Source organism: Neoalteromonas arenosi (genome assembly GCF_030362855.1).
GTDB lineage: Bacteria > Pseudomonadota > Gammaproteobacteria > Enterobacterales > Alteromonadaceae > Alteromonas_E > Alteromonas_E arenosi.
In genome coordinates, this window is sequence record NZ_JAUCBP010000007.1 from 634,388 (window position 1) to 692,058 (window position 57,671).

59 protein-coding genes and 4 tRNA genes (2 of these 63 running past the window's edge) are annotated in these 57,671 nt (G+C 45.4%); 41 read left to right on the forward strand and 22 right to left on the reverse strand.

The window, feature by feature from the left end:
* Both ggt and QTP81_RS09160 read left to right on the forward strand, forming a co-directional pair.
* On the forward strand, positions 1 to 300 hold the end of the coding sequence (gene ggt, locus QTP81_RS09155) for a gamma-glutamyltransferase (RefSeq protein WP_289365050.1). It extends 1,455 nt beyond the left edge of the window; the window shows 300 of its 1,755 coding nt (coding positions 1,456-1,755); its start codon lies beyond the left edge, outside the window; it ends in the stop codon at positions 298 to 300.
* Positions 301 to 410: 110 nt separating this feature from the next.
* Positions 411 to 1,331 (forward strand): alpha/beta hydrolase, encoded by a 921-nt coding sequence (locus tag QTP81_RS09160; RefSeq protein WP_289365051.1) that lies wholly within the window; start codon positions 411 to 413, stop codon positions 1,329 to 1,331.
* A 21-nt stretch (positions 1,332 to 1,352) separates the two neighbouring features.
* Here the strand turns inward: QTP81_RS09160 and QTP81_RS09165 are convergent, their stop codons facing one another.
* The 5 genes from QTP81_RS09165 to purM form a co-directional block, all read right to left on the reverse strand.
* Positions 1,353 to 2,108, reverse strand: a complete 756-nt coding sequence (locus QTP81_RS09165) for a substrate-binding periplasmic protein (protein ID WP_289365052.1) — start codon at positions 2,106 to 2,108, stop codon at positions 1,353 to 1,355.
* A gap of 121 nt (positions 2,109 to 2,229) precedes the next feature.
* Positions 2,230 to 4,707, reverse strand: a complete 2,478-nt coding sequence (gene fadE / locus QTP81_RS09170; protein WP_289365053.1) for an acyl-CoA dehydrogenase FadE — start codon at positions 4,705 to 4,707, stop codon at positions 2,230 to 2,232.
* A 180-nt stretch (positions 4,708 to 4,887) separates the two neighbouring features.
* On the reverse strand, positions 4,888 to 5,616 hold the full coding sequence (locus QTP81_RS09175) for a DUF3108 domain-containing protein (RefSeq protein WP_289365054.1): 729 nt from the start codon (positions 5,614 to 5,616) through the stop codon (positions 4,888 to 4,890).
* On the reverse strand, positions 5,576 to 6,214 hold the full coding sequence (gene purN, locus QTP81_RS09180; protein WP_289365055.1) for a phosphoribosylglycinamide formyltransferase: 639 nt from the start codon (positions 6,212 to 6,214) through the stop codon (positions 5,576 to 5,578). The genes QTP81_RS09175 and purN overlap by 41 nt, the downstream gene beginning before the upstream one ends.
* 4 nt (positions 6,215 to 6,218) lie before the next feature.
* The gene (gene purM / locus QTP81_RS09185) at positions 6,219 to 7,265 is read right to left on the reverse strand and encodes a phosphoribosylformylglycinamidine cyclo-ligase (RefSeq protein WP_289365056.1); all 1,047 of its coding nucleotides are present in this window, start codon (positions 7,263 to 7,265) and stop codon (positions 6,219 to 6,221) included.
* 149 nt (positions 7,266 to 7,414) lie between these two features.
* On the opposite strand from purM, the gene QTP81_RS09190 reads away from it, so the two are divergent.
* On the forward strand, positions 7,415 to 8,701 hold the full coding sequence (locus QTP81_RS09190) for a DUF2066 domain-containing protein (RefSeq protein WP_289365057.1): 1,287 nt from the start codon (positions 7,415 to 7,417) through the stop codon (positions 8,699 to 8,701).
* Positions 8,702 to 8,707: 6 nt separating this feature from the next.
* Positions 8,708 to 9,430 (forward strand): DnaA regulatory inactivator Hda, encoded by a 723-nt coding sequence (gene hda, locus QTP81_RS09195; protein WP_289365058.1) that lies wholly within the window; start codon positions 8,708 to 8,710, stop codon positions 9,428 to 9,430.
* Here hda and QTP81_RS09200 read toward each other — a convergent pair.
* Genes QTP81_RS09200 through arsC form a run of 4 tightly spaced genes read right to left on the reverse strand, consistent with a single transcriptional unit; the run spans position 9,427 to position 12,779 of the window.
* Positions 9,427 to 11,409: a PKD domain-containing protein gene (locus QTP81_RS09200; protein ID WP_289365059.1), complete on the reverse strand. Its 1,983-nt coding sequence runs from the start codon at positions 11,407 to 11,409 to the stop codon at positions 9,427 to 9,429. The genes hda and QTP81_RS09200 overlap by 4 nt on opposite strands.
* 1 nt (position 11,410) lies before the next feature.
* Positions 11,411 to 11,827, reverse strand: coding sequence for a DUF2069 domain-containing protein (locus tag QTP81_RS09205; RefSeq protein WP_289365060.1), 417 nt, complete (start codon positions 11,825 to 11,827; stop codon positions 11,411 to 11,413).
* A 17-nt stretch (positions 11,828 to 11,844) separates the two neighbouring features.
* Positions 11,845 to 12,435, reverse strand: coding sequence for an NAD(P)H:quinone oxidoreductase (gene wrbA / locus QTP81_RS09210; RefSeq protein ID WP_289365061.1), 591 nt, complete (start codon positions 12,433 to 12,435; stop codon positions 11,845 to 11,847).
* Positions 12,435 to 12,779, reverse strand: coding sequence for an arsenate reductase (glutaredoxin) (arsC, locus tag QTP81_RS09215; protein ID WP_289365626.1), 345 nt, complete (start codon positions 12,777 to 12,779; stop codon positions 12,435 to 12,437). The genes wrbA and arsC overlap by 1 nt, the downstream gene beginning before the upstream one ends.
* A gap of 57 nt (positions 12,780 to 12,836) precedes the next feature.
* On the opposite strand from arsC, the gene QTP81_RS09220 reads away from it, so the two are divergent.
* A complete protein-coding gene (locus tag QTP81_RS09220) occupies positions 12,837 to 13,316 on the forward strand; it encodes a TlpA family protein disulfide reductase (RefSeq protein ID WP_289365062.1) in 480 nt (159 codons plus the stop codon).
* Here the strand turns inward: QTP81_RS09220 and bepA are convergent.
* Entirely contained in the window at positions 13,299 to 14,765 is a 1,467-nt protein-coding gene (gene bepA / locus QTP81_RS09225; RefSeq protein WP_434532973.1) for a beta-barrel assembly-enhancing protease, read from the reverse strand. The genes QTP81_RS09220 and bepA overlap by 18 nt on opposite strands.
* A gap of 167 nt (positions 14,766 to 14,932) precedes the next feature.
* Here bepA and QTP81_RS09230 point away from each other — a divergent pair, with 167 nt between their 5' ends.
* The gene (locus tag QTP81_RS09230; RefSeq protein WP_289365063.1) at positions 14,933 to 16,027 is read left to right on the forward strand and encodes an AI-2E family transporter; all 1,095 of its coding nucleotides are present in this window, start codon (positions 14,933 to 14,935) and stop codon (positions 16,025 to 16,027) included.
* Between the two features lie 29 nt (positions 16,028 to 16,056).
* On the opposite strand, the gene bcp is transcribed toward QTP81_RS09230, so the two are convergent.
* Both bcp and QTP81_RS09240 read right to left on the reverse strand, forming a co-directional pair.
* A complete protein-coding gene (bcp, locus tag QTP81_RS09235; RefSeq protein ID WP_289365064.1) occupies positions 16,057 to 16,521 on the reverse strand; it encodes a thioredoxin-dependent thiol peroxidase in 465 nt (154 codons plus the stop codon).
* A 1-nt stretch (position 16,522) separates the two neighbouring features.
* The gene (locus QTP81_RS09240) at positions 16,523 to 17,062 is read right to left on the reverse strand and encodes a glycine cleavage system transcriptional repressor (RefSeq protein ID WP_289365066.1); all 540 of its coding nucleotides are present in this window, start codon (positions 17,060 to 17,062) and stop codon (positions 16,523 to 16,525) included.
* 153 nt (positions 17,063 to 17,215) lie between these two features.
* On the opposite strand from QTP81_RS09240, the gene dapA reads away from it, so the two are divergent.
* From dapA to purC, 3 genes are read left to right on the forward strand one after another with little or no spacing between them, the layout of a single operon-like run.
* Positions 17,216 to 18,097, forward strand: coding sequence for a 4-hydroxy-tetrahydrodipicolinate synthase (dapA, locus tag QTP81_RS09245; RefSeq protein ID WP_289365067.1), 882 nt, complete (start codon positions 17,216 to 17,218; stop codon positions 18,095 to 18,097).
* Between the two features lie 22 nt (positions 18,098 to 18,119).
* On the forward strand, positions 18,120 to 19,226 hold the full coding sequence (gene bamC, locus QTP81_RS09250; protein ID WP_289365628.1) for an NlpB/DapX family lipoprotein: 1,107 nt from the start codon (positions 18,120 to 18,122) through the stop codon (positions 19,224 to 19,226).
* A gap of 14 nt (positions 19,227 to 19,240) precedes the next feature.
* A complete protein-coding gene (gene purC / locus QTP81_RS09255) occupies positions 19,241 to 19,951 on the forward strand; it encodes a phosphoribosylaminoimidazolesuccinocarboxamide synthase (RefSeq protein ID WP_289365068.1) in 711 nt (236 codons plus the stop codon).
* A 42-nt stretch (positions 19,952 to 19,993) separates the two neighbouring features.
* On the opposite strand, the gene yfaE is transcribed toward purC, so the two are convergent.
* The 4 genes from yfaE to ubiG all read right to left on the reverse strand — a co-directional run bounded on the left by yfaE (position 19,994) and on the right by ubiG (position 24,878).
* Complete coding sequence (gene yfaE / locus QTP81_RS09260; protein ID WP_289365630.1) at positions 19,994 to 20,254, reverse strand: class I ribonucleotide reductase maintenance protein YfaE; 261 nt, start codon at positions 20,252 to 20,254, stop codon at positions 19,994 to 19,996.
* A gap of 36 nt (positions 20,255 to 20,290) precedes the next feature.
* Positions 20,291 to 21,421: a class Ia ribonucleoside-diphosphate reductase subunit beta gene (gene nrdB / locus QTP81_RS09265; RefSeq protein ID WP_289365069.1), complete on the reverse strand. Its 1,131-nt coding sequence runs from the start codon at positions 21,419 to 21,421 to the stop codon at positions 20,291 to 20,293.
* Between the two features lie 58 nt (positions 21,422 to 21,479).
* Positions 21,480 to 23,804, reverse strand: a complete 2,325-nt coding sequence (gene nrdA / locus QTP81_RS09270) for a class 1a ribonucleoside-diphosphate reductase subunit alpha (protein WP_289365070.1) — start codon at positions 23,802 to 23,804, stop codon at positions 21,480 to 21,482.
* Positions 23,805 to 24,170: 366 nt separating this feature from the next.
* A complete protein-coding gene (gene ubiG / locus QTP81_RS09275) occupies positions 24,171 to 24,878 on the reverse strand; it encodes a bifunctional 2-polyprenyl-6-hydroxyphenol methylase/3-demethylubiquinol 3-O-methyltransferase UbiG (protein WP_289365071.1) in 708 nt (235 codons plus the stop codon).
* Positions 24,879 to 25,149: 271 nt separating this feature from the next.
* On the opposite strand from ubiG, the gene gyrA reads away from it, so the two are divergent.
* From gyrA to pyrF, 9 genes are all read left to right on the forward strand, one after another.
* Positions 25,150 to 27,828, forward strand: a complete 2,679-nt coding sequence (gyrA, locus tag QTP81_RS09280) for a DNA topoisomerase (ATP-hydrolyzing) subunit A (RefSeq protein ID WP_289365072.1) — start codon at positions 25,150 to 25,152, stop codon at positions 27,826 to 27,828.
* A gap of 7 nt (positions 27,829 to 27,835) precedes the next feature.
* Entirely contained in the window at positions 27,836 to 28,918 is a 1,083-nt protein-coding gene (gene serC, locus QTP81_RS09285) for a 3-phosphoserine/phosphohydroxythreonine transaminase (protein ID WP_289365073.1), read from the forward strand.
* A gap of 2 nt (positions 28,919 to 28,920) precedes the next feature.
* Entirely contained in the window at positions 28,921 to 30,201 is a 1,281-nt protein-coding gene (aroA, locus tag QTP81_RS09290; RefSeq protein WP_289365074.1) for a 3-phosphoshikimate 1-carboxyvinyltransferase, read from the forward strand.
* 117 nt (positions 30,202 to 30,318) lie between these two features.
* Positions 30,319 to 30,993 carry a (d)CMP kinase gene (gene cmk, locus QTP81_RS09295; protein ID WP_289365075.1) on the forward strand — a complete coding sequence of 225 codons (675 nt, stop codon included), beginning with the start codon at positions 30,319 to 30,321 and terminating at the stop codon, positions 30,991 to 30,993.
* A gap of 119 nt (positions 30,994 to 31,112) precedes the next feature.
* The gene (gene rpsA / locus QTP81_RS09300) at positions 31,113 to 32,783 is read left to right on the forward strand and encodes a 30S ribosomal protein S1 (RefSeq protein WP_289365076.1); all 1,671 of its coding nucleotides are present in this window, start codon (positions 31,113 to 31,115) and stop codon (positions 32,781 to 32,783) included.
* A gap of 25 nt (positions 32,784 to 32,808) precedes the next feature.
* The gene (gene ihfB, locus QTP81_RS09305) at positions 32,809 to 33,150 is read left to right on the forward strand and encodes an integration host factor subunit beta (protein WP_491712952.1); all 342 of its coding nucleotides are present in this window, start codon (positions 32,809 to 32,811) and stop codon (positions 33,148 to 33,150) included.
* A 29-nt stretch (positions 33,151 to 33,179) separates the two neighbouring features.
* Positions 33,180 to 33,434: a lipopolysaccharide assembly protein LapA domain-containing protein gene (locus QTP81_RS09310; protein ID WP_289365078.1), complete on the forward strand. Its 255-nt coding sequence runs from the start codon at positions 33,180 to 33,182 to the stop codon at positions 33,432 to 33,434.
* A gap of 2 nt (positions 33,435 to 33,436) precedes the next feature.
* A complete protein-coding gene (gene lapB / locus QTP81_RS09315; RefSeq protein ID WP_289365079.1) occupies positions 33,437 to 34,606 on the forward strand; it encodes a lipopolysaccharide assembly protein LapB in 1,170 nt (389 codons plus the stop codon).
* Position 34,607: 1 nt separating this feature from the next.
* Positions 34,608 to 35,318, forward strand: coding sequence for an orotidine-5'-phosphate decarboxylase (gene pyrF / locus QTP81_RS09320; RefSeq protein WP_289365080.1), 711 nt, complete (start codon positions 34,608 to 34,610; stop codon positions 35,316 to 35,318).
* A gap of 16 nt (positions 35,319 to 35,334) precedes the next feature.
* Here pyrF and ald read toward each other — a convergent pair whose 3' ends face one another.
* Positions 35,335 to 36,465, reverse strand: a complete 1,131-nt coding sequence (gene ald / locus QTP81_RS09325) for an alanine dehydrogenase (RefSeq protein ID WP_289365081.1) — start codon at positions 36,463 to 36,465, stop codon at positions 35,335 to 35,337.
* 130 nt (positions 36,466 to 36,595) lie between these two features.
* Between ald and lrp the strand changes: the two genes are divergently transcribed.
* From lrp to serS, 6 genes are all read left to right on the forward strand, one after another.
* A complete protein-coding gene (gene lrp, locus QTP81_RS09330) occupies positions 36,596 to 37,084 on the forward strand; it encodes a leucine-responsive transcriptional regulator Lrp (RefSeq protein WP_289365082.1) in 489 nt (162 codons plus the stop codon).
* Positions 37,085 to 37,239: 155 nt separating this feature from the next.
* Positions 37,240 to 39,684 carry a DNA translocase FtsK gene (locus tag QTP81_RS09335; RefSeq protein ID WP_289365083.1) on the forward strand — a complete coding sequence of 815 codons (2,445 nt, stop codon included), beginning with the start codon at positions 37,240 to 37,242 and terminating at the stop codon, positions 39,682 to 39,684.
* A 1-nt stretch (position 39,685) separates the two neighbouring features.
* Positions 39,686 to 40,300, forward strand: coding sequence for an outer membrane lipoprotein periplasmic chaperone LolA (lolA, locus tag QTP81_RS09340; protein ID WP_289365084.1), 615 nt, complete (start codon positions 39,686 to 39,688; stop codon positions 40,298 to 40,300).
* The gene (locus tag QTP81_RS09345) at positions 40,287 to 41,624 is read left to right on the forward strand and encodes a replication-associated recombination protein A (protein WP_289365085.1); all 1,338 of its coding nucleotides are present in this window, start codon (positions 40,287 to 40,289) and stop codon (positions 41,622 to 41,624) included. The genes lolA and QTP81_RS09345 overlap by 14 nt, the downstream gene beginning before the upstream one ends.
* Positions 41,621 to 41,989 (forward strand): fluoride efflux transporter CrcB, encoded by a 369-nt coding sequence (crcB, locus tag QTP81_RS09350; RefSeq protein WP_289365086.1) that lies wholly within the window; start codon positions 41,621 to 41,623, stop codon positions 41,987 to 41,989. Before QTP81_RS09345 ends, crcB begins: the two co-directional genes overlap by 4 nt.
* A gap of 9 nt (positions 41,990 to 41,998) precedes the next feature.
* Positions 41,999 to 43,291, forward strand: coding sequence for a serine--tRNA ligase (serS, locus tag QTP81_RS09355; RefSeq protein ID WP_289365087.1), 1,293 nt, complete (start codon positions 41,999 to 42,001; stop codon positions 43,289 to 43,291).
* Here the strand turns inward: serS and QTP81_RS09360 are convergent.
* Genes QTP81_RS09360 through QTP81_RS09375 form a run of 4 tightly spaced genes read right to left on the reverse strand, consistent with a single transcriptional unit; the run spans position 43,288 to position 45,076 of the window.
* Complete coding sequence (locus QTP81_RS09360) at positions 43,288 to 43,629, reverse strand: TusE/DsrC/DsvC family sulfur relay protein (RefSeq protein ID WP_289365088.1); 342 nt, start codon at positions 43,627 to 43,629, stop codon at positions 43,288 to 43,290. The genes serS and QTP81_RS09360 overlap by 4 nt on opposite strands.
* Before the next feature lie 3 nt (positions 43,630 to 43,632).
* On the reverse strand, positions 43,633 to 43,989 hold the full coding sequence (locus QTP81_RS09365) for a DsrE family protein (protein WP_289365089.1): 357 nt from the start codon (positions 43,987 to 43,989) through the stop codon (positions 43,633 to 43,635).
* The gene (locus QTP81_RS09370; RefSeq protein WP_289365090.1) at positions 43,989 to 44,354 is read right to left on the reverse strand and encodes a DsrE/DsrF/TusD sulfur relay family protein; all 366 of its coding nucleotides are present in this window, start codon (positions 44,352 to 44,354) and stop codon (positions 43,989 to 43,991) included. Before QTP81_RS09370 ends, QTP81_RS09365 begins: the two co-directional genes overlap by 1 nt.
* Positions 44,355 to 44,407: 53 nt before the next feature.
* Positions 44,408 to 45,076 (reverse strand): Bax inhibitor-1/YccA family protein, encoded by a 669-nt coding sequence (locus QTP81_RS09375; RefSeq protein ID WP_289365091.1) that lies wholly within the window; start codon positions 45,074 to 45,076, stop codon positions 44,408 to 44,410.
* 248 nt (positions 45,077 to 45,324) lie between these two features.
* Here QTP81_RS09375 and QTP81_RS09380 point away from each other — a divergent pair.
* From QTP81_RS09380 to QTP81_RS09410, 7 genes are all read left to right on the forward strand, one after another.
* Positions 45,325 to 45,416: transfer RNA gene (locus QTP81_RS09380), tRNA-Ser, on the forward strand.
* 397 nt (positions 45,417 to 45,813) lie between these two features.
* Positions 45,814 to 46,458 (forward strand): UvrY/SirA/GacA family response regulator transcription factor, encoded by a 645-nt coding sequence (gene uvrY / locus QTP81_RS09385; RefSeq protein WP_289365092.1) that lies wholly within the window; start codon positions 45,814 to 45,816, stop codon positions 46,456 to 46,458.
* Positions 46,459 to 48,285, forward strand: coding sequence for an excinuclease ABC subunit UvrC (uvrC, locus tag QTP81_RS09390; RefSeq protein WP_289365093.1), 1,827 nt, complete (start codon positions 46,459 to 46,461; stop codon positions 48,283 to 48,285). It abuts the gene before it with no gap.
* Positions 48,286 to 48,344: 59 nt separating this feature from the next.
* Positions 48,345 to 48,911 (forward strand): CDP-diacylglycerol--glycerol-3-phosphate 3-phosphatidyltransferase, encoded by a 567-nt coding sequence (gene pgsA, locus QTP81_RS09395; protein ID WP_289365094.1) that lies wholly within the window; start codon positions 48,345 to 48,347, stop codon positions 48,909 to 48,911.
* Between the two features lie 110 nt (positions 48,912 to 49,021).
* Positions 49,022 to 49,097 (forward strand) — tRNA-Gly (locus QTP81_RS09400).
* Between the two features lie 44 nt (positions 49,098 to 49,141).
* Positions 49,142 to 49,215 (forward strand) — tRNA-Cys (locus QTP81_RS09405).
* Positions 49,216 to 49,250: 35 nt separating this feature from the next.
* Positions 49,251 to 49,337, forward strand: a tRNA-Leu gene (locus QTP81_RS09410).
* 13 nt (positions 49,338 to 49,350) lie between these two features.
* On the opposite strand, the gene QTP81_RS09415 is transcribed toward QTP81_RS09410, so the two are convergent.
* Positions 49,351 to 49,722 (reverse strand): type IV pilin protein, encoded by a 372-nt coding sequence (locus QTP81_RS09415; protein WP_289365095.1) that lies wholly within the window; start codon positions 49,720 to 49,722, stop codon positions 49,351 to 49,353.
* A gap of 129 nt (positions 49,723 to 49,851) precedes the next feature.
* On the opposite strand from QTP81_RS09415, the gene QTP81_RS09420 reads away from it, so the two are divergent.
* The 10 genes from QTP81_RS09420 to QTP81_RS09465 form a co-directional block, all read left to right on the forward strand.
* Positions 49,852 to 50,370 (forward strand): GspH/FimT family pseudopilin, encoded by a 519-nt coding sequence (locus QTP81_RS09420; protein WP_289365096.1) that lies wholly within the window; start codon positions 49,852 to 49,854, stop codon positions 50,368 to 50,370.
* Positions 50,364 to 50,999, forward strand: coding sequence for a prepilin cleavage protein (locus QTP81_RS09425; protein ID WP_289365097.1), 636 nt, complete (start codon positions 50,364 to 50,366; stop codon positions 50,997 to 50,999). The genes QTP81_RS09420 and QTP81_RS09425 overlap by 7 nt, the downstream gene beginning before the upstream one ends.
* A complete protein-coding gene (locus QTP81_RS09430; protein WP_289365098.1) occupies positions 50,992 to 52,122 on the forward strand; it encodes a PilX N-terminal domain-containing pilus assembly protein in 1,131 nt (376 codons plus the stop codon). The genes QTP81_RS09425 and QTP81_RS09430 overlap by 8 nt, the downstream gene beginning before the upstream one ends.
* 10 nt (positions 52,123 to 52,132) lie before the next feature.
* Positions 52,133 to 54,190 (forward strand): type IV pilus modification PilV family protein, encoded by a 2,058-nt coding sequence (locus tag QTP81_RS09435; protein WP_289365099.1) that lies wholly within the window; start codon positions 52,133 to 52,135, stop codon positions 54,188 to 54,190.
* A gap of 73 nt (positions 54,191 to 54,263) precedes the next feature.
* A complete protein-coding gene (locus QTP81_RS09440; RefSeq protein WP_289365101.1) occupies positions 54,264 to 54,467 on the forward strand; it encodes a hypothetical protein in 204 nt (67 codons plus the stop codon).
* 85 nt (positions 54,468 to 54,552) lie between these two features.
* Positions 54,553 to 55,395 carry a sulfurtransferase gene (locus QTP81_RS09445; RefSeq protein ID WP_289365102.1) on the forward strand — a complete coding sequence of 281 codons (843 nt, stop codon included), beginning with the start codon at positions 54,553 to 54,555 and terminating at the stop codon, positions 55,393 to 55,395.
* 8 nt (positions 55,396 to 55,403) lie between these two features.
* Positions 55,404 to 56,099: a Sir2 family NAD+-dependent deacetylase gene (gene cobB, locus QTP81_RS09450; RefSeq protein WP_289365103.1), complete on the forward strand. Its 696-nt coding sequence runs from the start codon at positions 55,404 to 55,406 to the stop codon at positions 56,097 to 56,099.
* 8 nt (positions 56,100 to 56,107) lie between these two features.
* Complete coding sequence (locus QTP81_RS09455; RefSeq protein ID WP_289365104.1) at positions 56,108 to 56,770, forward strand: LysE family translocator; 663 nt, start codon at positions 56,108 to 56,110, stop codon at positions 56,768 to 56,770.
* A 51-nt stretch (positions 56,771 to 56,821) separates the two neighbouring features.
* A complete protein-coding gene (locus QTP81_RS09460; protein ID WP_289365105.1) occupies positions 56,822 to 57,553 on the forward strand; it encodes a DUF2189 domain-containing protein in 732 nt (243 codons plus the stop codon).
* An 11-nt stretch (positions 57,554 to 57,564) separates the two neighbouring features.
* On the forward strand, positions 57,565 to 57,671 hold the start of the coding sequence (locus QTP81_RS09465) for a glucosaminidase domain-containing protein (RefSeq protein WP_289365106.1). The gene runs 682 nt beyond the window's last position; only the first 107 of its 789 coding nucleotides appear in the window; the start codon lies at positions 57,565 to 57,567; its stop codon lies off the right edge, out of view.

The following is a 57,671-nucleotide window of genomic DNA, read 5'->3' on the forward strand; positions in this document are numbered from 1 at the left end:
CTCGGCTCGCCCGGTGGAAGTCGGATCATTAGCTATGTTGCGCAAACTATTATCGGTGTTTTGGACTGGCAGCTGAATATGCAGGAAGCGATTAACCTGCCGAAGATCACAAATCGCAACGATTATACAGCGTTAGAAAAAGGCACGCCTATTACTGCACTAGAGGCGCAGCTGACAGATTTAGGACATAGCGTACGGGTCATTGATTTAAACAGTGGCTTACACGGTATACAGGTTGTCGATGGAGTATTAGTGGGTGGTGCTGATCCGCGCCGCGAGGGTATTGCTGTCGGTAAATAGTTGATTCGCGGGTAACCGTCGCAGTATTTGGGCGGTTACCCGAAAAAACAGTACACGCGAGCAAGGCCTTCTATACTCTGCTACAGCGAAAATTAAACGAGTCACCTATTATGACACCACGTATGTTGAAGGCGATAATAGCTTTTCATCTGCTCTCCCTCTATTTTTGCACACCGTATGTTTATGCAGTTGAGTATGAGATTGATGAAAAGATCAACTTAAGCTATTACCCCAAAGGCCATGAAAATCACTCTGAGCTTACTCAAGTCAACCTTCTGATCCCCAAAGGAGTAGAAAACCCACCGGTGTTAATTTGGATTGGAGGTGGCGCTTGGGCATACGTTAATCGGCACAACGAAATGGACTTGAGTCGACAAATTGCCAAACGCGGTATTTTAGTGGTTTCTGCGGGGCACCGGCTCAGCCCCGCACTATTAGGCGAAGAGAAACACCACGAAGGAATACAACACCCAGAGCACATAAAGGATATCGCAAGGGCGTTCAAATGGGTTTACGATCAAGCTGAAGTTTACGGCTACTCTACAGATAATATTTTTGTCGGCGGATTTTCAAGTGGCGCACACTTATCGACGTTACTCGTGGCTGATAAGCGTTATTTAGCCGAATACGGTTTAACGCCAGCTAATGTCAACGCCATTATTCCTGTGGCAGGCGGTTACGACATTCCAGAATACCGCGATTTGTTAGTGAGTGTTGATCCGTCGTATGAGCAAAATCATATTCACGCGGTGTTTGGGTCCACTAACGAGGATCACATTGACGCTTCTCCGATCACATATATTGAGGACTTCAATACCACTATGCTGTTATTCTCTGAAAGCGATACCTTTCAGTACAGTTTTGGTTTTGAACAGCAGTTGCGTGACAGAGGATTTCGTGATTTTCAGGTGGTCAACGCATACGACGAAACTCACGCCAGTCTTTGGACGAAAATGAGTCACCAAGAAAATTATGGTTACCGCAATTTGCTGGTTGATTTTATCCTGTCTCACGTGCGCAGGGATAACTAAGTTTACATCATTAAAATTGCATCACGGGTGCAGGTGTTTCGCGAGGGATTCTGCATACAGTCCCTCTGCGTGAAAACGCTCGATAAACCGATTAAAAATATCCCGCTCAGCAGCGCGATTTGGGTGCATGATCAACGCGGCGGGCACGCTGCTCGTCGGTAGACTGCTGCGATAAAACTCAGTTGATTTGTATTCCTCTGCGTAAATCAATGCGCTGGCGTTTTTGAGGTTCATTTCAACCATATCGCAACGGCCAAGAATGAGCATTTTTAGCATCGTATCATGGCTCGATGAATCAATACGTATCAAGTTTCCATCGGCAAATAACGGTTCTAGGGCAGGGTACTTGAAGCCGCGACGGGTACAAACTTTACCCGTGGTATTTAAATCCAGTGAAAAGTCGGCTGGAAACGGCACAATTGCATACAGGAAACTCTCGTGTGAAAAAATTGGAATCGTCGAGATAAAGTCTGCTGGCTGACTCACCCATGCAATGCTCGAATAAAACATGTCGAACTTTCCAGATGACACAAATTTTTCGTTGCGGTTGCGATGGGAATCAACGTATTCAATGGTTAAATGACTGTTGCGCTCAGCGTACCGAAGCAAGTCAGGTATAACACCATCATATTTATTTTCGGTTTGATTAAAATACAAGTGTGGCGGCGTACCTGGTGAATTAACAACCAAGGTGAGCGTTTTCGCTTCTTGACCGGTTGCCGAATTAAGGGATAACCAGCAACCCGCGAGGAACAATAGGATCAACAATCTCAACATATATTCTTGTGCTACGCCGTTACAACACTAACTACTTATACGAAATTATAGCTGTGTAGGTTAGCCTTACCAATAAAAAAGCCGGCAAATGCCGGCTTGAAGGAGTTTAAACGGACTAACGTTACGCCGCTTTTTTGGCTTTCGATTTAGTCGCTGTTTTCTTTGCCGGTTTTTTAGCAGCTGTTGCTGCTACCAGTTCCTCTGGTGCGAAGTCATCAACATTGATAGTGCGCAAGCGACCGGCCTCAGTGCGTTTCATCAACTCAGCTTCTTGACCATCAATTAATCCTTCAGCCAAGGCTTGGTCTGCAAGACGGTCAAGACCTGTCATAGGCAATTTTTGTTTCATTGCTTTGCAAATACGCTCGAAGATTGGCTCTACAGCCAAAATATCATCAAGCGTCTGCTCTAGATCACCGAGTAAGTTTCCTTCTTCTCGTTTCGTGTACTGACCGTATGCAATGCGATCTCGAGCAGCACAAGGCGTTTGCAAGATATGAGCAATTTTGTGCTCTAGTACATCAGAGGGTTTCTCGACGCGACGTCCAAATGGCAATACTAAAGCGCGCATCACATAACGCAAAGCCTTAACTGGGAAGTTACGGATGAACTCATCAATAGCCGTTTCAGTTGCATGTAGAGAGTCCTGCATTGCCCAATGTAAAAGCGGCAAGTCTTCTTGATTTCTGCCTTGTTCATCAAAGCGCTTTAACGCTGCTGATGCCAAATAAATTTGACTTAAAATGTCGCCTAACCTTGCGGACAGTCGTTCGCGGCGCTTCAAGTCACCGCCTAACACGCCCATGGAAATGTCGGTTAATAACGCTAAGTTTGCGGCATAACCTTGCATAAGCTGATAGTAGCGCGTGGTTTCATCTTTAAATGGAGCTGAGCTCAATCGACCGCCAGTTAAACTGAACCATAGGCTGCGGAATGTATTACCTATGGCGAAGCCAATATGGCCGAATACTGCCTTGTCAAACTTATCTAAGCTTTCCTTGCGGTCACTGATTTGTGACGCACGAATCTCGTCAAGTACATACGGATGGCAACGCATAGCGCCTTGGCCGAATATCATCATGTTACGAGTTAGGATGTTGGCACCTTCAACCGTGATTGAAATAGGCGCCCCTTGATAGCCTCGGCCTATATAGTTATTTGGGCCTAGACATATACCTTTACCACCATGAATATCCATTGAGTCGTTGATAACCGTACGCATTTTCTCCGTGAGGTGATATTTACAAATCGCAGAGATCACCGAAGGCTTTTCACCTAAATCTAATGCTGCAGTCGTCATGCTAGTGACTGCATCCATCAAATAAGCGTTGCCGCCAATGCGTCCCAACATTTCTTCGATACCTTCCATTTGACCAATCGGTAAACGGAACTGACGACGAATACGCGCATAAGCGCCGGTAGCAACGGCGATAGATTTGGCACCGCCAGCAGCTGATGATGGTAGTGTAATACAACGACCTACAGAAAGGCATTCCATTAACATCCGCCAACCTTTACCGGCCATTTGCTTGCCACCAATAATGTAATCAAGCGGTACGAAGATGTCATTGCCGCGAATTGGGCCGTTTTGGAAAGGAACATTTAATGGGAAATGACGATTACCAATATCTAATCCTTCGGTTTCACGCGGGATCAATGCGCAGGTAATGCCCAGCTCTTTTTGGTCACCTAAGAGACCATCTGGATCACGCAGTTTAAATGCCAATCCAATTACGGTGGCTACTGGAGCAAGGGTGATGTAGCGCTTGTTGAATGTTAAACGCATTCCCAAGATTTCTTCGCCTTGCCATTCGCCTTTGCATACCACACCAAAATCAGGAATAGCACCAGCATCGGAACCCGCCTCAGGGCTGGTAAGGGCAAAACACGGAATTTCTTCACCTACTGCCAAACGAGGTAAGTAATGGTCTTGCTGCTCTTTTGTGCCGTAATGTTGCAGTAATTCACCAGGCCCCAACGAATTAGGTACACCCACGGTGCTAGACAACACCGCGCTGACTCCGGCGAGTTTCTGCAAGACACGCGATTGTGCGTACGCAGAGAACTCAAGACCCCCAAATTCTTTTTTGATAATCATCGCGAAGAATTTGTTGTCTTTAAGGTATTGCCAAATCTCAGGAGATAGATCAGCGTCTTTGTGATTGATTTGCCATTCATCGACCATGTTACACACAACATCACATGGACCGTCTAAAAATGCTTGCTCTTCAGTGGTTAAACGGGGTTGAGCGAACCCGTGTAATTTATTCCAGTTAGGTTTACCGGTGAAAATGTCGCCGTCCCACCAAACAGTGCCAGCATCAATCGCTTCTTGTTCGGTATCAGACATTTCAGGCATGACTTTTTTATAAAATTTAAGCAGTTTGCTACTGATATACTGCTTGCGAATATCGCGATTAACTAATGGTACCGCTAGCACAGCGAATACAATCCAGCCAAACAAGCCAATATCGCCAGCCAAGGTGCCGACAATAACTACAGCGCCAACGCCGATCACTGCGTTTAACAGGGTAGTTTGCTTATACGCTGCGACGCCTATAACAATTAAGCTTGCAACAAACCAAAACAAATCAGACATAAAGCCTCCTAAAGAATTGCTCAACGCAAAAAAGTGGTCATAGGTCAGACCAGATTACGTAAACCTATTATTACTCAAACGAAAGATCAAGGTTTATGGATTTCTTGCGATATTTTTTCCAGTGATAGCACTGTATAAGTATAGTTAACAGCAGCCCATTTCGCCGCCGTTAATCCATTTTTAACCTTGGGTGTTAACGCTGTAGGCTTTGAGTTTTATGTCGCCTTGCTCTTCACCGTCTTTAAACTGTTGTAATCGAACCAGTGAATGGTCAAGTGATGGAGAAAACCACGCAAAGGTTTCTCGAGAGCTCGATCCGCGATCGATGGTTACTTTAATGCTATCGACGATCCCGTATGGCAGTTCTAGCTGTTCTTTACCGACGACTTTGATGATATATGTCCGCGGTTCACCGCGGTAGTTAATAAAGTCATAGCGCATTTCAGTCTTGCCTTGCGCCAACTGACGCGGGACATCGATGCGAAATAGCTGGTTATCAACTTCACCTTGCCAGTCTTGTAACCGATTATTATCGACGCTAATAGACTGATTGCTCTCGTCAAACATTACGGTCAATTCTTTATCGGGACCGGTACCGCCACGTGAGTAGTAATACTCTTTGGCGGTGATGCTATTGCCGTCAAACTTAAAGATTGAGTGCTCGTGACGTTTATCGGATAAGAAGAATTTAGATACGCGAGAGCGATAGGTTAGGGCATAACGATCGTAACCGAGATGTTGAAGTTCGAGCGTTGCTGAACCAATATCATCACCATAGCGATAGGCGATATATTCTGCGGTAAATGGCAGTAATTGTTGGTTAGCAGTTTGGGCGAAAGCTGAAGTACCGATACATGCACATAGCACGTTAGTCAGCAGCAAAGCCCATGGCAGGAAGTTCTTTTTCATCTAAAACAGCCTTATCGTTTAATTTTTTTAGTCGGCCTTCACAAAACCACTTTACTACAAGCGGGTATATCTGTCGCTCTTGCGTTTGGACACGCTCAGCGAGCGAACCTGCATCGTCCTCCGGAAACACGGGAACCTTGGCTTGCAGTATAATTGGCCCGCCGTCGAGTTCAGCAGTGACGAAATGAATACTACAACCATGCTCTTTGTCTCCGGCATCAATTGCACGCTGATGGGTATTGAGACCTCGGTACTTCGGCAACAAAGAGGGGTGAACGTTCAAAAGAATTTCGGCAAATTCATTAATAAAAGCTTCACTTAAGATCCGCATAAAACCAGCAAGAACAATACAATCTGGTGTTAACGCGCGAATCTCTCTTGCTAAGCGTTGATCATAATCTTCGCGCGCTTCACCTTTATTGGCCGTAACGACTACCGTGGGGATCCCGGCACTTTGGGCGCGCTCTAACCCAAATGCATCAGCTTTATTGCTTATGACACCAGAGATGGAGCCTGGAATTTTTTGTGCAGCTACAGCGTCAATAATTGCCTGTAGGTTAGATCCATTTCCAGAAATAAGAACAACAATTTGCGGCATGCGCTTACTTTGCATTGTTGATAACTACGCTCTGGTCATCTGACTTAGTCGCAATGTTACCGATATGCCAAGCATTCTCGCCAGCGGCTTGCAACACGTTAAGCGCTTGCTCTATGTCTGACTGCGGTAGTGCGATGACAAGGCCAACACCGCAGTTAAACGTGCGGTACATCTCATAAGTGTCAACGTTTCCAGCTTGCTGCAGCCAACTAAAGATAGCTGGCCATTCCCAGCTATTGCCATCTATATGCGCGGCCAAATTATCAGGCAATACACGCGGAATGTTTTCCCAGAAGCCACCGCCAGTTATATGTGAAATGGCGTGAATGTCGATGGATTCTAGCAATTTAAGCACTGATTTTACGTAAATTCGCGTAGGCTCTAACAACAAATCGCCAATACTGCGTTCGCCTAACTTCTGCGTGACATCAGTGTTGTCAACTTCAAGGATTTTTCTGATCAATGAATAACCGTTGGAGTGAGGACCGGAAGAGCCCAAAGCAATAAGCGCGTCTCCGGCGGCCACTTTACTGCCATCGATGACATCATCTGCTTCAACCACACCCACACAAAAGCCGGCAACGTCATAGTCTTCGCCCTCGTACATGCCCGGCATTTCAGCGGTTTCACCACCGATCAGTGCGCAACCAGACTGTAAACAACCTTCACCAATACCCGTAACTACAGCTGCCGCTGTATCGACATCAAGCTTACCTGTTGCGTAATAATCAAGAAAAAACAAAGGCTCGGCACCTTGCACGATCAAATCATTAACACACATTGCGACTAAATCGATACCAATAGTATCGTGTCGATTTAAATCCATAGCCAAGCGCAATTTAGTGCCAACACCATCAGTGCCTGAAACGAGTAACGGATTTTTATATTTTTGTGGTAATGCACACAGCGCGCCGAAACCGCCGAGTCCACCTTTTACTTCAGCACGGGCAGTTTTCTTGCTCACTGATTTAATCCGTTCAACCAGGCGATTACCCGCATCGATATCTACACCCGCATCTTTATAGCTCAAACCGGTTTTGTTATCGCTCACTCGTTTACCTTTCACAATGTGCCAAAAATCGACGCGAATTCTACCAGCAACCGTGTTCAGAACCAATCGACAAATAAAAATATTAACGGATGCAAAAAATTTGTAGATCGATAACAATAGCGGGTCTAAATAAGGAGACATTTACTACGATGGTTTTGTTGCGGTTTTTGTTTGTTATCAGTTTGACTATCTCAGGAACTTTTGCGATTCAGGCTCAGGTGCAAACGCGATTGGGATCAACAGTTCAAGCAACCAATGTTGTTAGCGTGGTAGTTGCCGATCAATCCGACCGAGCACGGCAGAGGGCATTGCGCCAGGCGTTTAGAATTGCCGTGGTAAAAATGTCTGGCGATAGCGAACAATTTACTCGTCAGATATGGCAGCAGCTCGACCCCCAGGCAGAAGGTTTACTGAGTGCCTATAAATATGAAATGGATGAATTCGGTGTGCGCTATGTCGCCACTTTTGATGCGGCCCGAATGCAACAGCTATTGCGACAAAACAATTTGTCACTGTGGGATGAGCGTCGCCCAGATAGCATATTATGGTTAGCCGTTAATTCACCTGAAAACCGACAACCGGTGGTATTGTCGGAACAAAGCGAGAGTAATTTACGTGCAATTGTGAACGCTATTGCCGAGCAGCGCGGAGTTAGAGTGCGCTTACCACTGTACGATCTCGAAGATACTCAGACCGTTAGCGCCTATGATGTGTGGGGGCGTTTCACACAGCCTGTGATAAACGCAAGTTTTCGTTATGGTATAGAACATCTCATTATCGCAAGGATTCAAGCGACACCAGACTACGACCCGGAAAAATTGCAGCAACGTATTGATGAATTAAACGCGGCGCACGTATTAGAGCAGTCGGTAGCCGAAGAGCTTAATACCGCTGAGCCGCAAGCTGAAGAGATGAGCGAGTTTGAAGACGCTTTTGAAAAACCCTTGGAAGACCTTTCTGGACCGCCAGCGTTGTTTACTTATGACGAATTTCAAGCGCTACTTGGCGATTTACAGCCGTATCAGTTGGACTATACGTTTATTATTGATGGTCGCTACTACAGCGCGCGATTGGGCGCAGATTCACCAGAGTCGTTAATAACAGAGTTGCTGAATCGATACGTGAATCAACTGGCGAGACGCTTTGCGATCAACCCGCAACAATTTTCAGCTGGGCTAGCCAGTTATACACTTAGCGTGAGCAATGTCGAAAGCTTAACCGTGTATGCGGGAGTTCAAACCCTGCTACGAGAATTGAGTATGGTTGATTCTGTGACCTTACAATCTTTACAGGGGCACGTTGCGACGTTTGAACTGCGCTTGTTGGCAAATGAGCGACGTCTTATTGATGCCCTAGTGCTAGATGGGCGATTACTGCCTGGTTTGGACAGTTTTGGTAATGTCACTGATACCACAACGTTTGAGTGGCAACGCTAAGCCTGTATGCAACTTCCACTCGCAGTTCAATTACCGGTAGAGCAGCAATTTGATACTTTTGTTGCAGGGCCCAATCAACAGTTGGTCGCCCATACTCGTTCGATTGTCGAAGCTCTCGCCAAAGGCGCGCAGCAGAGCTTTAAGCAGTTGTTTCTTCATGGCGCTAATGGACAAGGTAAAACGCATTTACTTATAGCGCTGTGTCACTACGCTAATCAGCTTAATCTTGAAAATTTCTATATATCACTTCGGAATTTCAATCATTACACCCCTGATATGCTCGATGGATTTGCACAAATTCCGTTACTGTGTATTGATGACCTAGACGCGATTACAGATTCTGAGCAATGGCAGGTAGCCGTTTTCGATTTAATCAATCAACGTCGGGAAAACGGCAATAATGCCTTGGTTCTGGCGGCGAATAAGAACCTCGCTCACCCTGAAAAGCAAGACTTCTCTTTGACCTTACCTGATCTGCACTCGCGTATGCAGTGGGGTGATGTATATGCCTATAAAGCGCTAGACGATATGGATAAAGTAGCGCTGTTAGAACTGCTTGCCGAAGCACGAGGGATGAAGTTTTCTGAGCGAGCTATTCAATACCTGTTGAACCACTGCGAACGCCGCAATGACTTTTTAGTTGACGCGATGGAACGACTAGACAAGCGCTCTTTGCAAGAGCAAAGAGCATTGACAGTTGACCTTATCAAGCGAGAGTTAGATACCTAATTTTCGTCGGGTAATGGTAGCCATTTATCAGGACCTAACTGAAATTGCGGCTCTAAGTGTGCGGCATCCTCAATATTTTCTCTTGCGTCTGAGTTGTTAAGAACGCCTTGGCCAATGACTACGCTATCTCGCCAGCTTTTCGTCGAATCGAGTAATTCCGGTTCTGGTAGTGTGGTTTGAATAGCGTCAAAATCCAATTCAGGTAAGATACTTTCGACAGTAAAGCGCAGTCGGTCGCGCAGCGCTGGCTCATTGATTCGATTTCGTTGTCCCCAAGTGATTATCAACTCAGGGTTATCTACGACTTCTACTATGCCAACATCAGCACCGGCTTCAAGTCGGTAAATCATCATAAAACGCTCAAATAATGTGGCGAAATCTTCACGCTCATTCAAATAACTGTAGTAACTCGGAGAGCGATCTGGTGTGAAAAATTGTTCAATATCATCACCCTGGTAGCCACGCTGAGTCGCAGTAGCTGTTTCACCCGCAAATCTAACTTGGGCCAGCGCCGCCATTTCAGCGGATAGTAATGGATATGACGTGGGTAATGTATCCGATAATGTACCGTTTTCTCTAAAGTAGGAGAGTGGATCATCGTTGGATTGTAAATCCGCCCACACCGACGAGGGAAAAAAGTCATTCGCATGGCCTAATTCGTGATACATCAACCAGGATATTGAGGCTTCGAGGTCTTCAAAACTGCGCGAGCGTCGCTCTGCTACAGGGTATGCAATGCTTGACAACTGTGGGTAATAAGCATTGTCTTTGACATATCGCCAAGGCATTTCAAAGGTCAAATCGCGCCCCAAATCACTGCGAAAATCCGGTCGGTCGTTTAACGTGTCACGTTGTTGTGGAGTGCGCCAAAAGTTGTTGCCATCAAGATATATGGCACCTGTTGCAGTCCAGTAAAACGACGGGCGTACATCGTAGGAAATAACAATGGCTGTTGTTGCCCTAAGAAGCTTAACCATATCGGAGCCGGCGGCCGACGTACGCAGGTAATTTTCAAATTGCTCGCCCATCCATGCGTGTGAGACTAATGTACGGTCCATAATATCATCGACAGTTGGCGTTTCAGTTTGTTGTCCGATAAGTGGTAATTCAGAGAAACGACAGGTTTGGGTTATTTGATTGTTGTAGATACACGACTCTAGGGCGTCTGCATATGGGCTATCTGAGCGATAGGCAAACATATCTGCGGTTACAATCAGATCGCTATTGGGGAAGTATGCTGAGTCGTTGATATTGTCGTTGCGAACCATAACGATGGCGGTATCAGTCGCACTGGTTTGGTCGCTGTAGTTAATTGTAGCCTCGTATACAATCGGGCTATCAATTGTTACTGCCGGTGCATCGAAGAATATATAATACTGGGGGCCGTCAGTATCACTTGCTGTCACATTCTGTGCATCAGGTCCCGCAATTTGGACCCAATCAATACTGTTGATTTCTTTACTCCCCACACCGTCAACGCGCAGGGAAACTCGGCCTCTTTCAGTGGCTGCATGGTCAAGGCGAATATTGGCTTCGGGGGCCGTATCTTGGCTCACTGTCAGATTAATTTCAGCGCTGCGATTAGCGCCAGTAATGGTCGTTACCGCGACATTGAAACTGTAATCGCCAGCATCGATAACATCGAAACCGATGGCTTGAGTGTGACTTGCTAACAACGGCACCGTAGCTGGACCGCTAAGTTGTGACCATTCCACACGGCGAATATCAGCACCGTCAGCGCTGCGCACGGCAAAACCTACAGATTCTCCGGTTACAGCATCCGCACTACCATAAATTTCCAGGTTGTTACTCGTTAACAAGGGGGACGCGGGCGTTTCATCAGGTACTGGTGCCGGCGGTGGAGGTGTAGGAGCCGGTGATGCTGGTCCGGTACCACCGTCCGAGCCACCCCCGCAAGCTACTAATAGCGCAGAAACACCTAAAACTGAGACGAACCGTTTTATACTTATAAATGCCATATCAACCTCGCTCGAACTTTTCACGTTCCTCTTGCATTACAGTTGATAGTTTCTTGAGCCCTTGCCCGAGCTCTCTGCCGCGTTTGCGGGCATACACTGCACAGCCTATGAACATGATTGTGGCAAAAAATAGTTCTATCAACGCATACAGCCATTCATGTGGCTCTGCGTATATAATAGTAAGACCGTGGATCAGGTAAAACATTACAATAAAATTTGCCCACGCGTGGGTGTAAGGTTTACCGGTCAAAATACCGTACATTGGAAATACCAGTGGTAGCACGTAAACCAGTACAGTAAACAGGACGCTAAACGCCATCTCTTCGCGAATGACGAAGTGCCAAAGAACTACCCAAGTTAAAAGGCCTAAATATCCGACAAGGGCTAAATATCGGTAGTGAATAGTTTTCGAAAGCATAATTTATTGATTTACCTTTAATGTTCTAACGCCAGTGCTATTTTAGCGAGACGTTGTCCTTGTGCGATACACAAGCGCTCTTCTTCGTCTGTTAACTGACTGGACGCCTGACCGAAAGTCACGTGTGTCACGCCGTACGGTGTACCACCGCTTCGAGTACTGGCCAAATCGGGCTCAGCGTAGGGAAGACCAACCATCACCATGCCATGATGGAGCAAGGGTAGCATCATGGCTAATAAGGTGGCTTCCTGACCACCATGCAGGCTAGACGAGGATGTAAATACACACGCAGGTTTGTCGATTAATGAACCTTTGAGCCACATTTGACTGGTTCCGTCGATAAAATACTTCATCGCAGCCGCCATATTACCAAAGCGCGTGGGGCTGCCAATTGCTAACCCCGAGCAATTGGCTAAGTCCGTGAGGGTTACAAAGGGAGCGCCTGTATCAGGTACCGCACTGTGCTTCTCATCTATATTAGTACTGACTGGTGGCACAGTCCGCAACATAGCGGCCGCACCGCCTTGCTCAACACCCAAAGCGATTTTTTCAGCTAATTTTTTGGTCGCGCCGGTATGACTGTAATACAGCACCAATACGTAGGACATTAAACAATTTCCAATAATTGCTCGGGTGGACGGCCGATGATGGCTTTATCACCATTGATCAAGACAGGGCGCTCGATAAGCTTCGGAAAGTTTGCCATGGCTTGTAACAATTCGGCTTGATTGGCATCTTTGAGCTGATTGTCTTTGTATTCAGCTTCTTTAACTCGCATCATTTGACGTACGTCGTCAACCCCCAAACGTGAAGCTAGGGTTTCAAGCTCTGCTAATGACAGAGGTGTTTTTAGGTATTCTACGACTTGTGGACTTACACCGTTTTCTTGTAACAGTGCGAGGCCTTGACGACTTTTCGAACAGCGCGGATTGTGTAAGTATTGCATTGATATCCCATCGGATTAGTCTTGTATTTAATAGTATACCGCGGAAAGCTAAGTGAGGTTCAAGTGCAAAAGTTGTTTATTGGTATTGTTGCCATTTTAGCGTTGTTATGCGGCGTTTTTTTTCATGCTTCACAGCAATTTGATTTCGTAACACTCGATGGCAAGAAATATCAATGGCAAGATTTTGGGGGGGAGTTAACGGTTGTAAATTATTTTGCTGAATGGTGCGCTCCCTGCCTAAAAGAGGTACCTGAGTTAAATGCGTTTAATCAATGGGCAGCTCAACAAGAAAACGTGCGACTGTTTGCTGTGAGCTACGATGATTTAGCTGATGAAAAACTGCGTGAAATACAACAAAAATACAATATGGAATTCGCTTTGTTACTGCCTTCGCAAACTAAATTAATCCCCATAGACAAACCCGCCTACCTCCCAGCAACCTACGTCATCATGCCAGATGGAACAACTTCGCCACCGCTTCTAGGTGAACAAACCGCGGACAAACTAATCGCTACAATTGAACAATTACAGCAGGCGCTCTAGTTTCGCTTGTTCGTCCCTTAACTGTTGTATGCGGGCTCTAATCCTTTGTTTATCAAGATGACTATCACCGGCGAAATTATAAGCGTGTTGTAGCTCATCTATGGCCTGCGGGAAAGCAGCCACTAAAGCAAAAACCTCGGCATTCATTTGGTGCATTTCTAAGTATCGACTGGATTTTGCGTATGCGTCAGAAAGCAGTTGATGCGACAGCATATGTTTAGGGTTAATCAATAAGAAGTCACGCAGTACGTCTATTGCATAATCATATTTTTCTCCCTCAATAGATGCATTCGCCAAATTAAGAGTGACTACGGCATTACGCGGGGAATTTTTGAGTTCCTCTTCAAGCATAACTACTGCTTTTTGTGACTCATTCAGGGCTAGATATATATCCGTTGCCGTATCGAGATAAAACAAATTGCTTGGATCCTTCGCCATCAACTGTTCAATGATCGCCTTTGCCTCTTCGACATCATCATTGCGCAGCAACGCGAGGGCAAGTCCATATTGGCTGGCTTCAGGAACAATCCGCGGCTCATTGACGGCGTTCGAATAATATTGCAGCGCAGCTTCTATATCATATATATACCGCGCTTGGATCCGTGCCTTGGCTAAATGAAAAGACAAACTAGGAGGCAGTCTGACCTGTGGTAAATTACTGGCACGAATTCGCGCATCAGCAATCCTGGATTCTGGTAGTGGGTGCGATAGCAAACGAGCCGGAGGTCTGGATACCACACGCATTTGGGCGGCCAATTTGCCAAAAAAGGAGGCGGCAGCGTTAGGATCAAAACCGGCACGAGCGAGCATCGTGATACCGATGCGGTCAGCCTCTTGTTCATTTGAACGGGTGTAATTGAGTTGTTGTTGTGCCGCTGCCGCTTGCGAGGCACTGATCGCTGCGATTCCCGCTTGAGGATCGCCCGCGGCGACACCAAGTAGAATGCCACCAATCATGGAGGCAATTTGCAACGGTGATGCCCGTTGGGCTGATTGAATGCGGCGCGCCAAATGACGTTGAGTAACGTGGGCCACTTCGTGGGCTAAAACCGACGCAACTTCTGACTCATTTTCAGCGTTATAAATCAAACCGGTATGCACACCAATGTGACCACCGTAGAAAGCGAACGCATTGATATCAGAGTTATTGATCAAGAAAAAAGTAAACGGAAATTTGGCATTATCCGCATGGATGACTAAACGATTGCCAAGATCTTGCAAATACTCAGTTAATAAAGGGTCATTGATCAGTGGCGCTTGAGCGCGCATTTGACGCATAATTACATCGCCGATCAACATTTCTTTGTCAATGCTTACCGTATCGGAAGCGACAACACCGATTTCTGGTAGAGCGTTGCGGTCACTGCGCGCAGTTTGTGCGGCTACCATGCCGGTAATAAGTACCAGCGACAGTGCCAACCAAAAACTCGTGACCTTGGATAACTTCATAACTCTCCGAAAATATAATTAGAAATTTATTTGTTTTGAGCGTACGCCGCCCAAATAAGTTGCATATATTCTTTAAACGATGTTTATAACGCAAAGCTGATTGCTATTGTACCCCAGCATACCCTATGATCACGGCAAATTGACGAGTTAATAGGTATAACCATCGAATGCTAGGTGTAATAGACCGCTGGTATAAGAAAAAGTTTTCGGATCCAGACGCTTTAATGTTGCTAGTGCTGATTCTTTTTAGCAGCGTTGTTTTGTTGGTTTGGGGCAATATGTTAATGCCTGTCATTGTCGCAGCCGTTATTGCATATTTGCTAGATTGGCTCGTAACCCAAGCTGAGCGCAGAGGTATTAGACGCACCTTAGCGACATCGGTTGTCCTGTTGCTGTTTTTTGTCTTGAGTATTTTAACCTTGGTCGGATTAGTACCCGTTATTTCAAAACAGGGAGCGAATCTAGTTCGTGAGATCCCAGCGATTTGGCAGCAAGCGCAAGCATGGTTAATGACCTTGCCTGAGAAGTATCCGACCTATGTACAATACGACGTAGTCGAACGCACTATGGCTGGAATTAACGAGCGTGTTGTTGGTATAGGTGAGGAGTTAATATCGCTATCCTTTACATCAATTGGAAACGTCGCAGCATTACTGATTTACCTAATCCTCGTGCCACTTATGATTTTCTTTATGCTCAAAGATAAGGAGCAGCTGTTAATTGGCCTATCGAAGTTTTTACCCAAAGAGCGTCGATTGATTAATAAAGTAGGGCGCGAAATGAATGTGCAAATTGCCAACTATATTCGCGGTAAAGTGATTGAAATCATCATCGTCGGAACAGTTTCAGTCGTGACCTTTCTCATTTTAGATTTGCGCTATGCGGTGCTGCTTGGGGTGTTGGTTGGTCTTTCCGTCCTGATCCCCTATATCGGTGCCGCTGTGGTCACTATCCCGGTTGCCGTAGTGGCATTATTTCAATTTGGTGTAACTACTCCATTTTGGACTGTAATGGTTGCATACGGGATAATTCAGGCGCTTGACGGTAATTTGTTGGTGCCAATATTGTTTAGTGAGGCTGTCAGCTTACATCCGCTGTCAATTATCATTGCGGTCTTGTTTTTTGGTGGCTTGTGGGGTTTTTGGGGGGTATTTTTTGCTATTCCATTGGCTACCCTAGTTAAGGCGGTGATAAGTGCGTGGTCGACACCAATAGAGTCTTCGCCTGAGCCATCACCGGTAACAGAGCAAACACAAGCATAAAAAAAGCCGCATAAGCGGCTTTTTTGTGTTTATTGATTTAGATAATCCAAGACCACTTGGTGGTGGTCTTTAGTCTTAAACTTATCAAATACGTGTTCGACGACGCCATTCTCGTCAATTAAGAAACTCAGGCGATGGATACCATCGTAAATTTTACCCATGAATTTTTTTTCGCCCCAGACACCAAACTGGTCAGCCACAGCGTGATCTTCATCGCTGAGTAACGTGAAGTTCAAATCGTGCTTTTCGGTAAACTTAGTCAAACGGCCAACCGCGTCTATACTAATCCCCACTACCGCTACACCTTGTGCTTTTAACTGCTGATTAATATCGCGAAGTCCTTGCGCTTGGACGGTACAACCGGGAGTCATGGCCTTGGGGTAAAAATAGACCAAGACTTTTTGTCCTTGGTAGTCGGCGAGTTTGACAGTTTCGTTGTTTTGATTGAGTAATTCAAACTGAGGCGCTTTGTCGCCTTTTTTAAGTGTGTTCATGTTATTCCTGTATTTGTTTATCTACCATTTTTCCGGTAAGGCCTAGCTCATTGAGCATATGCATGACCTCTTGTTCTATTAGTTCTACTTGTAGCTGTTGTGGTGCGCTAAGCATCATTTTACAGCGCATCATGTTAGCGCCGGTCTGCTTGTCTACGAATGTCTGTTGACGCAATGCGGTGACACTGATTTCGAACTTAGTAAATAGGGAAGTCACCGACTTGACAATGCCAACCGAATCCACACCACTAAACTCGAGCGACAACAAGTGCTCTAAGTTTTGTTTACAGTGCTCGCTGGTACGTTTTAAGATCGACAGCAGATCATGTTCTAGACATAACCGTGGTAGCTTGATTTCCGCCTTTGTAATCGCTGACTGATTACCTTCAATAATCATGGTCAGAGAAAATTCTTTACCAAAAATGGCTTGGCGACTGTCGAGGATATTGCATCCAGTCTCCGCAACACATTGTGCAAGCGCACTTAGAATGCCTGGACGATTCTGGCCAAGTACCGTCACAATCAATTGTATTTTGTTCAAAATCGTGTTTCCTCGCTATTTCAAGGGCGCTATTTTGCGAATAAATCAGGTCGAGTGCAATACGCACTTAAATTTGTTGTAAAACACGCATAGATCGCTTGTTTTTACTGGGTAGCATCATTAACATGTGCGCTCGCAATAAAAGGGGAAAATATGTTCACTGGAAGTTGGGTCGCATTGGTAACACCAATGAATGACGATGGGCAGGTTGATTACGTCGCGCTACAACAATTAGTTGAATTACACATCGCCGCAGGTACTGACGGAATCGTTTCAGTTGGTACTACGGGCGAATCAGCCACACTGCCATTTGATGAACATATTAACGTAGTTAAACGCACGGTTGCTTTTGCTAATGGTTGCATTCCAGTAATGGCTGGAAGTGGTGCTAATGCAACGGCAGAGGCGATTTTTTTATCTCGGCAGTTAGAAAGCACCGGTGTAGTAGGCTTTTTATCCGTCGTACCGTATTACAACAAGCCACAACAGCGCGGCATGATTGAGCACTTTACTGCAATTGCAAATGCGACATCGTTGCCAACCATGCTCTACAACGTCCCAGGGCGCACAAGTGTTGATATGTTGCCAGAAACCGTAGCCGAGTTAGCCAAGCATGAAAAGATTATCGGTCTTAAAGACGCTACAGGTGATATACAGCGCTTACTTGACACGTTGCCATTAGTCCCTGATGACTTCGTGATCTTAAGTGGTGATGACGATACCAGTTTAGAGTTTTTAACCAATGGCGGTCACGGTGTGATATCCGTTACAGCTAATATAGTACCCAAAGAAATGGCACAGTTATGCCGCGAAGCAGCAGAGGGAAATATTGTCGACGCAACGGCGATAAATGATAGAATTAAACAGTTACACACTGATTTGTTCCTTGAACCAAACCCTGTGATGCCGAAGTGGGCACTGTATAAAATGGGTAAGATCCCAACGCCTGTTTTACGTTTACCGATGGTTCAACCGGAACTTGTTAGCCAAAAACAAATCGAAGCTACTTTAGCTGCATTAGAGTTAGTCAATTAAGGTGTTCATGAAAACAATAGCAATGGCCGCTAAGAGCCTCACCGTCGCCGCCGTTTCAGTTGGTTTGCTCGCTGCATGTGCGAGTAAAGAAGAGCGAGAATTAGCCTCAGGCGGTTTTAAATATACTGAAGCAACCGTCGGACAAACGGTTAAAATACCTGCCGATGTCGATACGCCCAATTTTTCTAAAAAGTACGAGTTACCCACATTGGGCGAGAGTGCACCGCGAGATCTTGTTGGACGCAATCTACCTGTCGTTTCGCCCTCATTGGTGTTACCTGTCGTTACCGGTTCACATATTACCGAAGGTACGAAAACGGCGACCGTATGGTTTGATAAAGTCGATGATTCACAACCCTTAGACCAAGCGATATGGAATTCGTTGTTGGCGTTTTTAGAAGCCCAAGGTATTGGTGTAGACAGTTTTGACCCAGAAACCAACCGTCTAGTGACTGATTGGATGATAATATCTTCAGAAGAAGAGTCGAGCTGGTACGATTGGACCAGCACGGAAAGCCAAACTGGACGTCGTTTTGAATTCACGCTAGACATGAAATCCCACGGCCGCAGTGCCGCACTAAATGCCGAGTTGGTTGATTACCTAGCCTCGCAGGGTGATACCGCAACAGATTCGCTGAGTCTGCTCGAAGAGCGTCAAGAGGAAGTGGGGATCTTAAATCAAGTGATCAGTCATTATGATTATGAAATTCGCTTGGCAACGTCTCGTAAGATCCAACAAATACGCCAAGGTTTAGACATGGAAATGGGCTTTGACGCGGACGGCAATCCCGCATTTATGATTGATTCACAATACGATATCGCTTGGCCTCGTGTTCAATTAGTGCTGCGTAAATTAGGTTTTGACGTCAAAGACTTAGATAAGTCCAATGGCTTGTTGTTCGTGACCTTCGCAGGTGAAGACAGAAGTTGGTGGGAAGGTTGGTTTTCGAGTGAAAACGATATGGGTCTTGATGAAGACGATTACCGTTTGCAAATGAAAAAGGCTGGGGCACGTACATCCCTGACATTTATGAACGAAGAAAGTGTGCCATTTGAAGCCAATCAGGTGTCCGCTATTTTCCCTCGCTTCTCTGAAGTGATGAGCGACAACGATTTAGATATTCAATAGTAGAGAGAAATTGCATGCAAAAGCGCGACGAACTGTATCGTGGAAAGGCAAAAACAGTATTTTATACTGATAATGCTAATCAGTTAATTTTGGAGTTTCGTAACGATACTTCTGCGTTTGATGGCGAGAAGGTTGAACAGTTGGATCGCAAAGGCGAGATAAACAACAAGTTCAATCATTTTATCATGCAAAAATTGGAAGCCGCTGGCGTTGAGACTCAGTTGATTGAGCGACTAAGTGATACTGAATCGCTGGTCAAAAAACTCGACATGATCCCGATAGAATGTGTGGTGAGGAATTTTGCCGCTGGTTCTATGTGTCGCCGCTTGGGCATCGAGGAAGGTAAAGAATTATCACCGCCAACATTTGAGTTCTTCTTAAAGAACGATGCGCTACACGACCCAATGGTTAATGAGTCACACATCATTTCGTTTAACTGGGCGACTCAGGAGCAAATCGACACAATGAAGGCTTTGACTTTCAAAGTAAATGAGGTCCTCAGCCAATTGTTTAGCGATGGCGGTATGTTATTGGTCGACTTTAAGTTGGAATTTGGTGTTTATGAAGGTCGCATTGTATTGGGCGATGAGTTTTCACCAGATGGTTGTCGCTTGTGGGACAAGGAGACTCGCAAGAAGATGGATAAAGACCGTTTCCGCCAAGGGCTTGGCAGTGTTGTAGAAACCTACATTGAAGTTGCTGAGCGGCTAGGCGTTGCTTTATAAAAACACAGAGTGAAATAAAAAGCCCGGTTTAATCCGGGCTTTTTATTTGGGAATTTCGATCTTGATATTGCTGCTTGGGCGTGAGCAGCACGGCAAAATTTCGTCATCGTCGATAAAAGCGAGAGGGTCAGTAAAGTAATCCACACTCCCTTCAATAATTTTACAGCGACAAGCACCGCAGAAACCATCGCGACAATGGTATTGAACTTCTACTTGGGCAATTTCTAAGGCCTCTAGAATAGAGGCCTTAGCAGAAGGTCGAAGCGTCAGGGGTTCGCCATCGTTAGCGTCAGTGACAACAATTAAATGGTCTGAAACATCTGCGTCCAAAATGGGATCTTACAGTTCGAAATCTTCGAAGTCGTTGGCACTAACTTCTGAATCGATCTGACCGACCAAGTAAGAACTGATTTCTGACTCTTGTGGTGCAACTTGCACATTGTCAGAGTTTAAGTAGTTGTTCATCCATGGCAGAGGGTTACTCTTGACGTCGAAAGGCTGACCAAGGCCAATCGCTGCCATGCGATGGTTCGCGATATACTCAACATACTGGCATAGAATTTCTTTGTTCAAACCGATCATTGAGCCGCTTTGGAATAGGTATTCGGCCCATTCTTTCTCTTGCTCAACAGCCTTCATGAAGATTGCGCGAGCTTCGTCTTCAAGCTCAGCGGCAATCTCTGCCATTTCAGGGTCATCTTTACCCTTAGCCCAAAGATTCAGGATATGCTGAGTGGATGTAAGATGTAAATTCTCATCACGCGCAATTAGACGGATAATCTTTGAATTACCCTCCATTAATTCGCGCTCAGCAAAGGCAAACGTACAGGCAAAAGATACGTAGAATCGAATTGCTTCTAGTGCATTTACTGAGTTTATGCACAAATAGAGCTTCTTCTTCAACTCACGCATGGTAACGAGATGTGTTTCCCCATTGATCGTGTGCGTACCTTCACCAAGAGTTTGCCATAACTGCGTGTAGAAAATTAGATCGTCATAGTATTGGCTGATATCAGTTGCACGTTTCTTGATTTCTTCGTTAACTACGATGTCATCAAATACGTCACTTGGGTCAGAAAATAAGTTGCGCAAAATATGCGTGTAGGAGCGTGAGTGTATGGTCTCAAAGAACGACCATGTCTCGATCCACGTTTCTAACTCTGGAATAGACACAATAGGTAGTAGCGCAATATTCGGACTCCGGCCCTGAACAGAGTCAAGCAGAGTTTGGTACTTGAGGTTTGAAATAAAGATATGTTGCTCAGCAGCACTTAGCTTTTGAAAATCAACGCGATCTTTACTTACATCGACTTCCTCTGGGCGCCAAAAAAAGCTGATTTGTTTTTCGATTAGCTTTTCGAAAATCTGGTGCTTTTGTTGATCGTAGCGCGCAACGTTAACCGGATTACCCATAAACATGGGCTCAGTCATTGTATCGGTAACTTGTTGATTAAAAGTTGTATATTTCATGTAAACCTTTCTCTTCGATTATGCTTTTGCGTTCTGTCTGTTGTTACACGGCTGGCGCTTAAATCTTACAAGCGCCGCCAGCACAATCGTCGTCTTCCGCCATGACAACTTCTGTTGCTTGTGATGTTTTGGCTTCATCCTTAGCCACATCACTGTTACTCGAGTCGGCTGCACCGTCACGAGTGTTGTGGTAATACAAGGTTTTAACCCCTAGTTTGTAGGTTGTTAGAAGATCTTTAAGCAACAATTTCATTGGTACTTTGCCACCTTCATACTTGCTAGGGTCATAGCTGGTATTCGCAGAGATCGTTTGATCGATAAACTTCTGCATGATGCCAACTAGTTGTAAGTATCCGTCATTAGATGGAATGTCCCACAGTAACTCGTATTGATCTTTCAGGCGCTCATACTCAGGTACAACTTGCTTGAGTACGCCGTCTTTACTCGACTTAATACTGATGTGACCGCGCGGTGGTTCAATCCCATTGGTCGCATTTGAAATCTGTGAAGAGGTCTCTGACGGCATTAATGCTGACAGGGTACTGTTGCGTAGACCATACTTAACAATATCCTCGCGCAAGGCGTCCCAATCATAGTGCAGTGGCTCGTCACAAATAGCGTCAAGTTCTTTGCGGTAGGTATCAACAGGCATTAAACCCTGTGAATACGTGGTTTCGTTAAACTTGGGACAGGCACCTTTCTCTTTGGCTAAGTTATTGGAGGCCTTGAGTAAGTAATACTGCATGGCTTCGAACGTTCTGTGTACTAAGCCGTTAGCACTGTGGTCGCTGTATTTAACACCATTTTTCGCTAGGTAATAAGCAAAGTTAATCACACCAATACCCAAGGTACGACGGCCTTCTGTTGCATTTAGTGCAGCCGGTACTGGATAGTCTTGGTAGTCGAGTAGACAATCTAATGCGCGTACAGCAAGGTCTGACAGTTCTTCAAACTCATCCAGGCTCTCAATTGCACCTAAGTTAAATGCGGATAGGGTGCACAGTGCAATTTCACCATTTTCGTCATTTACATGCTCAAGTGGCTTAGTCGGCAAGGCGATTTCTAGACACAGGTTGCTTTGACGCACAGGCGCCAATTTCGGATTAAACGGACTGTGTGTATTACAGTGATCTACGTTCTGCAAGTAGATTCGGCCAGTACTTGCACGCTCTTGCATAAACAAACTAAACAGCTCCATCGCTTTAATTTGTTTCTTGCGAATACTTGGATCGTTTTCGTATTTCACGTACAGCTGTTCAAATTCATCCTGATCAGCAAAGAAGGCGTCATAGAGTCCAGGTACATCTGATGGGCTGAATAACGTAATGTGCTGATCTTTGATCATACGCTGATACATCAGTTTGTTGAACTGTACGCCGTAGTCCAAGTGACGGACTCGGTTTTCTTCAACCCCACGGTTGTTTTTAAGTACCAATAGAGACTCAACTTCCAAGTGCCACAAAGGGTAGAAGAGGGTAGCTGCGCCACCGCGAACACCACCTTGCGAACAGCTCTTAACTGCTGTCTGGAAATACTTATAGAAGGGTAAACAACCGGTGTGGAAGGCTTCACCACCGCGAATGGGGCTTCCCAACGCACGAATGCGTCCAGCGTTAATGCCGATACCTGCACGCTGACTGACGTATTTAACAATCGCGCTGGCAGTGGCGTTAATTGAATCTAAGCTGTCACCGGTTTCGATCAAAACACAGCTACTGAACTGACGCGTAGGTGTACGTACGCCCGACATGATGGGGGTTGGTAATGAAATCTTAAATTGCGATGCCGCATCATAAAAGCGTTTGACGTAATCGAGGCGCGAGTCTTTTGGATAATTGGCAAATAAGCAAGCCGCAACAAGAATATAAAGGAACTGCGCTGATTCGTAAATTTCGCCGGTTACACGGTTTTGGACGAGGTATTTACCTTCTAATTGCTTCACGGCAGCGTAGCTAAAGTGCATGTCACGCCAGTGATCGATGTAGTCATCAAGTTCGTCAAGCTCAGCTTTGCTGTAATCTTCTAAAATATGCGCGTCGTACTTACCCGCATCAACCATTTTTTGTACGTGTTCGTAAAGCTTGGGCGGCTCAAATTGCCCATAGGCCTTTTTACGCAAATGAAATATAGCTAAGCGTGCAGCTAAGTATTGATAATCAGGCGCATCGGTAGAGATTAAATCGGCGGCTGACTTGATGATCGTTTCGTGAATAACCTCTGTGCTTATACCTTCGTAGAATTGGATATGAGCTTTAATTTCTACTTGAGAAACCGAGACGTTGTTTAAGTCTTTGGCAGCCCAAGTGATGACTTTATGAATTTTATCGAGATCAATAGCTTCTTTTTCACCATTGCGTTTAGTGACATAGAGATTGTTATTCATTGTGTATTAGCCATTCGTTGTATTATTAGCGCACGACACAGGGGAACGCAGGTTCCGCGTGAAGCAAATTCTGTTCTTATTCATTTTTATCCGCTGCTGCTTTTTTATACGTTATTCGCGAGCAACTGAAACACAAGATAGTGCGCTTTTGGGATGAAAGCAACCCAATATATAGGTATTTCTGGGAGAAAATATTGGCATCATTTTTTAGTTAGTGGTGACTCACAGCAAACCTGCCTAGTGATTGGTTTTTTATGAATTTCAAACCTTTTTTGGGGCCACAAACAATTTAATTATAAATATTTCAGTTTGCTTAAAAAATCGATATATGGGGCTTTGCACTAATTTGGGGCACTATATATGGTGTTATTCCTGTTTTTGGCAATACAAGATATAGTTGACGTCGAGGTTCTTATTCGACAAGTAGTATTGCTGCGTAAAAGGGTCCATGTGTAACCCTGTGGAAGCGCGGCAAAATAGGGGAGTATCGTCAACGATCTTCAATAGCTCACTAGGCTTAATAAACTTATTGTGATCGTGTGTCCCCTTTGGTACCCAATTAAGTACGTATTCAGCGCCAATGATAGCCATCAAATACGACTTAATATTGCGATTTAAGGTACTAAAAAACACATGGCCACCTGGCTTGACCATCGCAGCGCATGCTTTTACAACCGATGCCGGATCAGGCACGTGTTCGAGCATTTCTAAACAAGTGACCACGTCAAACTGGGCCTGATTATTAGCGGCAAACTCCTCAGCGGTAGAAAGTTGATAACTAACTTTATGTCCACTTTCCAAGCCGTGTAATTTGGCAACTTCGAGGGCTTGCTCAGACATATCGATACCAGTAACTTTGGCACCCATCTGTGCCATTGACTCTGACAAAATACCGCCACCACAACCGACATCGCACACTGATAAATCAAACAAACCATTGGTTTGCTGAGCGATCCAATTCACGCGCAATGGATTAATATCGTGCAAAGGCTTAAATTCGCCGTTGCGATCCCACCAACGAGATGCTACTTCAGAAAACTTGGCTATTTCGTTTTGATCGACATTTGTGCTCATTTTTTGTGCTCTTTGGACGCCCCAGATCGCGCTAACCTTAACGATTCACCATTGATGCGTAAAGAGATTCATAAAAGTTTATTCTGAAGTGCATCAAAGGCTACAGTTTGTAGTTTTGTAGTGTTACACTCGAATGCTTGGAGTATTACCCAAAAGTGTGTCATTCGCAGCCCATTATCGGGCCTATTATTCCAGCGATTAGTATTCATAATATGCTACCGCCCCGGCGCTGTAATGACCCAATAAAACCTATAAAGGGAACCGCCAGTTTATGACTGACAACGCTAAAGAAATCCTTCCGATTAATATCGAAGAAGAGCTTAAGAATTCATATTTAGATTACGCCATGAGCGTAATCGTTGGTCGGGCACTACCGGATGTAAGGGATGGCCTTAAGCCGGTACACCGACGCGTTTTGTTCGCAATGAACGAACTTAAGAATGATTTTAACAAGCCATATAAGAAGTCGGCGCGTGTCGTGGGCGACGTTATTGGTAAGTATCACCCGCACGGCGATTCCGCCGTGTATGACACGATCGTACGGATGGCGCAGCCATTCTCACTGCGCTATATGCTCGTAGATGGCCAAGGTAACTTCGGTTCAGTTGATGGTGACTCAGCAGCTGCGATGCGTTACACCGAAGTTCGTATGGCGAAGATCGCACATGAATTACTGGCCGACTTAGATAAAGAAACGGTTAATTTCGTACCCAACTATGACGGTACAGAGCAAATCCCTGAAGTATTGCCAACCAAAGTTCCCAACCTTTTGGTCAATGGTTCCTCAGGTATCGCGGTTGGTATGGCAACTAATATTCCGCCACACAACCTGACTGAAGTGGTTAATGGTTGTATTGAGTTAATTAAAAACCCAGAGATGAATGTTGAAGAATTAATGACATTCATTCCAGGCCCAGACTTCCCAACAGCTGCAATGATCAGCGGTCGCAAAGGGATTGAAGAGGCCTACCGCACCGGGCGGGGCAAAATTTATTTACGTGCTCGCGCTGAGATTGAGACCGAAGATAATGGAAAAGAAACCATTATCGTCAGTGAAATCCCGTACCAAGTTAACAAAGCGCGTTTGATTGAAAAGATTGCTGAATTAGTCAAAGAAAAACGCGTTGAAGGGATCTCAGCGTTGCGCGATGAATCCGATAAAGACGGTATGCGCATCGTTATCGAGGTCAAGCGCAACGAGTCTGCCGAAGTCGTATTGAATCACTTGTATGCCAATACACAGCTACAAACTGTGTTTGGTATGAATATGGTTGCACTTGATAACGGGCAACCTAAGGTGTTTAACCTCAAGCAGATGCTAGAAGCCTTTATTCTGCATCGTCGTGAAGTGGTTACACGTCGTACCGTTTTCGAACTGCGTAAAGCACGTGATCGCGCCCATATATTAGAAGGCCTCGCGATTGCTCTAGCCAACATCGATGAAGTCATCGAGTTAATCAAAGCTTCACAAAGTCCATCTGACGCTAAACAAGCGCTTGTTGCACGCGGCTGGAAACTTGGCGATGTAGCACAGATGCTTGAACGCGCCGGTGATGATGATCCATCACGTCCGGAATGGTTGGCACCAGAGTTTGGTATTCGCGATGGCGATTATTATCTCACTGAACAACAAGCACAGGCGATCCTTGACTTACGCTTGCACAAATTAACAGGTTTAGAACACGATAAAATTCTAGACGAATATCGTAGCTTACTTGACCTAATTGCTGAGTTGTTGCACATCTTGGCAAGTTCAGAGCGTTTGATGGAAGTTATCCGCGAAGAATTAGAAGCTGTGCGTGATGAATTTGGCGATGACCGCCGTACTGAAATCACAGCAGCAAGTCACGATATCGATATCGAAGACCTGATCGAGCAAGAAGATGTCGTAGTGACTCTGTCACACGAAGGCTATGTGAAGTATCAAAAACTCAATGATTACGAAGCGCAACGTCGTGGCGGTAAAGGCAAATCAGCCACCAAGATGAAAGACGAAGACTTTATCGAACGTTTGTTGGTCGCCAATACTCATGATCACATCTTGTGCTTTAGTACCCGCGGTCGACTGTATTGGTTGAAGGTGTATCAATTACCGCTGGCGAGTCGTAACGCACGTGGTCGTCCGATCGTTAACATATTGCCGTTAGAAGAAGACGAGCGCATTACTGCAATCTTGCCAATTAAAGAATTTACCGATGATAAGTTTGTTATTATGGCAACCGCTAACGGCACCGTTAAGAAGACCTCGCTTACCCAGTACTCACGTCCGCGTTCAAACGGCATCATTGCGGTTAACTTAAATGAAGGCGATGAGCTTATCGGCGTCGATATTACCAACGGTGAAGATGACATTATGTTGTTCTCCGATGAAGGTAAAGTTGTACGATTCAATGAAAAGGCGCGTGATTCAGAAACCGGTGCGGTAAAACGGGATCCTGAAACTGGCGAGGAAATCCTTGCGATTCGCCCAATGGGAAGAACGGCAACAGGTGTACGCGGTATCAAGCTACAAGACGGACAACGGGTCGTTTCGTTAATCGTTCCGAAAGGCGATGGTGCCATCCTTACTGTAACCGAAAACGGTTTTGGTAAGCGTACTCCACTGGCTGACTATCCAGCGAAGAGCCGCGCAACACAGGGTGTTGTATCGATTAAAGTCTCTGAGCGAAACGGAAAGGTTGTTGGTGCAGTGCAAGTGGATGAAAACATGGAAATCATGTTGATCAGTGACAAAGGCACCTTAGTCAGAACGCGGGTTAACGAAGTTTCTATCGTTGGACGTAACACTCAAGGTGTGCGTTTGATCAGAACTGCAGATGATGAAAACGTTGTTGGTCTGGAACGCATTGAAGAGATTGAAGCTGAAGAAGTGTTGGACGAACAGGCAGAAGGCGAAGCCGCTATTGCTGAAGCCGACGCTACTGATGAGAGTTCAGATAAGGAAGAATAACGCCTTTATGAGTCAGGTGTACAATTTCTCAGCGGGGCCAGCTATGCTGCCCGCTGAGGTTTTAAAGCAAGCGCAAGAAGAATTATTGTCATGGCAAGGCCTTGGCACTTCAGTGATGGAAATCAGTCACCGCAGTCCTGAGTTCTTGGCTGTTGCCCAAGAATCGGAACGTGACTTGCGAGATTTAATGGCGATACCTGACAACTACACGGTGTTGTTTATGCACGGTGGTGGACGTGGTCAGTTTGCAGCGGTACCACTCAATCTGGCGGCCAAAGGCCAACGAGCAATGCATTTAGTCTCAGGCTCTTGGTCAAAAGCGTCAGTCGTTGAGGCGAGTAAATACATCCAAGCAGATTCGGCTGATATTCGTTTTGAACGCGATGGTACGATTGGTGCGAGCCTCGATATGATGCCTGAATTGAGTACTGATACCGCGTTTGTGCACTACTGTCCAAACGAAACGGTAGATGGCATTGAACTATTCGGCGTTCCTCAGACAGATAAGACTATCGTTGCTGATATGTCATCGAATATCTTGTCTCGACCGGTTAATGTCGCAGATTATGGTGTTATTTGGGCGGGAGCGCAGAAGAATATTGGTCCTAGTGGTTTATCCGTCGTTATTGTACGTAGTGACTTATTGGGCTCACCACAAGCTGATACACCCGTGATCTTGGATTACACCGCCGCTGCTAATAACGAATCAATGTTCAATACACCGCCTACCTACAGTTGGTACTTGTCTGGTTTAGTATTCAAATGGCTGAAGCAACAAGGTGGGGTCGCGGCGGTTGAAGCGATTAATCGCCAAAAAGCCGAACTCTTATACGAGTGTATCGACGCTTCGGCGTTGTACAACAACCGCATTGCAGCTGAAAATCGTTCGCGAATGAACGTGGTATTTCAGTTAGCCGATGAATCACTCAATGCAGAGTTTTTAGCCCAGGCTAAGGACAATGGCTTACACGCGCTGAAAGGCCATCGTTCAGTCGGTGGAATGCGCGCCAGTATATACAATGCAATGCCCTTGATAGGGGTTCAGACACTCGTCGAATTTATGCGCGAATTTGAGCGCACTAAAGGGTAAGCATGGAAAAATTAACACTTCAACCGATTCAAAGCGTGTCGGGTACTGTTAATGTGCCTGGCTCGAAGAGTCTCTCAAATCGCGCTTTACTGCTTGCCGCGTTGGCAGAAGGCTCAACCACATTAACTAATTTACTCGATAGCGATGACATTAAGCACATGCTGACTGCTCTTGAGCAATTAGGCGTGCAATGTGAACTGAACGATTCTCGTGACCGTTGCGTAGTTCAGGGGGTGGGTAATTCCTTTACAGTCGACCAAGCTTTGACGTTGTTTTTAGGCAATGCAGGCACGGCTATGCGTCCATTGTGTGCAGTGCTCGCAACTTCTAACGTCGATGTAACGCTTACCGGCGAACCGCGTATGGAAGAGCGTCCCATCGGGGATTTGACCGATGCATTGCAAGCAGCAGGTGCTGACATCGAGTTTTTAAAGAATCCCGGTTACCCACCAATGCGGATTAAAGGAAAACGGCTAGCCGGCGGTGAAATCAGTGTGGATGGCAGCGTATCAAGCCAGTTTTTAACAGCATTGTTGATGGCAGCGCCGTTGTTTAGTGGTGATTCCATCATCACCATCAAAGGTGAGTTGGTCTCCAAGCCCTATATCGATATTACATTGGAAACGATGCGAGCATTCGGTATCGACGTAGTAAACAATGATTATAAAACCTTTGTGGTCAAAGGCGGCCAAACCTACAAATCGCCTGGACAGTTTTTGGTAGAAGGTGATGCATCCTCGGCATCGTATTTTCTGGCTGCGGCAGCTATCAAAGGCGGTACGGTAAAAGTTACCGGCGTCGGTAAAAAATCTATTCAAGGCGACATTCGCTTTGCAGATGTGCTAGAAAAAATGGGCGCTAAAGTCGAGTGGCAGGATGAAGCTATAATAGTGCATGGTGCGCCTCTGACTGCAGTAAACATGGATATGAACCATATACCTGATGCAGCAATGACAATCGCTACTACTGCATTATTTGCAGAGGGTACAACTACTATTTCCAATATTTACAACTGGCGAGTTAAAGAGACTGATCGCTTGCATGCGATGGCTACAGAGCTGCGTAAAGTGGGCGCAACAGTTGATGAAGGGCATGACTACATCAGCGTTACACCGCCGCAGCAGTTGCAACATGCTGAAATTGAGACCTATGACGATCATCGGGTTGCCATGTGTTTCTCGTTAGTTGCTTTGAGCGATACACCGGTGACCATTTTGGATCCCAAGTGTACGCGCAAAACCTTTCCTGATTACTTCGAGCGTTTCGCTACAATTACCCAGTAGTTAAAGCCGGTTAATTACCTCGCGATATAGTTTGCAACAAAACGGTATCGCGAATTAATGGTAATTCCTTAATGCCATGCGTATAATGCCGCCCGATTTTTACCAAGGGTGGTTTTTATGCGATCGATTCCAGTCGTTACAGTAGACGGTCCAAGCGGTGCAGGGAAGGGCACGCTCGCGTCTATGTTAGCGAATCATTTGAATTGGCACTTACTCGATAGCGGCGCGCTATATCGCGTGCTAGCCGTGGCCACTGAGCACCACGGGATTTCTCCTGCCGATGAAGAAGCTATAGTTCCATTAGCTTCAGGCCTAGACGTTACGTTCGAAACAGAAGGTGACTCACGTAAGATTGTTTTAGAAGGTGAAGATGTCACCGATGTCATCCGCACAGAAGAAGTCGGTAGTGTTGCCTCTCAGGTTGCTGCTTTACCGCGTGTGCGAGAAGCGTTGTTGCGTCGCCAGCGCGCGTTTGAGCAAGCACCGGGACTAATTGCAGATGGCCGTGATATGGGAACCGTGGTTTTCCCGGAAGCTGTAGCCAAAATATTTCTCACTGCTTCAGCTGAAGCCCGCGCTGAGCGTCGCTTTAATCAGTTGAAAGAGAAGGGCATGAGTGTTAAACTTTCGCGCCTTTTATCTGACATCAAGGCGCGCGATGAGCGCGATACGCAACGAATTGTTGCGCCTTTAGTGCCAGCTGAAGATGCATTTGAACTTGATTCAACAGCGTTGTCTATTGAGCAAGTGTTTGAAAAGGCAGTGGAATTTATTAAATCTAAACACGTTTAGTGGAAATGAGTTTTACGCCTAGGTACATCACCAAAAATGGATTTCGGTGATTTTGAATAACAACCCCACGTTAGCCGGATTGTAATGTGGATGTCAATTTTAGATTAAAATTAACTTTTATGACTGAAAATTTTGCAGAGCTTTTTGAAGAGAGCTTACAACAACTAGAAACTCGTCCTGGTGCAATCGTTAAAGGAACAGTAGTTTCTATCGACAAAGACATCGTCCTCGTTGATGCTGGTCTTAAATCAGAAAGCGCAATCCCAGCTGATCAATTCAAGAACAATGAAGGTGAACTTGAAATTGCTATCGGTGATACCGTTGATGTTGCACTAGATGCAGTAGAAGACGGCTTCGGTGAGACTATCCTATCTCGTGAAAAAGCTAAGCGTCACGAAGCTTGGGTAGACCTAGAAAAAGCGTACGAAGAAAAAGAAACGATCAAAGGTGTAATTAACGGTAAGGTGAAAGGTGGTTTCACTGTTGAAGTGAACACTGTTCGCGCGTTCTTACCTGGTTCATTGGTTGACGTTCGCCCTGTACGCGATACTACTCACCTTGAAGGTAAAGAATTAGAATTCAAAGTAATCAAGTTAGATGCTAAGCGTAACAACGTTGTTGTTTCTCGCCGTGCGGTTATCGAAGCAGAGAGCAGCGCAGAGCGTGATACTTTGCTTGCTAACTTGGAAGAAGGTCATGAAGTTAAAGGTATCGTTAAGAACCTTACTGACTACGGTGCGTTCGTTGACTTGGGCGGCGTAGACGGTCTACTTCACATCACTGATATGGCTTGGAAGCGCGTTAAGCACCCAAGTGAAATTGTAAATGTTGGTGATGAAATCAACGTTAAAGTACTTAAGTTCGACAAAGAGAAGTCTCGTGTTTCTCTAGGTATGAAGCAAATGGGCAGCGATCCATGGCAAGAAATTGCTAACCGTTACCCAGAAGGTTCTAAGTTGAGCGGTGCGGTTACTAACCTAACTGACTACGGCTGCTTCGTAGAAATCGAAGACGGCGTTGAAGGTCTAGTTCACGTATCTGAAATGGATTGGACTAACAAGAACGTTCACCCGTCTAAAGTTGTTAACTTAGGTGACGTTGTTGAAGTAATGGTTCTTGAAATTGACGAAGAGCGTCGTCGTATTTCTCTAGGTCTTAAGCAATGTATCGCTAATCCTTGGGAAGAGTTTGCTAAGTCACACGAAAAAGGTGACAAGGTTAGCGGTAAGATCAAGTCTATCACTGACTTTGGTATCTTTATCGGCCTAGACGGCGGCATCGACGGTTTGGTTCACTTGTCTGACATTTCTTGGAACAAGACTGGTGAAGAAGCGGTTCGCGATTATAAGAAAGGCGACGAAATTTCTGCGGTTGTTCTACAAGTTGACCCAGAGCGTGAGCGTATCTCTCTTGGCGTTAAGCAAATCGAAGAAGATCCTTTCAATAAGTATCTGACAGATAACAAGAAAGGTGCTATCGTTAATGGTACTGTTACCGCAGTTGACGCGAAAGGCGTTACAGTTAACCTAGCTGAAGAAGTTGACGGCTACATCCGTGTTGGTGACCTAGCTCGTGACCGTGTAGAAGATGCTTCAGAAGTGGTTAATGTTGGTGATTCAATCGAAGCTAAATTCATGGGCGTCGATCGTAAGAACCGTATGGTAAACCTTTCTGTTAAAGCGAAAGATCAAGCTGACGAGAAAGAAGCACTAGACAAAGTGAACCAGCAAGAAGACGCTGGGTTCGCAAATGCTATGGCTGAAGCTTTCAAAGCAGCAAAAGGCGAGTAATCTCCTGTCAGGCGCATCAATTGTGATGCGCCTATCTTCCTCTGCTGGTAACATCAAGTTGAATATAGAACGCGAGGTTGCCATGACAAAGTCTGAACTCATCGAAAGATTAGCTGAACAAGCTCAGCACATACCGGCAAAAGAGCTTGAAGTCGCTGTCAAAGAACTGTTAGAACAATTAGCGCAAACACTGCAAAAAGGCGAACGGATCGAAATTCGTGGCTTTGGTAGTTTTTCGTTGCACTATCGTGCGCCACGCGTGGGTCGCAATCCTAAAACGGGTGAGACAGTTCAACTCGAAGGTAAATATGTACCTCACTTTAAGCCCGGTAAAGAATTGCGTGATAGAGTAAACGCAACACTGTAATAAAGCGCTACCCAAAGGAGTATTAGTCCTTGAAGGGATTAATCATTGTCATACTGGTAATCGTTCTGTTGTGCCTGTTTATATTTGTTGGCGCGCAGAATAGTCAACTTGTCACTGTTAATTTTGTCATTGCACAAGCAACATTACAACTTTCTACGTTAATGGCTATTGTGCTGACGATAGGCGTTGCACTCGGAGTTTCATTTGTCTTGTCTAGTTGGCTTGCTCTGCGTGTCAAGCTCGGCCTGACTAAGCAGAAGCTCAAGAAGTTACAGGGCGAATAGCCATGTTGGAGCTGCTGTTCTTGTTACTTCCCGTAGCAGTTGGTTACGGTTGGGTTATGGGACGTAACAGTTTACGCCAAGCTCAGCGAAAACAGTCGAGTATTCTGTCCAAGCACTATTACAGAGGTCTTAACTTCCTTTTATCAGAACAACCCGATAAAGCGGTTGATACACTGATAAAAATGATCGACCTCAACAACGATACCGTTGAAACTCACATTGCTATGGGCAATTTCTTTCGCCACAGAGGTGAGCTTGATCGAGCAATTCGCGTGCATCAAAACTTAGTGAGTCGCGACGAAATTCCGCCGGCTCAACGTGAAAATGCACTGCGCGAATTAGGTCGGGATTATACGCAAGCTGGATTCTTAGAACGTGCAGAGAATGCGTACCTTCAGCTGTTAAATTCTGATAAGCATTACATAAACGCGCAAACTAATTTATTTAAGATTTATCAAACCACCAAAGAGTGGGATCGGGCGATAGAACTTGCCGAGCGGATGGTTGAGTGCCATGGAGACGATAACGATATACTCGTTCGCCTCGCTCACTTTTATTCTGAGCAGGCGGCGCTTTCTCTGCAAAGTGGCGATCATGAAAAGGCGGCGTTAGAGCTGCAAAAGGCTACGCAATCGGATGAAAAGGCCGTTCGACCGTGGTTAATGTTGGGGGAACTTGCGATAGATCGCAAAGCTTATCAAGATGCGTTTGATTGCTTGAAAGAAGTTGCCAAGCGCGATATCAGCTGGATTAGCGAAGCCATTCCCTTGTTAGAAAAATGTGCACAAGAAACGGGGGATTGGGCACAGTTCGAAAGCATTTTGGACCAATATGGTTCGGTTTGTGCCGCATCCTACCTCGCCAAAGTCAATCTTATGGCTCAGCGAGGTGAAGTTGAAGAAGCGACGACGATGCTGTACGAGCAGTTACGTAAAAAGCCCACGATGAAAGGCTTTGCAACCTTGATGCGATTATATATAACCCAACAAAAACAAGATCCCGCATCGAGTAGTCTTGCGCAGTTAAAAGGTTTGGTTGAACAGCAAATGCTCCAGCGACCGAAGTATCGCTGTGGTAATTGTGGGTTTTCCGGCCGTAAAGTCTACTGGTTGTGCCCTTCATGTAAAAAGTGGGGTGTGGTTAAGCCGATTAAAGGTTTAGATGGAGAATGATGTGACAGTCACTGATGCTAAAGTAATCATTGCATTAGATTTTGATACAGAAGAACAAGTATTTGATTTGGTTGAACGGTTAGATCCGAAAACCTGTCGGCTCAAGGTCGGTAAGGAATTGTTTACCCGTTTTGGTCCCGCTATAGTAAAGCGTTTAGTCAGCAGTGGTTTTGATGTGTTTCTCGATTTGAAATTCCACGATATCCCCAACACTGTGGCCAAAGCCTGCTTGGCCGCTGCAGATCTCGGTGTTTGGATGGTGAATGTACATGCCAGTGGTGGACCTAAAATGCTAGAGCACACCCAGAATCAATTAAGCCAACTTTCACATGCGCCCAAATTAATTGCGGTGACTGTTTTAACGAGTATGGATCAAAGCCAATTAGATAGTGTTGTTGGCAATACAACCTTAAATCAACAAGTGCTTAAGCTTGCCACTATAACACGTAACGCAGGTCTTGATGGCGTTGTGTGTTCAGCGCAAGAAGCCAGCATGCTGAAGCGAGCGTTAGGTAAAAGTTTCGAGTTGGTCACACCGGGTATTCGTCCCCTAGGTGCAAATCAAGACGACCAGTCCCGTATTGTTACGCCTAGTCAAGCAATTGTCGATGGTGTTGATTACATGGTGGTCGGCCGACCAATTACAAAAGCTGAAGATCCTGTCGCTGCCTTGACGGCGATCAATCAGGAAATTGCAGCGGCCATGCATTAGCCGCTGCACAAACACTTTACTGGCTCAATGCAGCGCCGGCTTCTTGAAATTCTAAAGAAAGTTGTTCACCAAGCGCATCCATAACCGCACTATAGGTCACTTTACCTTTATGTACATTTAAGCCATTCAGCAAGTGAGGATTCTCTAGCATAGCGCGTTTTGGACCTTTATTCGCAAGTGCTAATCCAAACGGCAATGTTGCATTATTTAATGCCATGGTTGATGTGCGCGCAACGCCACCTGGCATATTCGCGACACAGTAGTGAACAACGCCATCAACGATATACACAGGGTCTTGGTGTGTAGTGGCGCGCGAAGTTTCAAAGCAACCGCCTTGATCAATTGCTACATCGACCAATACTGAACCTTGTTTCATTTGCGCGATATGAGCCGTATTAAGTAACTTCGGCGCAGCAGCACCTGGAATTAAAACCGCACCTACGACCAAATCTGCCTTAGATGAATAATGTTCGATTGCATCTACTGTCGAGTAAACGGTTTTGAGTTGATTGCCAAAGATATCATCAAGTTCACGTAAACGCGGTAATGAACGGTCAAGGATAGTGACATCCGCGCCAAGTCCAATCGCCATTTTAGCGGCATTAGTACCGACAACACCACCGCCAATAACGAGCACTTTACCTGGTGCAACACCTGGCACACCACCGAGTAGTGTACCGCTACCACCGTGCGCTTTTTCGAGATAGTGCGCACCGGCTTGAACTGCCATACGGCCTGCGACTTCACTCATGGGCGCTAACAAAGGTAAACCACCGCGCGCGTCAGTCACGGTTTCATACGCGATACAAGTTGCTCCGGACTCAACTAATAGCTGAGTTTGTGTTGGGTCAGGCGCTAAATGTAAATAGGTATAAAGCGTTTGTCCTTCACGTAACATTTTACATTCGTTAGGTTGTGGCTCCTTTACCTTAACAATCATGTCTGCTTGAGCGAAGATTTCTTCAGCAGTACCGATAATTTCAGCACCGGCTTCAATGTACATTTCATTACTAAAGCCGATCGCGGAGCCTGCGTCGACCTCAACGATTACCTTGTGGCCATGCGCAACAAATTCTTTTACTGCAGCAGGCGTTAAGCCAACGCGATATTCATGATTTTTAATTTCTTTGGGTACACCGACTAACACAAGCAGTTCCTCAACAGGTTATTGTGATTATTTTCAGCGCGCAGTATACGTGTTAACTCGAAAAAGATTTCACTGTATATTGCTTTTTAACGGTGTAAAATACGGAAAAAATATTTAATAGGCTTTTATTGTGCTGGCCAAGACTCCCAAGAATCTGGATAGAATAGACCGGAAAATATTGATTGAATTGCAAAAAGATGGGCGTATATCGAATGTCGATCTGGCAAAAAGTGTGGGTTTGAGCGCGAGCCCCTGTCTTGAGCGAGTAAGGCGTCTAGAGGCTCAGGGGTACATCAAAGGGTATCGAGCGCTTGTTGATCCAGAAAAGCTCGGTGCCGCTATGTTGGTATTCGTCGAAATTACTCTGACAAAAACATCCGTAGATATTTTTGCAGAATTTTCTGCGGCAGTTAAACTGCACGATGATATTCAAGAGTGCCACCTAGTTTCAGGTAATTTTGATTTTTTGTTAAAAGCAAGAGTGGCGGATATGTCGAGTTACAGAAAACTGCTAGGTGATACGCTGTTGCGCCTCCCAGGAGTAAGCGAATCAAGGACTTACGTAGTAATGGAAGAGGTCAAGTCAACAACACAAGTCCATATAAGTTTAAAAGCATGATTTGTCTGTTAATTGACCCAATCAGAACAACGCATTTATTTGCGTTATCTCACTTGGCTTGTGGTAGGATTTAGCATCAAAACAAAAATAATTAAACCAAAAGGAACGACACTGCTTCATGTTGCGTTCACTTTTAGCAATTTATATTTAGGGTTATGGCGCGATTAACCGGTATTCAACGACTATTTGAAGTTGGGATGATGCTTGCGTGTACGTTGGCATTTTTCTTACTTTTAGCAATAGCTTCTTTTCATCCTGCTGATCCCGGCTGGAGTCAGGTTGGACTGCAAGCAGATGTGCAGAACTGGGTGGGAGCCACGGGCGCTTGGATAAGTGACATCCTCTTGTTTAGCTTTGGTTATCTTGCATACGCAGCCCCTGTAGCGTGTGCATTGATTGGCTGGTTTTTATTTCAACGGGTAAAAACACTGACCGAGTTTGACTATCTAACCATTGGCTTACGCATCATTGGCAGTATTTTGTTTTTGCTTGGCCTAGCTGGATTATTCAGTTTAAACACGGCTGATATATATAGTTTTTCCGCCGGAGGAATGGTTGGAAATGTTATAAGTTCAGCGTTGATGCCGTTTTTTAATTTGGCTGGTACGACGTTACTACTCATCAGTTTTGTGTTGACTGGTTTGACTTTAATGACCGGTATTTCTTGGCTGTCGGTGATCGATCACATCGGTGCAGGCGCTATAGCCAGCGCGTTGTTTACCATGCGGCTGCCGAAAAAAGCGCAAACACTGGCTATACCACTGCTCAATCGCTCATCAGAAAAACAAGCATCCGAGAGTGAAAATGTCACTATTACCCGTATGCAAGCTCCTCCCGTTGATGAGCCGCTAGATACGCGTGCCGCTAAGCAAGAGCCTAACTTTGGCATTCCAGATGAAGTTTTTGACGAACCCAATGTTGTCGATGAGGTAGAAGTACCTGCGATTAGTCGCATCGATAGTTTAAAGCAACGGTTTGCCAATCGCCGTCATATTGATAGAGAGCAAACCAGTGAAGTCGTTACCAATGACTTGAGTAAGCCTGAGTCCGCAGAAAAAGAAACAAGTGAAGATGTTGGTATTACAGCGTCAACTGAACCTGTGACACCAATGCCTTCATTCGATTTGCTTGAACGACCAGATAAACACGAGAATCCGATCTCTCAAGAAGAGCTAGAGCAGGTATCGCGCTTAGTAGAGCAAAAGCTAGCTGACTTTAATATTGAAGCGACCGTAGTGGGTGTTTACCCAGGACCTGTCATTACTCGTTTTGAGTTAGACTTGGCACCGGGCGTAAAGGTCAGCAAAATCACGGCGCTATCGAAAGATCTTGCGCGAGCAATGTCGGCCATTTCGGTGCGCGTTGTTGAAGTTATCCCGGGTAAATCTGTTATCGGCTTGGAGTTACCCAATAAAAACCGTGAAATGGTTAGGTTGAGCGAAGTTATAACCTGTGAGTCTTTCCAATCCGCAAGCTCAAGTTTAACCATGGTTTTGGGTGCGGATATTTCGGGCAAACCCGTTATCGTAGATTTAGCAAAAATGCCCCACTTACTGGTCGCAGGTACAACCGGTTCAGGTAAGTCGGTGGGGGTTAATGTCATGATCCTTAGCTTGTTGTATAAATCTAAGCCCGAAGACGTGCGGATGATAATGATCGATCCGAAAATGCTTGAGTTATCGGTTTATGAAGGTATTCCACACCTACTGGCCGAGGTTGTTACTGATATGAAAGAAGCTGCCAATGCTCTGCGTTGGTGTGTCGGCGAAATGGAACGTCGTTATCGCTTAATGTCTGAACTCGGTGTGCGTAATTTAAAAGGCTATAATGCTAAAGTGCTTGCCGCCCAAGAAGCGGGAGAACCAATCAAAGATCCCTTGTGGAGATTTGAAGAAAGCATGTTAACCGAAGCACCTGATCTCGAGAAGTTACCGGCCATTGTCGTTGTAGTAGACGAATTCGCTGACATGATGATGATTGTGGGTAAGAAAGTTGAAGAGCTCATTGCCCGTATCGCTCAGAAAGCGCGTGCAGCTGGTATCCATCTAGTTCTGGCCACACAACGCCCATCGGTGGACGTGATCACCGGCCTGATAAAAGCCAATATTCCGACGCGGATTGCCTTTCAAGTATCGAGTAAAATCGATTCTCGGACCATCCTCGATCAACAAGGTGCAGAAACTCTGTTGGGGGCAGGGGACATGTTATATCTACCGCCAGGTACCGGAGTCCCAACCCGTGTTCACGGGGCTTTTGTTGATGACCACGAAGTGCATGCGGTAGTTGCCGATTGGAAATCGCGGGGGGAACCGGAATACATCGATGAGATCCTTAATGGTGAAGCGACTGCAGAGATATTATTACCGGGTGAACAACCCGAAGGTCAAGATCAAGAAATGGATGCTTTCTATGACGAAGCAGTTGCCTTTGTGACCCAGTCGCGCAAGGTGTCGGTGAGCAGCGTACAGCGCAAATTTAGAATTGGTTACAATCGTGCAGCGCGAATTGTTGAACAAATGGAGCTCAGTGGCGTCGTAAGTGCATCAGGCCACAACGGCAACCGCGAGGTGCTTGCACCACCTCCGCCACCAAGGGATTAAGATGAAGTTAATCGTAAATTTTTGTTTATTGGTATCTGCAATTTTTGCACATTCAGCGAGCGCTACCAGTGACGATGCGAAACACGCACTGCAACAACAATTAGCCTATTTAAAGGGGTTTGAAGCGCAGTTCCAGCAAACGGTAAGAGATGTTAATGGTGATCTCGTTCATGAGGCTGAAGGCATCATCACAATGCAACGTCCAAACCAATTGCATTGGCACACCACGTTTCCTGATGAAATACTGCTCGTTGCCGATGGTGAATCCGTCTGGCAGGTAGATTACTTTGTGGAGCAAGTCACTGTTGTTAAACAAAGCAGTGCGGTTGAAAATAACCCGATGATGCTGATCACATCTGATGACCCGACTGACTGGCGAAACTTCAGTATTACTCAGCAAGATGGCGCGTTCCAAATCCAAGCGTTAACACAGGGACCGATTGCAACGTTGACCTTGACCTTCACTGACGGTGTGTTGAGTCTATTGCAAAGTGTTGATGCACAGCAACAGGTGTCTACGTTAGTATTTATTGACCCACAGGTTAACCCTGAAATAAATAGCAATAAATTCGAACCGCAATTACCTGACGGGTTTGTTTTGGATGACCAGCGATAATCTCACCGGCTCACTGTTTTCTGTAGAACTAACACAACCCTTAGCGGCACGTTTGCGCCCAACGGCACTCGATGATGTTATTGGTCAGCAACACCTATTAGCTGAGGGGATGCCGCTTGCGCAAATTGTTGCCACCGCTAGCCCAACGTCAATCATTTTGTGGGGGCCACCAGGAACTGGGAAGACTACGCTAGCAGAAATTGTCGCAAATAGCTCGAGTAGCGCAATGGTCAATATTTCCGCGGTAACAGACGGCGTAAAAGAGATCCGTCGAGCAGTTGAAATTGCTCAGCAAAAACTGCAAGAGGGCAAACGCACAGTGGTCTTTGTAGACGAGGTGCACCGCTTCAATAAAGCTCAGCAAGATGCCTTCTTACCCCACATTGAATCTGGACTGATTCAGTTTATTGGTGCCACAACCGAAAACCCTTCGTTTTCGTTAAACAGTGCATTATTGTCCCGCGCTCGCTTGTTTATTTTGAAGCCTTTAGGTGCCGAAGACCTAGCGTTGTTGTTAGAGCGTGCTTTGAGTGAGCTCAACAGTAACTCGACACAACCATTAGCTGTATCTGAAGCGGCTCAAACAGCGCTCATTCAGTTGTCTGCTGGTGATGGTCGGCGACTCCTTACACATTTAGAGTTAGCGCTGCAATTGGCAAACAATGGGATCATTGATGTCGAACAAATACAGTTAAGCAGTGGGTCAACTCATACCGCGTTCGATAAGAACGGTGACATTTTCTATGATCATTTATCCGCATTTCACAAATCAGTACGCGGCTCTTCAGTGGATGGCGCATTGTTTTACTTTGCGCGTTTGATCCAAGCGGGTTGTGATGCGACGGTCATTGCCCGGCGTTTGCTCGCTATTGCCAGTGAAGATATCGGCAACGCTGATCCCAGAGCGCTAAGTTTATGTGTGACGGCGTGGGATGTTTATCATCGAGTGGGTGCAGCCGAAGGGGAGCGCGCTATCGCTCAAGCCATTGTCTACTGTGCTCTAGCACCCAAAAGCAACGCAGTTTATCAGGCGTTTAAAGCGGCACAGCGAACCGCTGCAGAATTCCCAGATACGCCCATTCCTGCGCATTTACGCAATGCGCCAACAAAGATTAGTAATGATCAGGGCCATGGAGCTGAATATCGCTATGCGCACAATGAGCCAGGCGCCTACGCTGCTGGAGAAGAATATCTGCCCAAAGGTGTACCCGGTGACTTTTATGCACCCAATGATCGCGGATTAGAAAAACAACTCGCGGCTAAACAAGATTATTTAAAGCAACTCGATGCGATTGCGCGGGATAAATCGGGAAACACTCAATGACCATGTATATGTATGTTGCATTAGGCGGTGCTGTTGGGGCTTGTTTACGCTTTTTCATCACCACAAAAGCTGATCTTTGGTTTGGAAAAGGTCTGCCCTTTGGTACACTAGCGGTCAATGTTATCGGGTCATTTTTGCTTGGGTTACTGTATATGTGTTTACAGGATGCCTATGCAGAGTCTCCGTATCGAGCGTTGTTGGGAATTGGCGTATTAGGTGCCTTCACAACCTTCTCCACATTTTCGCTCGATACCGTTCTCATGATTCAACACGGTGAATGGTTTAAAGCGTTAGCCAATGTCGGGCTTAACGTTGTTGTTTGTGTAATGGCTGCTGGTTTAGCGGTCTTTTTAGTAAAAGGGTAAATAGATCTCATGTTAGATCCGCGTTTTTTTCGACAGGATATAGAAAAGACAGCCGCGCGCTTAGCGACGCGAGGTTTTGATTTGGACGTTGCAGCGTATAACGCGTTAGAAGAGCAGCGCAAAACACTGCAAACCAAAACACAAGAGTTACAAAATACGCGAAATGTGAAGAGTAAGTCTATTGGCAAAGCCAAAGCCAGTGGTGAAGATATTCAACCACTCCTTGCTGAAGTCAGTGGCCTTGGTGAAGAGCTCGATGCTGCTAAAGCTGAGCTTGAGCACGTGCAAACTGCATTGAACATTTTTTATCAAGAAACGCCCAATTTACCGGATGAAGACGTAGCCGTTGGTAAAGACGAAGATGAAAACGTAGAAGTCTTAAAGTGGGGAACACCCCGCACGTTTGATTTTGAGGTAAAAGATCACGTTGACCTCGGTGACGCTTTGGACAAAGGGTTAGATTTTGAATCAGCGGCTAAATTATCTGGCGCGCGCTTTGTGGTTATGCGTGGCGCCGTGGCTAGATTAAATCGCGCGCTAGCGCAGTTCATGCTCGACAAGCATACCCAAGAGCACGGTTATACTGAAATGTATGTGCCTTACTTGGTTAACAGCGATAGCTTATTTGGCACGGGGCAGTTGCCTAAGTTTGGCGAAGACTTGTTTCATACCAAGCCGGCAACAGAAGAAGGTCAGGGCATGTCACTGATCCCAACGGCTGAAGTACCGCTTACTAACCTGGTTCGTGACGTGATCCTCGACGATGCTGAGCTGCCAATCAAAATGACGGCTTATACTCCTTGCTTCCGCAGCGAAGCCGGCGCTTATGGTCGCGATACTCGCGGTCTAATCCGTCAACATCAATTTGATAAAGTTGAGCTTGTGCAGATCGTTAAGCCCGAAGATTCAGATGCGGCCCTAGAAGCGCTAACGGGTCATGCTGAAGCTATTTTGCAAGCCCTAGAGCTTCCTTACCGCAAAGTTATGTTGTGTACAGGCGATATGGGCTTTGGTTCGGCTAAAACTTATGACCTAGAGGTCTGGTTGCCAGCTCAGAACACCTATCGCGAAATTTCATCATGTTCAAATATGCGTGATTTCCAAGCGCGACGTATGCAAGCGCGCTATCGCAGTGCTGCAGGGCAAAAGCCGGAATTAGTCAATACTTTGAATGGTTCTGGACTTGCAATTGGACGTACGTTGGTTGCGATACTAGAGAACTATCAAAATGCTGATGGCAGTATCACTGTCCCAACGGCCTTACAGCCATACATGGGCGGTGTGTCGACTTTATCAGCTTAAAGGCATTTGGCGGGCTTCGGTAAGCCTGCCAGTTTCGTTGCTTGTTTTGCTGGGCCTTTGGGGAACAAGCGATGTAAATAACGACTATTGCCTTTTTCGGGGCCGAATTTCGCGGCCATCGCTTTGACTAACGCCCTTATCGCAGGGCTGGTGTCATACTCCATATAAAACGCTCGCACAAAGCGCACGACTTCCCAACGTGGTTCATCAAGTTCAATCCCATCATTCTCGGCAATAACTTCTGCAACGCGTTCAGTCCACTGTGTATGGTCAAGTAAGTAACCGAGCTTATCGGTTTCCAGTATCTGATCGTCAACGATTAGCGTATTAACTGTCATTATTTAAAATCTCACCACATGGTCGTATCTGGCTATGAAGTCACTAATCAGTGCTGAATCCAATTCAGTGATATCCAAATCTGTATACACTGTATTGCTGTTGTTGAATACTGCCAAACTGTCTGAACATACAAATACATCGTCAATATCGTAAAACGGGAATGATTTGATAATTTTAGCCGTAGCCTGCTTACTCGAGTTTTCTGGCTTTGGTGTAGCAAGCAAGCTTAAGCCTGCTCCCAAAAATAGTGCGCTTGCTTGGTGACCATAGCCCGTCGAGGCCATTATGAAATCTAAACCATCCAAGGCCTGTTGATAGTTCTCGACACCACTTTCAAAGACTACGAGTATATTTGCCACTAGAGTTGTACCAACGTTTCAACACTGTGTAATCGACTAAAAAACTCACCCATACCATGCGCTTCAAAATAGTTTGCCAGATTGGTTTCTGCAGAGATACCACGCTTTTCTGCGGCCGTTACACAAACTATTAAAGGTATCCCATGGGCATTAGCAATATGTTGCCACGCCTGTGTTGGGCTTTCATCATCACCGGCAGTAGAAAGGCATGCATTAGCGACATCAACACCATCGGCATAAAAGAAAAGGTGATCGATAGTGACGTTATTTGCGAGCATGTTCCGCACCGTGTTCAGCGCATTACGCGTGGCATGTTCGTCGCGAGGGGAGCTCGTTATGAGGCAGGCGATGACTTTGTTATTCATAATAAAAAAAACACCCCGATAAACGGGGTGTTTATTGGATTTAATCGATTCGATTAATCATCGCCACCGAATGCACCTAGAAGCTGCAATAACGATACGAAGATATTGTAGATACTCAAGTATAAACCAACTGTCGCTAGAATGTAGTTAGTCTCACCACCATTCACAATGCGGCTAGTATCAAACAAAATGAAACCGGACATAATGAAAATGATTGCTGCACTAATCGCTAACGACAATGCTGGAATACCTAGGAAGATATTCGCAATCATCGCAACGATAGCTGTCAGCATACCAATTACCAAAAAGCCACCAAGGAAAGAGAAGTCTTTTTTCGTTGTTAGCGCATACGCTGACAAACCTAGGAAGATAATTGCTGTGCCGCCTAGTGCCTGCATGATTAAAGCAGGGCCACCTGGGAAGCTCATATATGCAGAAAGTAGAGGACCTAAAGAACCACCTAACAAACCGGTGAACAAAAATACTAACCCGATGCCTGCAGCCGAGTTAGCTTTCTTGTGCAGGATAAAAAGCGTAACGAATGCGCCAATTGTCATTGCTAATGCGCCGACGCGGCCTAATCCTATAGCCATAGTGATAAAAGCACACACCGCACTAAAAGCAAGTGTCATTGCCAACAACATATAAGTGCTACGCAACACTTTATTTGTTTGTAAAGCAGACGGTTGAGCCGTGCTAGCGTACATAGAACGCTGATCCATTGTTACCCTCCAACAGGTGCAAGTTAAAGTTGCGCGAAATTACCATCAATTACCGCACTTACTATTTCATTAGTTACTTTGTAGGGTTTTTAGTTCCAATTTTCAAGTGCTTTCGCATCAGTAAACGACAGAATTCACGAACAATTGCATCAAAATCCGTCGAACTGATTATTTACTGGCCAAACAAATAAATTTTTACATTTACTACTTTACAAGCTAACCGTTCATCTTTACTATTCGCACCACTTGGAGAGGTGGCAGAGTCCGGCTGAATGCACCTGACTTGAAATCAGGCGAAGGGTCAAACCTTCCGGGGGTTCGAATCCCTCCCTCTCCGCCAAAATTACGAAACCCCGCAAATGCGGGGTTTTTTTAATTTGGGGAAAAGGGATGCTTTGATGAGAAGCTCAGGTCCGACAAAAATGCCGGGAGCATTTTTGAACGTGCGAAGCACGGCCCGAAGGGCGAAGGGCAGGAAGCCCGGAGTAATCCCTCCCTCTCCGCCAATTACAAGAAAACCTGCTTTTCAGCGCGAAGCCCGCAGAGAAAGAACGCTAGAGTGTTTTTGATTGATCCCCAGAGGTGGCACTCCCTCGTTTTATTTAAGTCCCAGATTAGTAAGAACCTTCGAGTAAATAATACTCGCGATGCCAGGATTGTGAAAAAACGGGATTTTCAATCGCTGCATAACGATGTAAAGTTAGGACTCTTCATTACAATACAAATAACAATTCAAAGTGATAAAAATTCTACTGGTCGACGACCACGACTTGGTTAGGACAGGCATAAAAAGGATTCTAGAAGACGTAAAAGACTTTTCTGTCGTCGCTGAAGCAAAGTGCGGGGAGGATGCCGTAGCTATCTGTCGTAAAGACGCACCGGATGTAGTTCTGATGGATGTAAACATGCCAGGCATGGGCGGGTTAGAAGCCACTCGTCAGATCATGCGTATGTCAGAAAATACTCGTGTAATAGGGCTTTCAATGCAAAGCGAAAGTCCTATACCAGCAAAAGTTATGCACAATGGTGCATTTGGTTTTCTAACTAAAGACGCTGAGCCCAACGAAGTTATTAATGCAATCTATAAAGTAGCAGCAGGGCAAAAGTATCTTGCACCGGATATTGCACAACAAGTGGCTTTGGGCTTCTTAGATATGTCTGATGCCAACCCATTTGATCAGCTAAGCGATCGAGAGCTTGAAATAACCATGATGCTGATTAAGGGACAGAAGGTACCTGATATTGCTAATTTATTGAATATTAGTGCTAAAACCGTCAATACTTATCGGTATAGAATGTTTGAAAAACTGTCGGTAAACAGCGATGTCGAGCTGACTCATTTAGCATTACGGCATAAGTTGATCACCTCCGAACAGTTCTAGATGTCTGCTTCAAGCACTTTTGACATAAAAAAGTTCCTGGCAAACTTAACGCATCAGCCTGGCGTTTACCGCATGTACAGCTCGGCTGATGAAGTTATTTATGTTGGTAAAGCAAAGAATCTTAAAAATCGTGTGTCGAGTTATTTTAAGTCGAACCACGATAACTCTAAAACTCGTGCATTGGTCGCCAATATCGCGTTTATTGATGTTACGGTCGTCAGTAGCGAAACTGAGGCATTCTTACTCGAAAATAACTTTATTAAGAAATACAAGCCGCGTTACAACGTGGTCTTACGGGATGACAAGTCGTACCCCTATATCTTTCTCTCCGGTCATCAACATCCACGGTTATCATTTCATCGCGGCTCGAAAAAAGCCAAAGGCGAATACTTTGGCCCCTATCCAAGCGCGTGGTCAGTGCGTGAAAGTCTGCGTTCAATGCAACGAATTTTTCCGGTTCGTCAATGTGAAGACAGTTATTACCGATCGCGTTCAAGGCCATGCTTGCAGTATCAAATGCAGCGCTGTTCAGCACCTTGTGTTAATGGCTATGTCTCCGATGAGGAATACGCTGAACAGGTAGAGTGGGTGAGGCTGTTTCTCAAGGGTAAGAATAAAGAAGTTATTGAAAAGCTCGTACACAAAATGGATCAAGCAAGCCAAGACTTGAATTTTGAGGCCGCGGCCCGTTATCGCGACCAAATAGCAGCATTGCGTAAGATTCAAGAGCAACAGTTTGTAGCTGGCACGCAACAAGAACTTGATGTATTTGGTATTGCTGTTCACCGAGGAGGGGCGTGTATTCACGGTTTGTTTATCCGTGATAATCAACTCTTAGGCAGTAAATCCTTTTTCCCTAAGGTCCCTTCACTTGCAGATGAAAACGAAATCTTTGAAGCCTTCTTAACTCAGTTTTACCTCGCTGGTAATAAAAAAATTCCAAAGCAAATTGTAGTACCGACTACTATCAGTGATAAAGCGACCATCGAGAAATTACTCTCGGATGAGGCACAACGCAAAGTCCAATTATTTAGCGGTGGACGGGACGAAAAACGCCGGTATTTGCAATTGGCGCAAACGAATGCTGCTAATCAATTGTCCGCACAGCAAAGCCAACAACAATCGGTTACCAATCGTTATGATGCATTGGAAGAGGTTTTGCAATGGGATACCCAAATACAGCGTATGGAGTGTTTTGATATAAGTCATACCTCAGGTCAACAAACGGTCGCATCATGCGTTGTTTTTAATCGTGAGGGACCATTAAAATCTGACTATCGACGCTTTAATATCGAGGGCATCACACCGGGTGATGATTATGCCGCTATGGATCAGGCGCTGCGCCGACGTTACAGCAAGGTTCAAGACGCTGAAAAGATACCAGATATTTTGTTGATTGATGGCGGAAAAGGCCAGCTTGCCCAAGCGGAACGCTGCTTTGAAGATTGGCCTCATGAGAAGAAACCACTATTAATAGGTGTAGCCAAGGGGACGACTCGTAAACCCGGGCTAGAGACACTAATAATGGCAGGAACACATGAAACGATGCCAATGTCGGCGGATTCACCGGCTTTACACCTAATTCAACATATTCGTGATGAGTCGCATCGATTCGCCATTGCTGGTCATCGAAATCGACGTCAGAAGATCAAAACAACCTCATCATTAGAATCGATACCCGGTGTAGGGGCCAAGCGAAGACAAGCGCTACTTAAATACATGGGCGGCCTTCATGGCCTTAAAAAAGCCAGTAAAGACGAAATTAGTGCGGTCCCCGGTGTTAGTGCAGAACTGGCGGAAGTTATTTACGACTATCTTCATAGTTAACTTTTATTCAGCAAAAGGTTAAACTCTCAAAGTCGTAATCATAATGAGTCGTATATCTCGTGTGGACAATTCCTAACATCGTCACCATGTTTCGCGTCATTTTAATTCCGGTGTTTGTAATTGTTTATTTTCTTGATTGGGAATATGCACAGTACACTGGCGCGTTTATTTTTTGGCTTGCAGCAATCACCGATTGGTTTGACGGCTATCTCGCACGTAAACTCCAGCAATCAACGCCGTTCGGGGCGTTTCTTGATCCCGTAGCAGATAAGCTAATTGTTGGTGCGGCGTTACTAATGATCACTCACACCTATGATAGTGTATACATTACAATCCCCGCGATTGTATTGATGATGCGCGAGATCTATATTTCCGCTCTGCGAGAGTGGATGGGCCAAAATGGCTTAAGCGATGTGGTCAAGGTTAATTTTACTGGTAAGGCTAAAACCATGGCGCAAATGCTAGCCTTAATTGGCCTATTATCTGGATTGGAATATTTCATGGGCTTTAGGATCTACTGGGTGAGTCTTGGTTATATTCTGCTTTATTTTGCTGCGGCATTGTCTATTTGGTCGATGGTTACATACACATTAGCAGCTTGGAAACATCTAAAAGCCGCTCAGTAATTGCGCAAAATATCGACGTTCGAACAAAAGTCGCTTAAAAACACAGCAAACGGACATTTTAGTAGTTGACAGCAATGACTTTGTCGGTAGAATTCGTGCCCACGTTGCAAGCGGGAATAGCTCAGTTGGTAGAGCACAACCTTGCCAAGGTTGGGGTCGCGAGTTCGAGTCTCGTTTCCCGCTCCAATTTAACAGTTGGCTTTCTGCAACGTTAGTCCACCTTTAGGTATGGCGGAATGGCAGAATGGCTATGCAGCGGATTGCAAATCCGTGGATCTCGGTTCGACTCCGGGTTCCGCCTCCATACATAAAGGGCAGTTCATACTGCAACCATCCTTAGCCCGGGTGGTGAAATTGGTAGACACAAGGGATTTAAAATCCCTCGCTGGTAACAGCGTGCCGGTTCAAGTCCGGCCCCGGGCACCATTACTCCTAAAGATTACCAGCAAGCGGCAGGGGTTCTGTCCATATTCTGATTTATGTTTAACACCGTGCAGCCAGCATCGTTTAATTGATCGCCGCGAGCTGTTGCTGTAATTGTGTAGGTTGTGGCTGTAACGTTATTAACTGCGAAGGTGTAAAAATCATTCGCCGGCAAGGTTAAATTGCCAACGGCGGCATAGGTAACATTTTCTAACCGGAAGTTCTCTTGCTGTATTTGTAGATGCAGTAACTGTTTTTGCACGTTATCACGGCGTGATTCCATAACCTGATTGTTATAGGATGGGATAGCAATTGCTGCGATAATACCGATGATTGCCACAACAATCATAAGCTCAATCAATGTGAAACCATCTATTTTTCTGCGCATGAATCTTATCTCCTTCCATACCATTTGTGCATTTAAATACTGATAACTGTAAAAATTCAACTAGACTTTGGATGTCTAGGATTAGTATAGAACTAAGTACAATAATTATAGGTATCGATTTTGCGTGGTATGTACAACTCTAAAGGTTTAACGTTACTCGAGCTAGTACTCGTAGTGGCGATTATTGCTCTAGTTGTCACACTCGGTGCGCCTTCCATAATCAATGCACAGCGGGTTATGGCACATAAAGGGGCAGTCGAATCCAGCTATTTTATCCTCCAGTCTGCACGCTCTCAGGCGATAAGCATTAATAATGATGTGACCGTTCAATTTAACGCCGCTGCCCCTTGGTGTATCGGCGTAAGTGACGCTGGTAATTGTGATTGCGCAGTGGCCAATAGTTGTGTGGTAAACGGTGTAGAGCGCGTTCTATCGGGTGAGGATTTCAATAACATTGTGCTGCAAGAGATTAATTTTGGCGGTAATGCATTTACTATCTACGACGGTCAGCGCGGCATGGCTGTAAATAACAGCGGTTCATTTGTACTAAGTGACGGAGCGGCCGAAGCTCGCCTAACGTTAAGTGAAATAGGTCGGCTAACGGTTTGCATGGAAGCCGGCGATTTAGGAGCCTATCCAGCATGCTGATTAAGTCACCGAAAACCCAACGCGGCGCGACCTTATTAGAGTTGTTATTATCTTTGGCGCTAGGCGTTACTGCGATCACGGCTTTAGCCGGACTTGTTGGCTATGGTATGGGGGTTAATGCGAATCTGTTGTCCAGTTCACGCGTTAACGAAGAACTGGGGAATTTAATGTTAATGATCCAGCGTGATGTGCGTCGCGCCGGATATAGTGGTAATACGTTAGCGATGGTTGGCGATCCCGCAGCAAACCCTTCACCATTCGCCAATAGCATTGCGATTGGCGCCTACCCCGGAGAGGCCGCAAACTCGTGTATTTTGTTCAGTTACGACAATGATAATAATGGCGTGCTGGATGCTGTTGCAGGTAATAACGAAAACTTCGGATACAGGCTGCGTGACGGACAGGTAGAAATGCGGGTAAATAGCTTATTGTGTGTTGATGACGGATGGTTGGTTCTATCCGACCCTGACACAATTAATGTGACCGGGTTGACTTTTGTGCTCAATCAAATTGTCGAAAATAATGTCACGTCGAATGAAATCACACTTACGCTACAAGGTGAATTAGCTACTAATAACGCCATTAGTCGTCGCTTCGACTCCAGTTTTGTGGTGCGCAATTATGATTAGACGCAACGTTAAAAGTATTTCGAAAAAGCAACAAGGCGCTATCATGCTAGCGGCCTCTACCTTGCTGTTGGTGCTTATAACGATAGGCACCTTATACACTGGCCAGCTTAAATCAGTAGAACACAAAATTGTGTTAAATACTCAAAATTACAAGCAAGCGTTCGCTGCAGCAGAGGCTGGAGCCATGAAAGCTTTGGGCAGGTTGCATGATGAGCCGCGCTGGAACGGTGCGGTATTCAATGAGGTGTTGGCTAATCAGAGTCAATATTCGGTACAGGGGAATCGTCAGGCGGTGGTGCGTAACACAGCCACCGTGGACGTTGTAACAATAACATCGGTCGGAACGTCTGCCGATGGACTCGCCACAGTAACCATAACTGAACAGGCATTACAATATTCTGTTTTGGCAAACCCGCCGGATGTACCTCTAATCGTCGCTGGCGGCCTGGATGTCAGTGGAAACTTCGAGGTGGCCGCAAACCCCAATGGCGGCGGGCAGGGCGTACCATTGTCAATCTGGACTGATTTAAACGTGGATTTGAATAACGGTAGCGGTACTACCTGTGGGTTACAAGAATTTGAAGATGGTAATTGTAGCTCCTCGCCTTATTCTGAAAAAGGCTTTAAGGATCTCGATATCCTCGATAACGACCCCAATTTTCCTGACGACATGATGGAATACCTGTTTAATGTACCCGACGATGAATGGGCAACATTGCGCAGTGATGCGGATATGATCATCAACGATTGCAATCTACTTAACGCGGCGTCCGAGGGACTTATATGGATGGATGGGCCTTGTACGCTTAATGCGGGAACGATCGTAGGCTCTGTCGCTGACCCAGTTATTTTGATTGTTACTGATGGCGACATCACTATGAACGGTGGTGCTGAAATCAACGGTATGGTGTTTTCATTCAGAAAGCCCGGCGTTGTTGCAGATTTTGAAATCAACATGATTGGTGGTGCATTAGTAAATGGGGTAGTTGCATCAAATCACCCCGTCGGTCATTCAAACGGTACGTACAATTCAGTGTATGACGCCGATGTTTTAGCCCAACTCGAACTCAACGACACGTTTCAACGTGTAGCTCGTATTCCCGGCAGTTGGCGCGATTTTTAGAGAGGTAAGTATGAGAGGTTTTGCCTTAGTAGAAGTAATTGTTGTTGCACTGATTGTTATGATCGGGGTGACGGGTTATGTAACCTTGCAAAGCGAGTATGTTCGCTCGGACTCAAGCATGAATTTGCGTACGGTAGCAATGGAGCTTGCCCAGGAAAAATTGGATGACCTACGTCAGTTTGAAGAATTACAAACCACAGCTGGTGCCATCGCGTTTAATGATATCGCTGATAATCAAGGTGGAGCCATTGCTGCAGGTCCCACTAACATTGCGATTAAGACTGCCGCAGGTCAGACGCACACCTTTGTTCGCTCTTGGCAAGTGGTCGATCAGTACTTCGTCGACACCAACGCCGATGGAACGGCCGATACGTGGTTAAATGCGGGCAATATAGGCCTACCTTTAGTTCTACCTAATTACCCAACTCAAAAAGCGGTTACTGTCAGTGTTTCTTATGTGGGGGCCGATGGCGATGCTAAAGTTGTTTCAGTCGACGGTAATATTGCGCCTATTCCTGTAGGCAGAAGTTTTCAAGCCAACACTGAAACTGATAATGCTAAGCGTCAGCCGCAAGTTTCTTATACACCGGGTGCAGCGCCCGACGTAATTGCTTATGACTTGGGCAATAACGAAAAAATTGAAACGAGTAAACCAGTGCCAGATATCGACAATCAGGGCGAGAACAACGTCGTTCAATTTGAAACAATTCGTTATCTGGAGTTACTCAATCAAACCGATAAGTTGGAACAGGAAGAGTTTCTTACAGTCAATTGTACGTGTGCATTAGCAGGCAATGGTAAGGGGTATACCGCCGCTATGACGGTACTGCAAAACGGTGAGCTTGTCGTGCAACAGGGTGAGGAAGTCACTAAGATGACAGGTGTACCTGCTAATAATCAACAACCGGCTCTTTGTACCCAATGCTGTCGCGATCATCACGATACCGCCACAACCATCGCGAACGAAAACTACTATCGCAGCGAAAATGGTGGCCCGCATAAGCACTATTTTAGAGATAACAGCGGTAATTACTCACTTGCCAGTGGTATTGGTGATAAGTACCACGAAGCGTGTCGATTTAAACGCGTAAACGGTTTCTTTACTTTATATCCCGATTGGCAGCTTATTGATATCGTCGAATTTGATGACAGCTTTTTGTTTACCGGTAGTAATTTGACCGCCTATACCAATTATTCTGAAAACGTCATTGAAAGCGAAATTACAGGTTCAGCAAGACCTGCAAAATTAGCGGGGCGTGATCTTACAGTTCTACCAGGTGGATACCAGCTGATCTCTCGTGGTATCTATCTCGACCGCATGACGTCGGCGCATAAAGCCACAGTAAAAGCGATGATTACCGCGGGCGATCCAGACTGGATCGCGTTCACACCGTTTTACGATATTAATCTAACACTGTTATCAGATTGGTATACTACCACTCCCATCGTAGCGACGGTAACACAAGAAGATATCGAGACCATTGTTGACCCGGTCAATGATTTTTATGGCACTTACAGCCGAGGCCGGCTTGAAGCACTAACCGATGGTGTCACTAAAGTGGCTGTACAAGGGTATGCCTACAATTCCAGTATCACGGGCACGGGCCCAATTTCACCCAGTGAAAAAGCAGGAATACGAATAGATGATTCTATTACGGTGACCGTTGATAGCAAGGCGGGGACCGAAAAGTTCTATGGTCTGGTTGTAGATATCAACTGTATCATCACTTTCAATGGCGTACCTGAAAGCTGTGAAACGAATAACACGAAAAAGGCAAGCTATGTGGATCTAACTGCACTGGTAATAGAGCCGAATCCAAACAATTTCACTTGTACAGTGGATGTCCCTAAAGGTAAGTCAACGCCGTTCATGAACTGTGAAAACGTTTCAGAAAACTATAACGGATATATTGATTTCACATTTGCAAAAGCGGGCTATACCACTGTGATGAAGATACGTCTGCCTGATGGCAGCGTTGTGACCACGAATAGGCTTGATTTGAGCAAACGCTTAACAGCAACGTCTAATCGTGAGTTTGCATTGATTATTGAGTTAGTACCAAATTAAGGAATATGCTTATAACCAATTGACGAATTCGTTTGCTTTGCTATTATTACGGCGTCGTTGAGAGGAGAGAGCGATGGATGCGAGAGATGCGCGGATTGCGCAGCTAGAAAAAGAATGTAGCAATTTGGTCGACAGCCTTACTACGATCCGCATGAAGGAGTGCGTGAAGGATCAAACGTGGGCGCAGTCCGAGCAAGGTGAAATTCTGAAGCGTGCCATTCGACACGCACGAGAGACCCTTGGTGATGACTTTATGTTATCAGAGCCAGAGCGCTAAGTTTCAAAAAGCCCGCATTAGCGGGTTTTTTTATACCTCGATTGACATTACTCTAGGTGAAAACTGCCAATTTTAATGAGTTAATATGCAAAACGGCGTTCCTATCTTCGTTTCCGCACAGTGGTTAAAACACAACCTTAATGATGTAACGCTGCTTTACACCAGGCTTGCAGATATAAAAACCGGCATTGTGGAATCAATGGAGCACAAAATTATTCCCACTGCACGTTTGTTTGACTTTGAAGCTGACTTTGCTGCTACGGAAAGCGTTCTACCCCATACCTTACCCGATGAAGAGCGGTTTACTCAACGTGCCCAACAATTGGGAATAAATACAAACGATCACGTTGTTGTGTATGATTCAACGGGACTCTATGCTGCCCCGCGCGTATGGTGGATGTTTAAAGTCATGGGGTTTAACCGTGTCAGTGTGCTAAGTGGTGGGTTACCCGAATGGTTGGCGACCGGCGAAAACGTCGGGTCTACAGTATATTCACCCCAACGTAGAGGGGACTTTAACGCAGTGTTTCACCCTGAGTTTTACATTGATACCGAATCGCTGATAAGTGGCTTAGAAAAAAAGCAATTGCATGTCGTCGATGCGCGCGCAAAAGAACGGTTTCATGGCCAAGTTCCAGAGCCAAGACCTCATTTACGCGCAGGGCATATACCGAGTGCCCATAATTTACCATTCACGACGCTTGTTGATGAATGGGGGCGAATCAAGTCACCCGATGAAATCAAGCAAATGTTTGACGCACTACAATTAGCACCCAATCAACCAATGGTATTTTCCTGTGGCTCGGGCGTTACTGCATGCATTCTTGCCATAGCTGCTGAGTCTATTGGCATTCACGATTGGCGGGTTTATGATGGTTCTTGGTCAGAATGGGGTGCCAATTGTGCATTACCGGTAGCGTTTGATTAGGATAAATTATGCCAAACATTGTTATTTTAACTGGCGCGGGCATATCCGCCGAGTCCGGTCTTAAAACGTTTCGAGATAATGACGGCCTTTGGGAAAATCATCGTTTAGAAGACGTCGCGACACCTGAGGCATTTGCACGCGATCCCGCTTTGGTTTATCGCTTTTACAACCAACGTCGCGTTCAACTTTTAAATCAAGATGTTCGGCCAAACGCGGCCCATATTGCAATCGCAAAATTGCAGCAGAGGATTGGCAATAAACTCACATTAGTTACCCAAAATGTCGATAATTTACATGAGTTGGCGGGCACTGAAGATGTAGTCCATATGCACGGTGAGTTACTCTCTGCGCGCTGTCTTAAGTCTGGTAAACGATTTGTTACTCACGATAGCTTTGATAGCAATGCTCGCTGCGAGTGTTGCGAGGAGCCTGCTGGTATACGTCCAGATATCGTATGGTTTGGTGAGCAACCCATGTATATGGATTATATCTATAACAAACTAGCAACTGCGGACTGGTTTCTCGCAATTGGCACCTCCGGCAATGTATATCCCGCGGCAGGCTTTGTTGAAGTCGCTAAGATGGCTGGCGCAAAAACGGCTGAATTAAATCTTGACCCAGGTGCAAATGACTATATGTTTGACTACCAACAACAAGGGCTAGCTACTGCCGTGGTCCCCAAATTTCTCTCACAATTTAAATGAGCATGTCCATGAGTGAAGTATTTGCATCTTACTGGGTGGAATTTCTAACCATTGCTGCAGTTCATTTTGTCGCGGTAATTAGTCCCGGACCTGATTTTGCGATAGTCGTAAAGAACAGCGTAAGGTATGGTCGAACTATTGCCTATGCAACGAGTATTGGAATAGGGGTTGGTATCTTATTACACGTTGCCTACTCACTGCTGGGGATAAGCCTACTGATCAAGACAACACCGTGGCTATACACCCTATTCAGTTATGTCGCTGGTGCCTATTTGCTCTTTTTGGCATGGGGAGCTATACGAGCGCAGCCACCACAGGACGGTCATGGCGAGGGAATAACTGCTGTCAATCAAGGTGGCAAGGCTTCGATTAGCTGGATCCGTGCATTTTGGATTGGCTTCTTAACGAATGGCTTAAATCCAAAAGCGACTTTGTTTTTTATGTCGGTGTTTACAGCTGTAATAAGTATTGAAACCCCGCTATCCGTGCAAATTGGCTATGGTATTTACTTGGCGTTTGCAACCGGTCTTTGGTTCTGCACTCTGTCTTATTTGCTAGGCACAAGTCGTGTAGTAGCCTTTGTTGGTGACAAAGGCTACATACTCGACAGAATGATGGGGGTTATGTTGGTGCTACTAGCGCTTAACCTAATCGTTCTTCACCCGCTGTGACCGAAACTAACATCTTGGTATAATGCCTGAAACTGTATTAATAAACCTGACATGTCTGATAATCCAATTGAAAATTCAGCGGCAGTGCAACGAGCGTTGGCAGGCAAAGCTAACATCGATGTTTTTGCTGCACTAAAACAAGCAAATGAGTTGACTAAAGGCTCTTTTGCAACGTTTTCATTCGCGGGCGTTGTTGTACTGGCAATATTTATCGCCGTGTTTGTGCTTGGCACACAATTATTGAATATTGAAATCAACAGCGCTGAAGATATGGCGACGCCAGAGTATTCCCTGCTGAATCTGATCATTATTCTAGTTATGTCACCATTGCTTGCGGGTTTAACCATGATGGGGGTTAACAGAGCGCGCAGAAAGGAAGTGAAAGTGTTAGATGTTTTTCAGTGGATTTCGATCGCGGTTGTTATTGCTCTTGGCGCTCTAATTGTGGCCATTATCGTAGAGATTGGATTACAGCTTTTTATTCTACCCGGTTTGTATTTGGGAATTGCTACCACGTTTACTTCAGCGTTGATCGTCGATAAAAAACTAACAGCTGTCAGTGCTATTGTTCTATCGGTGCGTGTTGTTAATCGATATTTAGGGCAGTTTGTTTTGTTTTTTGTGGTGTCGCTCGGTTTATTTGCATTCGCTGGATTTACGTTAGGCGTTGGCCTAGTGTGGGTGCTTCCTTTGTACTTCAATACCAAGGGTATTTTGTATGAAAATTTATTTGGCGACGCAGATTTTAGCGTAGAGCAAACTGGATCAACGTTCAGTGCTTAATTGAGGTATTTATGACGTTTAAACAGCTAGTTTGGTGGATTTTAGTAACTTTGTTTGTAGGGTTTTCGTTCTTATACCCGTTCATAAACGAGCCTGAAGCTCTCATGCCTCCGCCGCC

Coding starts and splice junctions, on each gene's coding strand:
- QTP81_RS09205 (WP_289365060.1), bottom strand. CDS start 11,827: ATGCTTTCGAAAACTATTCACTACCGATATTTAGCCCTTGTCGGATAT.
- QTP81_RS09230 (WP_289365063.1), top strand. CDS start 14,933: ATGCTAGGTGTAATAGACCGCTGGTATAAGAAAAAGTTTTCGGATCCA.
- crcB (WP_289365086.1), top strand. CDS start 41,621: ATGACCATGTATATGTATGTTGCATTAGGCGGTGCTGTTGGGGCTTGT.
- QTP81_RS09445 (WP_289365102.1), top strand. CDS start 54,553: ATGCAAAACGGCGTTCCTATCTTCGTTTCCGCACAGTGGTTAAAACAC.
- QTP81_RS09460 (WP_289365105.1), top strand. CDS start 56,822: ATGTCTGATAATCCAATTGAAAATTCAGCGGCAGTGCAACGAGCGTTG.
- QTP81_RS09190 (WP_289365057.1), top strand. CDS start 7,415: ATGGTTTTGTTGCGGTTTTTGTTTGTTATCAGTTTGACTATCTCAGGA.
- QTP81_RS09175 (WP_289365054.1), bottom strand. CDS start 5,616: ATGAAAAAGAACTTCCTGCCATGGGCTTTGCTGCTGACTAACGTGCTA.
- nrdA (WP_289365070.1), bottom strand. CDS start 23,804: ATGAATAACAATCTCTATGTCACTAAACGCAATGGTGAAAAAGAAGCT.
- QTP81_RS09440 (WP_289365101.1), top strand. CDS start 54,264: ATGGATGCGAGAGATGCGCGGATTGCGCAGCTAGAAAAAGAATGTAGC.
- uvrC (WP_289365093.1), top strand. CDS start 46,459: ATGTCTGCTTCAAGCACTTTTGACATAAAAAAGTTCCTGGCAAACTTA.
- serS (WP_289365087.1), top strand. CDS start 41,999: ATGTTAGATCCGCGTTTTTTTCGACAGGATATAGAAAAGACAGCCGCG.
- aroA (WP_289365074.1), top strand. CDS start 28,921: ATGGAAAAATTAACACTTCAACCGATTCAAAGCGTGTCGGGTACTGTT.
- wrbA (WP_289365061.1), bottom strand. CDS start 12,435: ATGTCCTACGTATTGGTGCTGTATTACAGTCATACCGGCGCGACCAAA.
- cobB (WP_289365103.1), top strand. CDS start 55,404: ATGCCAAACATTGTTATTTTAACTGGCGCGGGCATATCCGCCGAGTCC.
- QTP81_RS09420 (WP_289365096.1), top strand. CDS start 49,852: ATGTACAACTCTAAAGGTTTAACGTTACTCGAGCTAGTACTCGTAGTG.
- bepA (WP_434532973.1), bottom strand. CDS start 14,765: ATGAAGTTATCCAAGGTCACGAGTTTTTGGTTGGCACTGTCGCTGGTA.
- QTP81_RS09455 (WP_289365104.1), top strand. CDS start 56,108: ATGAGTGAAGTATTTGCATCTTACTGGGTGGAATTTCTAACCATTGCT.
- QTP81_RS09370 (WP_289365090.1), bottom strand. CDS start 44,354: ATGAATAACAAAGTCATCGCCTGCCTCATAACGAGCTCCCCTCGCGAC.
- cmk (WP_289365075.1), top strand. CDS start 30,319: ATGCGATCGATTCCAGTCGTTACAGTAGACGGTCCAAGCGGTGCAGGG.
- lolA (WP_289365084.1), top strand. CDS start 39,686: ATGAAGTTAATCGTAAATTTTTGTTTATTGGTATCTGCAATTTTTGCA.
- QTP81_RS09435 (WP_289365099.1), top strand. CDS start 52,133: ATGAGAGGTTTTGCCTTAGTAGAAGTAATTGTTGTTGCACTGATTGTT.
- serC (WP_289365073.1), top strand. CDS start 27,836: ATGAGTCAGGTGTACAATTTCTCAGCGGGGCCAGCTATGCTGCCCGCT.
- purC (WP_289365068.1), top strand. CDS start 19,241: ATGCAAAAGCGCGACGAACTGTATCGTGGAAAGGCAAAAACAGTATTT.
- purN (WP_289365055.1), bottom strand. CDS start 6,214: ATGCCGCAAATTGTTGTTCTTATTTCTGGAAATGGATCTAACCTACAG.
- nrdB (WP_289365069.1), bottom strand. CDS start 21,421: ATGAAATATACAACTTTTAATCAACAAGTTACCGATACAATGACTGAG.
- rpsA (WP_289365076.1), top strand. CDS start 31,113: ATGACTGAAAATTTTGCAGAGCTTTTTGAAGAGAGCTTACAACAACTA.
- dapA (WP_289365067.1), top strand. CDS start 17,216: ATGTTCACTGGAAGTTGGGTCGCATTGGTAACACCAATGAATGACGAT.
- QTP81_RS09335 (WP_289365083.1), top strand. CDS start 37,240: ATGGCGCGATTAACCGGTATTCAACGACTATTTGAAGTTGGGATGATG.
- QTP81_RS09200 (WP_289365059.1), bottom strand. CDS start 11,409: ATGGCATTTATAAGTATAAAACGGTTCGTCTCAGTTTTAGGTGTTTCT.
- hda (WP_289365058.1), top strand. CDS start 8,708: ATGCAACTTCCACTCGCAGTTCAATTACCGGTAGAGCAGCAATTTGAT.
- QTP81_RS09360 (WP_289365088.1), bottom strand. CDS start 43,629: ATGACAGTTAATACGCTAATCGTTGACGATCAGATACTGGAAACCGAT.
- QTP81_RS09415 (WP_289365095.1), bottom strand. CDS start 49,722: ATGCGCAGAAAAATAGATGGTTTCACATTGATTGAGCTTATGATTGTT.
- bamC (WP_289365628.1), top strand. CDS start 18,120: ATGGCCGCTAAGAGCCTCACCGTCGCCGCCGTTTCAGTTGGTTTGCTC.
- ihfB (WP_491712952.1), top strand. CDS start 32,809: ATGCGCCTATCTTCCTCTGCTGGTAACATCAAGTTGAATATAGAACGC.
- QTP81_RS09375 (WP_289365091.1), bottom strand. CDS start 45,076: ATGGATCAGCGTTCTATGTACGCTAGCACGGCTCAACCGTCTGCTTTA.
- bcp (WP_289365064.1), bottom strand. CDS start 16,521: ATGAACACACTTAAAAAAGGCGACAAAGCGCCTCAGTTTGAATTACTC.
- QTP81_RS09345 (WP_289365085.1), top strand. CDS start 40,287: ATGACCAGCGATAATCTCACCGGCTCACTGTTTTCTGTAGAACTAACA.
- fadE (WP_289365053.1), bottom strand. CDS start 4,707: ATGTCTGATTTGTTTTGGTTTGTTGCAAGCTTAATTGTTATAGGCGTC.
- gyrA (WP_289365072.1), top strand. CDS start 25,150: ATGACTGACAACGCTAAAGAAATCCTTCCGATTAATATCGAAGAAGAG.
- QTP81_RS09425 (WP_289365097.1), top strand. CDS start 50,364: ATGCTGATTAAGTCACCGAAAACCCAACGCGGCGCGACCTTATTAGAG.
- QTP81_RS09430 (WP_289365098.1), top strand. CDS start 50,992: ATGATTAGACGCAACGTTAAAAGTATTTCGAAAAAGCAACAAGGCGCT.
- QTP81_RS09165 (WP_289365052.1), bottom strand. CDS start 2,108: ATGTTGAGATTGTTGATCCTATTGTTCCTCGCGGGTTGCTGGTTATCC.
- ubiG (WP_289365071.1), bottom strand. CDS start 24,878: ATGAGCACAAATGTCGATCAAAACGAAATAGCCAAGTTTTCTGAAGTA.
- QTP81_RS09160 (WP_289365051.1), top strand. CDS start 411: ATGACACCACGTATGTTGAAGGCGATAATAGCTTTTCATCTGCTCTCC.
- lapB (WP_289365079.1), top strand. CDS start 33,437: ATGTTGGAGCTGCTGTTCTTGTTACTTCCCGTAGCAGTTGGTTACGGT.